The organism is Vibrio sp. CAU 1672 (genome assembly GCF_029223195.1).
Classification (GTDB): Bacteria; Pseudomonadota; Gammaproteobacteria; order Enterobacterales; family Vibrionaceae; genus Vibrio.
Window position 1 is genome coordinate 57672 of sequence record NZ_JARHUF010000012.1, and the last position, 57671, is coordinate 115342.

At 46.8% G+C, this 57671-nt stretch carries 38 protein-coding genes and 2 tRNA genes (1 of these 40 only partly in view); 14 read left to right on the top strand and 26 right to left on the bottom strand.

Going from position 1 to position 57671, the window contains the following annotated elements; translation table 11 throughout:
- Nucleotides 1-57: 57 nt before the first annotated feature.
- Together manA and P2G85_RS12615 are read left to right on the top strand one after the other, a co-directional pair.
- Entirely contained in the window at nt 58-1266 is a 1209-nt protein-coding gene (gene manA, locus P2G85_RS12610) for a mannose-6-phosphate isomerase, class I (protein ID WP_275864436.1), read from the top strand.
- Nucleotides 1267-1530: 264 nt separating this feature from the next.
- Nucleotides 1531-2793 (top strand): hydroxymethylglutaryl-CoA reductase, encoded by a 1263-nt coding sequence (locus P2G85_RS12615; RefSeq protein WP_275864437.1) that lies wholly within the window; start codon nt 1531-1533, stop codon nt 2791-2793.
- Between the two features lie 147 nt (nt 2794-2940).
- On the opposite strand, the gene P2G85_RS12620 is transcribed toward P2G85_RS12615, so the two are convergent.
- Complete coding sequence (locus P2G85_RS12620; protein WP_275864438.1) at nt 2941-4044, bottom strand: ketoacyl-ACP synthase III; 1104 nt, start codon at nt 4042-4044, stop codon at nt 2941-2943.
- A 185-nt stretch (nt 4045-4229) separates the two neighbouring features.
- Between P2G85_RS12620 and trxC the strand changes: the two genes are divergently transcribed.
- Together trxC and P2G85_RS12630 are read left to right on the top strand one after the other, a co-directional pair.
- Nucleotides 4230-4664: a thioredoxin TrxC gene (trxC, locus tag P2G85_RS12625; protein WP_275864439.1), complete on the top strand. Its 435-nt coding sequence runs from the start codon at nt 4230-4232 to the stop codon at nt 4662-4664.
- Nucleotides 4665-4841: 177 nt separating this feature from the next.
- A complete protein-coding gene (locus P2G85_RS12630; protein WP_275864440.1) occupies nt 4842-5999 on the top strand; it encodes an MFS transporter in 1158 nt (385 codons plus the stop codon).
- A gap of 45 nt (nt 6000-6044) precedes the next feature.
- Here the strand turns inward: P2G85_RS12630 and P2G85_RS12635 are convergent, their stop codons facing one another.
- A complete protein-coding gene (locus P2G85_RS12635) occupies nt 6045-6473 on the bottom strand; it encodes a nitrous oxide-stimulated promoter family protein (RefSeq protein WP_275864441.1) in 429 nt (142 codons plus the stop codon).
- Nucleotides 6474-6704: 231 nt separating this feature from the next.
- Between P2G85_RS12635 and P2G85_RS12640 the strand changes: the two genes are divergently transcribed.
- Nucleotides 6705-6905: a DUF2986 domain-containing protein gene (locus P2G85_RS12640; protein WP_275864442.1), complete on the top strand. Its 201-nt coding sequence runs from the start codon at nt 6705-6707 to the stop codon at nt 6903-6905.
- 141 nt (nt 6906-7046) lie between these two features.
- Here P2G85_RS12640 and P2G85_RS12645 read toward each other — a convergent pair whose 3' ends face one another.
- The 6 genes from P2G85_RS12645 to P2G85_RS12670 all read right to left on the bottom strand — a co-directional run bounded on the left by P2G85_RS12645 (nt 7047) and on the right by P2G85_RS12670 (nt 16510).
- Entirely contained in the window at nt 7047-7634 is a 588-nt protein-coding gene (locus P2G85_RS12645) for a DUF99 family protein (protein ID WP_275864443.1), read from the bottom strand.
- A 255-nt stretch (nt 7635-7889) separates the two neighbouring features.
- Entirely contained in the window at nt 7890-8906 is a 1017-nt protein-coding gene (locus tag P2G85_RS12650) for a diguanylate cyclase (RefSeq protein WP_275864444.1), read from the bottom strand.
- Entirely contained in the window at nt 8890-9495 is a 606-nt protein-coding gene (locus P2G85_RS12655; protein ID WP_275864445.1) for a chemotaxis protein CheB, read from the bottom strand. The genes P2G85_RS12650 and P2G85_RS12655 overlap by 17 nt, the downstream gene beginning before the upstream one ends.
- Before the next feature lie 13 nt (nt 9496-9508).
- Nucleotides 9509-10357: a protein-glutamate O-methyltransferase CheR gene (locus tag P2G85_RS12660; RefSeq protein ID WP_275864446.1), complete on the bottom strand. Its 849-nt coding sequence runs from the start codon at nt 10355-10357 to the stop codon at nt 9509-9511.
- Nucleotide 10358: 1 nt separating this feature from the next.
- Nucleotides 10359-14474, bottom strand: coding sequence for a response regulator (locus P2G85_RS12665; protein WP_275864447.1), 4116 nt, complete (start codon nt 14472-14474; stop codon nt 10359-10361).
- 419 nt (nt 14475-14893) lie between these two features.
- On the bottom strand, nt 14894-16510 hold the full coding sequence (locus tag P2G85_RS12670; protein WP_275864448.1) for a methyl-accepting chemotaxis protein: 1617 nt from the start codon (nt 16508-16510) through the stop codon (nt 14894-14896).
- A gap of 454 nt (nt 16511-16964) precedes the next feature.
- On the opposite strand from P2G85_RS12670, the gene P2G85_RS12675 reads away from it, so the two are divergent.
- The gene (locus P2G85_RS12675) at nt 16965-18296 is read left to right on the top strand and encodes an anaerobic C4-dicarboxylate transporter (RefSeq protein ID WP_275864449.1); all 1332 of its coding nucleotides are present in this window, start codon (nt 16965-16967) and stop codon (nt 18294-18296) included.
- Between the two features lie 81 nt (nt 18297-18377).
- On the opposite strand, the gene P2G85_RS12680 is transcribed toward P2G85_RS12675, so the two are convergent.
- Nucleotides 18378-18866, bottom strand: coding sequence for an NYN domain-containing protein (locus P2G85_RS12680; RefSeq protein WP_275864450.1), 489 nt, complete (start codon nt 18864-18866; stop codon nt 18378-18380).
- Between the two features lie 120 nt (nt 18867-18986).
- On the opposite strand from P2G85_RS12680, the gene P2G85_RS12685 reads away from it, so the two are divergent.
- Nucleotides 18987-19424 (top strand): DUF4174 domain-containing protein, encoded by a 438-nt coding sequence (locus P2G85_RS12685; protein WP_275864451.1) that lies wholly within the window; start codon nt 18987-18989, stop codon nt 19422-19424.
- Nucleotides 19425-19449: 25 nt separating this feature from the next.
- Here P2G85_RS12685 and cobA read toward each other — a convergent pair whose 3' ends face one another.
- The 4 genes from cobA to nirB all read right to left on the bottom strand — a co-directional run bounded on the left by cobA (nt 19450) and on the right by nirB (nt 24246).
- Nucleotides 19450-20205 (bottom strand): uroporphyrinogen-III C-methyltransferase, encoded by a 756-nt coding sequence (cobA, locus tag P2G85_RS12690; RefSeq protein ID WP_275864452.1) that lies wholly within the window; start codon nt 20203-20205, stop codon nt 19450-19452.
- Between the two features lie 156 nt (nt 20206-20361).
- A complete protein-coding gene (locus P2G85_RS12695; protein ID WP_275864453.1) occupies nt 20362-21210 on the bottom strand; it encodes a formate/nitrite transporter family protein in 849 nt (282 codons plus the stop codon).
- A gap of 133 nt (nt 21211-21343) precedes the next feature.
- The gene (nirD, locus tag P2G85_RS12700) at nt 21344-21667 is read right to left on the bottom strand and encodes a nitrite reductase small subunit NirD (RefSeq protein ID WP_275864454.1); all 324 of its coding nucleotides are present in this window, start codon (nt 21665-21667) and stop codon (nt 21344-21346) included.
- A gap of 17 nt (nt 21668-21684) precedes the next feature.
- On the bottom strand, nt 21685-24246 hold the full coding sequence (gene nirB / locus P2G85_RS12705) for a nitrite reductase large subunit NirB (RefSeq protein WP_275864455.1): 2562 nt from the start codon (nt 24244-24246) through the stop codon (nt 21685-21687).
- A gap of 439 nt (nt 24247-24685) precedes the next feature.
- On the opposite strand from nirB, the gene rnk reads away from it, so the two are divergent.
- From rnk to P2G85_RS12720, 3 genes are all read left to right on the top strand, one after another.
- Nucleotides 24686-25093 (top strand): nucleoside diphosphate kinase regulator, encoded by a 408-nt coding sequence (gene rnk / locus P2G85_RS12710; RefSeq protein ID WP_275864456.1) that lies wholly within the window; start codon nt 24686-24688, stop codon nt 25091-25093.
- A 286-nt stretch (nt 25094-25379) separates the two neighbouring features.
- Complete coding sequence (locus P2G85_RS12715) at nt 25380-26360, top strand: glycosyltransferase family 2 protein (RefSeq protein WP_275864457.1); 981 nt, start codon at nt 25380-25382, stop codon at nt 26358-26360.
- A gap of 16 nt (nt 26361-26376) precedes the next feature.
- Nucleotides 26377-27195 (top strand): hypothetical protein, encoded by an 819-nt coding sequence (locus P2G85_RS12720; RefSeq protein ID WP_275864458.1) that lies wholly within the window; start codon nt 26377-26379, stop codon nt 27193-27195.
- Here P2G85_RS12720 and P2G85_RS12725 read toward each other — a convergent pair.
- On the bottom strand, nt 27158-28804 hold the full coding sequence (locus tag P2G85_RS12725; RefSeq protein WP_275864459.1) for an LTA synthase family protein: 1647 nt from the start codon (nt 28802-28804) through the stop codon (nt 27158-27160). The genes P2G85_RS12720 and P2G85_RS12725 overlap by 38 nt on opposite strands.
- Before the next feature lie 802 nt (nt 28805-29606).
- On the opposite strand from P2G85_RS12725, the gene P2G85_RS12730 reads away from it, so the two are divergent.
- Entirely contained in the window at nt 29607-34214 is a 4608-nt protein-coding gene (locus P2G85_RS12730; protein ID WP_275864460.1) for a thrombospondin type 3 repeat-containing protein, read from the top strand.
- 376 nt (nt 34215-34590) lie between these two features.
- Nucleotides 34591-35874, top strand: a complete 1284-nt coding sequence (gene brnQ / locus P2G85_RS12735; RefSeq protein ID WP_275864461.1) for a branched-chain amino acid transport system II carrier protein — start codon at nt 34591-34593, stop codon at nt 35872-35874.
- A 355-nt stretch (nt 35875-36229) separates the two neighbouring features.
- On the opposite strand, the gene P2G85_RS12740 is transcribed toward brnQ, so the two are convergent.
- The 5 genes from P2G85_RS12740 to P2G85_RS12760 all read right to left on the bottom strand — a co-directional run bounded on the left by P2G85_RS12740 (nt 36230) and on the right by P2G85_RS12760 (nt 45172).
- A complete protein-coding gene (locus P2G85_RS12740) occupies nt 36230-39490 on the bottom strand; it encodes an alpha-amylase family glycosyl hydrolase (RefSeq protein ID WP_275864462.1) in 3261 nt (1086 codons plus the stop codon).
- A 343-nt stretch (nt 39491-39833) separates the two neighbouring features.
- Nucleotides 39834-41126 carry a helix-turn-helix transcriptional regulator gene (locus P2G85_RS12745; protein ID WP_275864463.1) on the bottom strand — a complete coding sequence of 431 codons (1293 nt, stop codon included), beginning with the start codon at nt 41124-41126 and terminating at the stop codon, nt 39834-39836.
- 709 nt (nt 41127-41835) lie between these two features.
- On the bottom strand, nt 41836-44046 hold the full coding sequence (locus tag P2G85_RS12750) for an FUSC family protein (RefSeq protein ID WP_275864464.1): 2211 nt from the start codon (nt 44044-44046) through the stop codon (nt 41836-41838).
- An 11-nt stretch (nt 44047-44057) separates the two neighbouring features.
- Complete coding sequence (locus P2G85_RS12755) at nt 44058-44930, bottom strand: HlyD family secretion protein (protein ID WP_275864465.1); 873 nt, start codon at nt 44928-44930, stop codon at nt 44058-44060.
- A gap of 17 nt (nt 44931-44947) precedes the next feature.
- Nucleotides 44948-45172, bottom strand: coding sequence for a DUF1656 domain-containing protein (locus tag P2G85_RS12760; RefSeq protein ID WP_275864466.1), 225 nt, complete (start codon nt 45170-45172; stop codon nt 44948-44950).
- Nucleotides 45173-45366: 194 nt separating this feature from the next.
- On the opposite strand from P2G85_RS12760, the gene P2G85_RS12765 reads away from it, so the two are divergent.
- Nucleotides 45367-46245, top strand: a complete 879-nt coding sequence (locus tag P2G85_RS12765) for a LysR family transcriptional regulator (protein WP_275864467.1) — start codon at nt 45367-45369, stop codon at nt 46243-46245.
- Between the two features lie 384 nt (nt 46246-46629).
- Nucleotides 46630-47889: a hypothetical protein gene (locus P2G85_RS12770; RefSeq protein WP_275864468.1), complete on the top strand. Its 1260-nt coding sequence runs from the start codon at nt 46630-46632 to the stop codon at nt 47887-47889.
- 85 nt (nt 47890-47974) lie between these two features.
- Here the strand turns inward: P2G85_RS12770 and P2G85_RS12775 are convergent, their stop codons facing one another.
- The 7 genes from P2G85_RS12775 to P2G85_RS12805 all read right to left on the bottom strand — a co-directional run.
- Nucleotides 47975-49705, bottom strand: a complete 1731-nt coding sequence (locus tag P2G85_RS12775; protein WP_275864469.1) for an Ig-like domain-containing protein — start codon at nt 49703-49705, stop codon at nt 47975-47977.
- A 1325-nt stretch (nt 49706-51030) separates the two neighbouring features.
- Nucleotides 51031-51104, bottom strand: a tRNA-Cys gene (locus P2G85_RS12780).
- A 98-nt stretch (nt 51105-51202) separates the two neighbouring features.
- Nucleotides 51203-51289, bottom strand: a tRNA-Leu gene (locus tag P2G85_RS12785).
- A 368-nt stretch (nt 51290-51657) separates the two neighbouring features.
- On the bottom strand, nt 51658-52074 hold the full coding sequence (locus P2G85_RS12790) for a hypothetical protein (protein WP_275864470.1): 417 nt from the start codon (nt 52072-52074) through the stop codon (nt 51658-51660).
- Nucleotides 52075-52784: 710 nt separating this feature from the next.
- On the bottom strand, nt 52785-54605 hold the full coding sequence (locus P2G85_RS12795) for an SUMF1/EgtB/PvdO family nonheme iron enzyme (protein ID WP_275864471.1): 1821 nt from the start codon (nt 54603-54605) through the stop codon (nt 52785-52787).
- A gap of 91 nt (nt 54606-54696) precedes the next feature.
- Nucleotides 54697-55809: a PEGA domain-containing protein gene (locus P2G85_RS12800; RefSeq protein WP_275864472.1), complete on the bottom strand. Its 1113-nt coding sequence runs from the start codon at nt 55807-55809 to the stop codon at nt 54697-54699.
- 390 nt (nt 55810-56199) lie between these two features.
- A protein-coding gene (locus P2G85_RS12805; RefSeq protein ID WP_275864473.1) for a GGDEF domain-containing phosphodiesterase crosses the window boundary here: on the bottom strand, nt 56200-57671 show its 3' portion. 691 nt of this gene lie beyond the right edge of the window; only the last 1472 of its 2163 coding nucleotides appear in the window; its start codon lies beyond the right edge, outside the window; the stop codon is at nt 56200-56202.

Sequence of the window (57671 nt, forward strand, 5' to 3'; positions counted from 1 at the left end):
TCCACCCACCTGACTTTCTTCCGATTCAGTTCGGAGGGTTAACTATGGATAAAATTCATGAATTTGAACAATATTTCAGCACATTGCTTCTTTCCGATGGACAATAAAATCCAAAATTATGCCTGGGGAAGCCCCTCCTCTATCCGTGAACTGTTTGGGTTTGCCAATGACACCAACCAGCCTCAGGCTGAAGTATGGATGGGCACGCACCCCAATGGCTGCTCAAACGTGAATCTGGGCCAGCAAGCAGTGTCACTCTCAGAGCTGATCAGCAAGGATCAGTCAGCCTACCTGTCAGCAGAAACCGCAACACAATTTGGCGACTTGCCGTTCCTGTTTAAAATCCTTGCCGCTGACAGTGCCCTGTCCATCCAGGTACACCCTAGCAAACAAGACGCCGAACGCGGATTTGACAAAGAACAGCGCGCCGGAATCCCCCTGACCGACAGTTGCCGTAACTACAAAGATCCTAACCATAAACCTGAACTGGTTTATGCCTTAACCGACTACCAGGCGATGAACGGGTTTCGCTCATATCAAGAGATCATTGATGAATTCACCAGGCTTAATATCCCTGAACTGAGCGAGCTATTGACCTGCTTCAACCAGCAGCCAAACTCGCAAGGCTTAGAGACCTTTTTCAGCCAGCTGCTTTCAATGAGCAAGCAAAGAAAAGATAACGCGTTAGATCAATTGCTAACGTACGCATCTATGAACGCGAACCAAGAGCTCTATCAGCTGGTTACTGAGCTTGCCGGCCAATATCCGGGAGACATTGGCCTGTTCGCCCCACTGCTGCTTAACGTGATCACCTTAAAGCCAGGTGAAGCGATGTTCTTAAGTGCCAGAACGCCACACGCCTACATCAAAGGAACTGGGCTTGAAATCATGGCGAACTCAGACAATGTACTCCGTGCCGGCTTGACCCCAAAACATATGGACATTGACGAACTGATCCAATGCACCGATTTTGTACCAAAACCTTATGGTAGCTTACGTCTTGCCCCTACACAGCATGGCTGTCACCACGATTATGCCGTCCCCGTAACGGATTTCAGCTTCAGCATTTTGCATCAGCCAGAAAATGAACAAGTAGTCACCAGCAGTGCCGAGATTCTGCTGGCGATTGATGACAACCTCACTCTACTTAGCGCTAATGGTGAGATACTGACCGCGGTCAAAGGCCAATCGGTGTTTATTCCCGCTTATGTCGGCCGTTATACCGTCAGCAGCTCAGGACGTGTTGCCAGAGCATTCAACCAGTAATCCCTCCCTCCTTCTGCTTAACCCAGCCATATCCAAGGCTGGGTTATGTTTTCTTTCACACCCATTTGCCCACCGATAACTGGTGATGCCACAGTTTTATCTACACTGCGTATAAACCTCACCAAGTCATCTCGGTTGGATATAAAACCATTTTAATACCATTATTCATCAACAGGTCGTATGTGTTGCAAAACGTATAATCGGCGTTGTAATCGGTGTCTTAATCACTACAATCTCAGTCCCACTCTTTTGTTTGATGCTTGTATGCCGAAACTAAATTTAGACAATCTGGCCAAACGCTCTGCGCTGTCCGAGACAAAAAACTGTGAAGACATTCAATCGGCCTTAGAACCGAAATTTCACAAACCCAGCAAGCGCCTGTGTTTGAGCCCGGGATTAAGCGATAAGCATCTAGCCAAACGCTGGCAGGTTCTTGAACCACTTACCGATAAACAAGCACTGCTCGACTCATCGACACTTGAACACTACGACGCCTACGCCAAAAACATCGAACACTTTATTGGCTCGGTAAACTTGCCGGTTGGGGTTGCCGGCCCGCTGAGAGTCAACGGCTTGTTTGCCGACGATGATTATCTGGTACCACTGGCGACCACCGAGGCTGCCCTGGTCGCATCTTATAACCGCGGGGCAAATCTAATTACCGCAGCTGGCGGAGCCAGTGCCCTGCTGCTCAGTGAAGGCGTCAGCCGAACTCCGGTGTTTGCTTTCCGAAGCCTGGCTGAATCGGCCCAGTTTGTGAACTGGGTGGTGACGCAATATGATGTTTTCCGTCAAATAGCCGAGTCGACGACTGCTCACGGCAAACTCAAAGACATTAATGTCAATATTGAAGGCAACCACGTTTATCTGGTGTTCGAATATACAACGGGCGATGCATCCGGCCAGAACATGGTGACCATCGCCACCCACCAGGTGTTCCACCATATTTTGGCCAACAGCCCGATCAAGCCGGTCGAAGCGTTTCTCGACGGTAACTTATCCGGCGACAAAAAACCCAACGCACACACCTTACGTGCGGTTCGGGGCAAAAAGGTGTCCGCCGAAGTCACTATCTCTGCAGATTTGGTCAATAAGTATTTGCATACAACACCAGAGTCGATGGTTAAATTTGGTAAGATGAATACCGTTGGTGGCTTACTCAGTGGCACGATCGGGGTCAACGCGCATTACGCCAATGCCCTCGCCGCGTTGTATATCGCCTGCGGCCAGGATGCGGCTTGTGTGGCGGAATCAGCAGTTGGCATCACTCGGATGGATGTCACCGATCAGGGCGATCTGTATGCCTCCGTGACCTTACCCAACATTATGGTCGGAACCATCGGTGGCGGCACCGGTTTGCCAACACAAAAGGCATGTTTAGATATTTTAGGGCTGTATGGCAACGGCAAAGCCAAAGCACTGGCTGAAGTCGCCGCTGCCTTGTGTCTGGCGGGTGAACTGTCAATTGTGGGGGCATTTTGTGCCGATCACTTTACCCGCGCGCATCATAAACTGGCGCGAAAATAAAACCCAAAACGGACACGCAGAGCTTGTGTCATTGCCTCTGAGCAAGCAGTGACGAACCTCACGCTCAGCCACGCCGGTTTAACCGCACCTGACGCCTGTCGGAACTAAAAAAGGGAGCATTTCGCTCCCTTTTATCTATGATCTTACTTACTCCGCATCTGGCTGCTCGGCACGGCGCTGGTTACACAGCGTAATAGCGCGTTCCAGTAGCTCCAGTGCAGTCTGCTCACAGGCCGGAAGCTGGGCATCACTTTCTGCGATTGGCGTGACACGGTCACCCCACTTAAGTACCGCTGCGCCCCAGGTCAGCCCTGCACCAAATGCCGCCAGCAACAGATTGTCACCAGGTTTAACACGGCCTTGCTCCAGCGCCTCACATAAAGCAATCGGTACGGTCGCAGCCGAGGTATTACCGTAATTCTGAATATTGACGAATGCCTTCTCGTGCGGAATGCCTGACAAGTCGCACAGGGTCTGAATAATACGGATGTTTGCCTGATGTGGGATCACCACATCAATGTTATCTGTAGTCAGTTGAGATTGAGCTAACACGGTTTGAGCCGCGCGCCCCATTCCTTTCACCGCTCGCTTAAAGATTTCCTGGCCGACAAAATTGAAATCCCAGTAACCGTTGTCTGCCGCAAAACGATCCATGCAAGTACCAAATTTAGGTACAGAAAGAATATCGCGCCCTTTGGCATCACAGCCGATCTTCGCGTTGAGTAACCCGCACTCTTGCTCTGTACGGCTTAATACGACAGCACCCGAGCCATCACCAAATAACACCGCAGTATCGCGACGCGACCAGTCGATGTAGAACGACAGTCTCTCCGCACCAATAATGATGGCATGACGATAATTACCAGACTGCATCAAACGCGTGCCGGTCTCTAAGCCGTAGACGAATCCGGTACAGGCCGCGTTTAAATCAAATGCTGCGGCTGAACGCACCTCAAGATTCTGTTGCACCTTAGATGCGATATTGGGTATCAGCGAATCTGGTGAACAGGTAGCGACAATGATCAGATCGATATCATCTGCTTCCACGCCCGCCCGAGCCATCGCCTGTTTGGCGGCGACCGTTGCCATGTCCGATGTGTTAACGTGGCTGATACGACGGTTCTCAATACCGGTGCGTGTGCGAATCCATTCATCAGATGTGTCCAGAAAAGTGCTCAGATCATCGTTAGAGAGCACCGCCTGGGGTACGCATTTTCCCCATCCCGTAATTTCTGCGTAATAATTTGCCATTGCAGACCTATTTAGTGTTGTATTTTAATGAATTTTTTTAGAACCTAGTCAGGCTCAATAAGTGACTTACGCTATAAGTCATCAATATTGCTATAAAATAAATTGATATAAGATTAACGAAGTATACGCATTCTGCAGCTGACTGGTAAGTCCAGTTTGCAGTAAAACATAATAATGAGGAAGTCATGTCATCGTTTAAAACTCGTTGCCCTTCATGTGGTGGTTTAAATCGCGTTCCGACCGCTCGAGTGTCAGAGAGCGCAACTTGCGGAAAGTGCAAAAATGCGTTGTTTGACGGCGCACCAGTAGAAGGCACCCAAGAAAACTTATCATCGTTACTAGAAAGCGATATCCCGGTTGTCATCGATTTTTGGGCGCCGTGGTGTAACCCTTGCGTCGGCTTTGCACCTGTTTTCTCGGATGTAGCGAAGGAACATGAAGGCAAGCTGCGTTTTATTAAGATAAATACTGAAACCGAGCAGCAGCTTGCCGCCCAGTTTGGCATCCGCAGCATCCCGACCGTCATGGTGTTCAAACAGGGTCAGCGTGTGGATACGATCAACGGGGCCCTGCCAAAGAATCAGTTTAATCAATGGTTAAATCAGGCACTTAGCAAATAATTTATTCCGCCAGCCTCCCCCGTAAGGCTGGCGTTTTCATGCCCCTATTTTTGCACATTGTTTGATAAATAAAATTTGTCGCAACGACTCAAATTTATCATTTTACTTCCTCTTTCATTCGCCTCATATTCGCGCCAAATAACCTCTAGATTTAACTTCACTTATAGGCGTAAAACATTGGAAAACACGGTTCTTTCCGCAAAATCACCACAAGTCACTGTTCCTGTTATCGCACTGTCTCTTTATGCCGTTGCGTCAGGCTATTTGATGAGCTTAATTCCTCTGATGCTTGGTGAATACCACATTGCCGCCGGCTACGCGAGTTGGCTGGCGAGTGTGTTTTATTGCGGCCTGTTGATTGGAGCTATATTTTTTGAACGTGTTGTACGCCACCTTGGGCACCGAAAAGCATTCGTCGGCTGTCTGGCAGCCTTCTCACTTACTATCATCGCATTGCCTGTTTTCCCTAACGGGATGCTATGGCTGGGCGCTCGCTTTATTGCCGGCATTGCCGTCGCCGGCGTGTTCGTCATCGTTGAATCATGGCTGATGGCCGGCGATGAATCATCACGGGCAAAACGCCTGAGCTTATACATGCTGTCTTTGTACGGTGGCTCTGCGCTGGGTCAGTTCGGTATTGGGATTCTCGGCGTCAGCGGCGGCGTCCCCTTTATTGCCATGACGACACTGATTCTGATCGCAATGCTGGTACTGATGTTCATTGACTGCGAACAGCCAAACAGCCACGAGTCAACCGCGCTGTCGGTTAAGCAGATATCAAAGCTAAACCACGCGGCAATTATCGGTTGTATCGTCTCTGGCTTAACCCTTGGTGCAATTTATGGCCTGATGCCTGTTGAACTGGCAAACCGCCAAATCAGCCACCAGGATATCGGAACTTTAATGGCATTGGTGATCCTGGGGGGGATGCTGGTTCAACCTATGGTAACCGCCTTAAACCGATACATCAGCCGCACGGTACTGATGGCGTTATTTTGTATTGTCGGGATTTTTTCAATTGGTTTGACGTTCGTTTCATCGTCAGCCGTTTTGCTCGCAGCCGCGCTGTTTCTGCTGGGAATGGCGACTTTTGCCCTGTACCCGATTGCGATTAACTTAGGCTGTGAGGGACTGGACGAGCGATATATTGTCTCCGCCACACAAGTGATGTTATTTAGCTACAGTATTGGTTCCGTAGCCGGCCCTGTGGTTGCCGGCCAGTTTATGGGTCAAGTCCACGGCTTACTGGGTTATTTATTTGCGGCGCTGCTGGCAACAGGTATCTACATGCTGTTGGCAGCCAGTAAAACCAAGCCACAGATGATCGCTGGCTAATAATCACTCACAACCACATTTACTTTCGCCCGGACAAATCACACACTACTTGTCCGGGCGTTTGTTTTTCTGCTGCCCCACCGTACGTTGATGATTAGCACGTTGATGAATAGTACGTTGATGGCGATTCGACGCATTCGCTTGGGGCTTCTCCGGTACTTTACGCTTTTCGTGCACCAGATGCCAAATAGCTAAAATCGGATGTTTCAACAGCATCCGCGGCCCGGCATAACGCATGACTAAACGCATCTGCTCTTTTGGCTGGGGCTTGTAACAATGGATCGGACATTGGTTACAGGTCGGTTTAGCTTCACCATAAGGGCAACGATCCAAACGCAGTTCAGCATAATCCAGCAACTCCCGGCAGTCTGCACACAATGTTTTTGTATCATGGTGATCCCGGCAGTATATCTCGACCATCGCCTTGACAGTTTTGAATTCTGTGGCAAGTTTACCCACTAAAATATCGCTCATTGCTTTCGCCTTGTTACATCTTGTCTGTGCAGCCCTATAAGAACTGGCCTATCTTACGACAACGTGCGCAAACCCGCGCGTTTAATCTGCCCTGTATACGTTCAGCACCATTCCCCGTCATTCATCACGGCTTCATTCCTGTCAGGTCACGGCGTTTCACTAATGACTGATTCGGCTTGTAACTTATCAGAAAAATCACTATCCTGCCTCGCTCAATCAAAGGGCCAGACTATGAACCGCAAAAAGAAAATCAATCAGATCTTAAAAGCGAAGCAGAAAAAACAAAATGCAAAACTGCATAAGAGCAACAAGCCACGTTACATCTCTAAAGCCGAACGGGCAAAGATGGAAGCAGAAGCGCAGAATCAGGCCGTTGAGCCAACTACAGATCAAACAGAAACGCTAGACATCGTATCAACCGACGAAAGCTAACGTAGCTTTCTTCGTTCCAGGCCCGCTGGCGTCAGGCTTTAGGATTACGGCCTCTTAGCTCTGTAGCCGCAGGGAAACGGGAGTTACAAAATAAGCTTTCAGGCGAACGAACGACAAAAATCCATCAGATAACGTCGATGACTATGCCCGATTATTACTTTCACCTGTAACCACAGCGGCACCGATCATATGTGCCAGGCGCAAAGCCTCGGGCACATTGCCGGTATCGGTTAATAGCGCTAATACTTGTGCTGCCGTTTCTGGCTCACATCCGCACGCCTGGTAAACAAAAGCGTGGTGGGTATATATCGGACCCGCTTTGAGCAATGTGGATTTACGCTGCTCATAGTCCGGAAAGTGTTGTAGTGCATAATCAATCGCCGCCATGTCGGGCGGTTTGCGCATCACGGCAATGCAGGGACGCTGCAAAACCTCCGCCAGCGCCGGCAAATCAATCAGATTAAACCCGCCAACCGTCAGGCCGTCGGTGAGAACCACATTGACTTGCTCATAAAATTTACTCTGCTTGAGCAAGGTCGAAATGACCTCAGTGGCATCATTGCCATCTTTAGTTGTTTCTCCCCAAAGCATACCTTCAAAGCGCGTACCAGAGCAGACGATCCCTGAGATATGGACCAATGCCCCCGGCCTGCGCTCAAAAGGCGCGTCATCAAAACCGATCACCCGGATCTGGCGGTTTAAACGTAACAGTTCTTCAAGTGGCTTCATTTACGTGACGCTCCATTGGTCTCCATACACTTAGTATAGTGATGGCGTTGTCACGTAAATCAAATGAGCAAAGTCGACTGTACTTATACCAATCTGGATAAGTAGGTGTTTCAGGTATTTGTGCAGGACATATCGCTTAGAACAAGGCATAGATTTGGTAACTAGTTATTCTAATTACCAAATCTACAACACTGTTATCCGCAATTTTAACCAGCAAGAATGATCAGATACTTATGTAGGCTGGTATTATGTACTTCAACGCTCCATCGCGACGCTGGTTACTGCTCTGCATGTTACACAATTTCGGTTTTTTTTCTTAGATTCATACAGCGCATCATCAGCGGCTTCAGAAAGTTCGCGCGGCAGTGATGACTCTCCAGGGTAAACTGAACTGACTCCGAAACTGGCCGTTACGTGATCTCTTCCACTCTCAGCTTTATGCGGAATAGCCAACATTTCAATGACTTGCCTTGCTCTTTCTGCAACCAGTCCCGCTCCGTCTAGCTCCGTATCCGGAAGGATAATCGCAAACTCCTCCCCCCCGACGCGCGCCACTCGATCAAGCTCTCTTAATGGCATATCGCTGATTGCATTAGCGATAACTCTCAGGCAATCGTCACCCATATAGTGACCGAAACTATCGTTATAAAGTTTAAAATGATCGATATCCAATAAGACCAGAGACAGCGGAGTTTTGGTTCTTGATGCTCTCACCCATTCTTCTTTGAATATCTCATCATAGCGACGCTTATTGAGTAATCCGGTCAAGCCATCGGTCGTAGACAGCATGAACAGCTGTTCATTTGACTCTTCCAGTTGCTGCTGAAGCTCTTCTAACTCAGCAAGCTTTTGATTGAACTCGATATTTTTCCTTTGCAACGCTTCTTTTTGCTCATATAGCTCAATAAAAATACGAATCTTGCCATTAAATACTACAGCTTCAAGTGGCTTAAACAGGTAGTCCACCGCACCGGACTCATAGCCTTTAAAAAGATGTGATTCGGTTTTAGAACGGGCCGTAACAAAAATGATCGGTACCGATTTGGTTTTCCTGTTACCGCGCATTAATTCTGCGACTTCATACCCATCCATATCTGGCATTTCTACATCAAGTAACACCAGGGCAAAGTCATGATCCAACGTATGCCCAAGCGCTTCAGGCCCGGACTGAGCACGAATAACCTCAGCGTTAAATGGCTCCAGCAAGTTTTCCAGTGCTATCAGGTTCTCAAGACGATCATCTACGATCAAAATTTTAGGACGCTGTGTCATTCTTACACTCACATACGCTATTTAAAAAATCACCAATATCTTCCAGCGAAATGACATGGTCTACATCAACAGCATCGATTGCTGCCTGTGGCATGGCCGTGGCCTCAGCGGTTTCGACCGACTGGACGACCGCCAATCCGCCCCGTTGCTTTATTTTTTTTAAACCTAATGCTCCATCAGAGTTTGCTCCGGTTAACACAATGCCTATCAGCTGATGACCATAGTAATCAGATGCTGATTCAAACAGCACATCAATGGATGGGCGGGAGTAATTGACCGGAGCATCAATAGACAAGGCAATAGAACCATCAACTTCCACCAGCATATGATAGTTAGGGGGGGCAATATACAGCTCGCCCCTACGAATCGGTTCTTTGTCCTCCCCCTCCTTTACTTTAAGAGAAGAGCGTTTACTGAAATGGGCGGCAAGGTAACTTTCAACATTGGGGCTAATGTGCTGTACCAGTAATACCGGAAGACAGAAACCAGGCTTTAACTTTGTTAACACAGTTTCCATTGCCGCCAAGCCCCCGGCAGAGGCTCCTATCACTACTGCCCGGTAGGCAACATTTTCGCAAACAGCCCGCATTGTCTCTGACTCCTTACCCTATGACGGGTTCACGCTTCTTCCGGTAGATTTTCTCTCTTTCAGAAACCAGCTCAAACTTCTCAGCTATACCCGAAAATCTCAGGCTCTCCTTAGAGCCAAGACAAAGAAAACCACCAGGAACCAAACTGTCATAAAACAGCTGAAAGACTTTGTTCTGCAACTCCCGATTAAAGTAAATCAGGACATTTCTGCAAAATATGACATTCATTTCACCAAATACACCGTCGGTTGCCAGGTTGTGTGGAGTGAACAACACATTGTCTCGCAAACGGTTTTTAATGATCACGTGTTCGTAGTCCGCCGTGTAGTAATCCGAAAATGAATTAAGACCACCCGACGCCTGATAGTTGGTGGTGTACTGGCGAACCAGATCCATCGGGTAAATGCCCTTTTGCGCTTTTTCCAGTATCGCTTCATTAAAATCTGTGGCATACAGTTGGGCTCGCTCGTTCATCCCTTCTTCTTCAAGAAGGATACCCATGGAATACACTTCCTGACCAGCAGAGCAGCCGGCATGCCAGACTTTTACAAACGGATAGGTTTTCAGGTGAGGTAACACGATTTCTCTGACTTTTTTATAGAACCAGGGATCGCGAAACATCTCCGTGACGTTGATAGAAAGATCAAGCAGGATCTGTTCAAAGAAGCGCGGGTCATAAATGACCTTGTGTAGCATCTCTGAATAATTTTTCATGCCTTCAGCTGCACGTCGGTACTCGAGTCGGCGCCGGGTATGCGCAACCGAATACTCTCTGAAATCATATCCATATTTTCTGTAGATCGCTTCCAGAAACAGCTGGATCTCCAGCTGTTCGTCATTTATTTCCACGACATGACTCATATCAGTATAACCACACTCTCATCATCGAAAGCAGCTTATCGGTGTCTACCGGTTTTGCCAGATAGTCACTTGCCCCGGCTTCAATACACTTACTCCGATCTCCTTTCATCGCTTTAGCAGTCAGCGCAATGATTGGCAGTGAGGCATATTTCTTCTGGCTTCGTATCTCTTGCATCGCCTCATAACCATCCATTTTTGGCATCATAATGTCCATGAGCACCAAATCGATAGCAGGATTCTCTTTCAGTTTATCCAGGCTTTCCAAGCCATCCCGGGCGATAGTGACATTCATGCCTTTTTCTTCCAGCACTCTGGAGAGCGCAAATACGTTTCTCATGTCATCATCAACCAACAGGATGTTTTTATCCTTTAACACGGACTCCTTATCGTGTACCGCTTTAAGCATGCCGCGCTGTTCTGCCGGCAGTTCTGCTTCTACCCGGTGTAAGAACAGCGCAGACTCATCCAGTAAGCGCTCCGGAGATTTCACCCCTTTGATAATTATGCTCTCTGCATATTGGTTGAGTTCTTTTTCTTCATCCCGGGTCAGTTCACGCCCCGTATAGACAATAATTGGCACCCGGGCAGCCGTTTCACTGCGTCTTATGCCCTCCAACAGTTCAAACCCGGTCATATCCTCAAGGCCAAGATCCAAAATCATGCAGTCATAACGGTGAGACTCAAGCTCAGCCAGTGCCTGTTCCCCTCTTGACACCTCGACAATATGAACATCGCTCTGACCTATCAGTTGCTTGATACTGTCTCGCTGGATTTCATCGTCTTCAACGATAAGTAGACGTTTCACCGGTTTAGAAATAATGTCTTCAATACTAGAGAACGCGGCATCAAGCTTTTGCATATTGACCGGTTTCGTCAGATAACCAATCGCTCCCATTCGCATCGCATCCAGGTTTGCATCGTTCGCAGACATAAAATGGACTGGAATATGCCTTAACTCCGGAGTCTCTTTCAGCCTTTCCATCACCGTCCAGCCGTCAATACCCGGAAGACCGATGTCGAGAATGATGGCACTTGGTTTGTAATAATCCGCAAAGTGCAGGCCTATTTCACCCGTTTCGGCAACAATGCACTTAAACCCTCGTTCACGACCGAAATCACGCATCACACCGGCAAAAGCCTTATCATCTTCAATAATGAGTAACGTTTTATCTTCCGGTGCAATGGTTTGCCTGTCGTCATCGATATAGCTGGTCGCTATGGTCGCGCTGACATCAGGGACCTTGGCAGAAAGGGTTTCTGAGGTTGACTTTTCAGCCACGACGTTATCTCCGGTTGTATTGACGGAGCTCGCTTCCCGGGCTGCGTTGTCAGGCTTGGTAGCAATAGCTGGCTTGAGCTTAAACGCTGAATCTTCCTCTGATTCTTTGGTATGTTTAGCAACATACTCAAGCGGCAGGACAACCGTAAAGGTGCTGCCTTTTCCTTCCTCACTCTTGACAAGGATATTCCCGCCGAGCAAATGGGTAAGCTCTTTCGAGATCGATAAACCTAAACCCGTACCGCCATATTTGCGGCTGGTGCTGCCATCGGCCTGCTGGAAAGCCTGGAAGATAGCTAACTGTTGCTCTTCTTTGATCCCAATCCCGTCATCTTTCACCTGGAATGCAACCAGTGATTCTCTCGGTTTGTTCATACGAACGGCCATTTCCGGCGAAGGCTGGGCAATACTTAATGATACCGAGCCGTCATGGGTAAACTTGAACGCATTAGTGAGAAGATTACGCAAGATCTGCTGCAGTCTCTGAGAGTCTGTTTCTATGGTGCCAGGCAAGTTCCCGGCAATCGATACAGAAAATTCAAGGCCTTTTTCCGCCGCAATATCGGCATAAAGACGATTGATATCTTCTTCAATCGAGTCAAATGCTACATCCTCAATATGCAGTTCTATTTTGCCGGCTTCAACTTTAGACAAATCGAGAATTTCGTTGATTAACGACAGAAGATCCGCACCAGAAGAGTTAATAGCTCGGGCTGATTCTATCTGTTTGTCGGTCAGGTTGCCGTCTTTGTTATTCGCAAACAACTGCGACAGAATTAAAATACTGTTAAGCGGTGTTCTCAGTTCATGCGACATATTTGCCAGAAATTCTGATTTATACTTACTGGCAACTTCCAACTCTTTGGCTTTCTCTTCAACCACTTGCCGAGCCAGATGTAGTTCGTCATTCTTTTCCTGCATCTCAAGCTTCTGGTCTTCCAGAGCTTTTGTCCGCTCTTCCAGCTCTTCGTTGGTAACTCGGAGCTCCTCCTGCTGAGCCTGCAGCTCGGCTTCTGACTCTTTGAGTACCTTGGTTTGTTCTTCCAGCTCTTCATTGGTCACACGCAGTTCTTCCTGCTGAGTCTGTAATGCCCGCTCAGATTCTCGTAACGCCGTAGCCTGCTCTTCCAGTTCGCTGTTGGCTTGGGTTAAGTTTTCCTGCTGCTTCTGAGCCCGCTCCAGAAGCTGATTAATGATAGTACGAGCATTCGCCGCGCCAAATACCACGGCCGCATTGGTACTGGCTTCGTTTACATATTGCTTCTGCAGTTTTGTGAAAGGAGTGAGTGAGCCCAGTAACGCAACGCCGATCAAGTGACTGTCCGTCACCAGAGGAATGGCCATAAAATGCGGGGGAACCACTTCGCCCGCGCCATAGTTCAGCAGAGGTGCATTATGGCTAATGTCTGAGTAACAAATAACTTCTTGTTCCATCGCCGCCTGACCGACCATGCCTTCACCCAGTTTGATGGTATTGAAATTACCATTACGATCAGTGAACGCATAACTGGACTGCAGAGTTAACAACTGCGTCTCTTGGTCATACAGATACAGCGCGCCCATTTCACTTGCCATATGTTTAGAAAAGAACGAAATAAACCGCTTTGCCAGCTCAGACAACTCCAGATCACCGCGAAGTTGATCATCAAGATCTTCTTTCCCGCTTTTAAGCCAGTCTAACTCACGCAACTGAACAGACATCTCGTTGAGCGCCTGGGCGAGCTTACCCAGCTCATCACTTCTGTTTACTTCCAGGCTAGAATCCAGCTTGCCAGAAGCAATGTCATTAGCGAAACTCATTCCTTCAATCAGAGGTTTCGTCACCGAGTTGGAAAACTTCATCGCGACAAAAATCACCACGATGACCAGCACCAACCCGGCCACAAGCAAGGTAGAATATAGGAAATAGATGGGCGCGGTGACCTCATCTTGATTGATTTTAGAGATTAAGTACCAGCTATGACCAGGAACCTTAACCTTACTGAAGGCAACCAGAACATTCCGCCCGGCACTGTCCACATAGGTGTTCTGCCCTCCCGTCGATCCTGACGCTTGGGCATCTGACCAATAATCCAGATCCTGCTTCAGCCGAAAACCGACCACATTTTTTCCGTCGCCCATAGTGACCATATCACTACGAAACTCAAACTTTCCGGTTGAACGATTTATTCCGATCAAATATGACTCGCCGGTTTCCCCCATCCCTTCACGTGAATCAACAATTTTATTGATCAGCATAGGCAGAACTTTAACCGCCACAATCGAAGTTACCTGGTTGCCGTTATTTTTCACCGGCGCTGCGATATAAGCAACCTGTCCCTCATCCAGTTCACTATAACCAAAATCAGAGAATACCGCCTGACCGCTTACTAGAACGTCAGACCAGGCACTAAACAACGCCGGGTCACTCCACTTAGCGGCCGTCAGTATGTTTCCAACGCGTTGAGGATTATCTCTGGAATAAACAATCTTGCCGTCTTTCGGGCTGATGAGCAGTAGATCGCTATACCCATAACCACGAATAAACTGTTCGATAAACTGATTTTGAGAGGTTAAGAGCTCATTCGTAATACCGCTGCTTTCAGCAGCGCCAAGGCTAGCAGTGAGCTCACTTCCCACAAATAGCTCTAGGTCTGTCATGCGTCTGAGAAAGAAATCTTCGATGCCTTTACTTCTTAATGCCTGAATCGCATTAAGCTCTTCAAAAGACTGTTCAATCAACGCTTTTGAGGCCAGCTGTCCGTTAAACAGAGTTGCAGCCAGGAGAGGAAGAACCCCGATAATAACCAGGATGGAAACTAATTTGGTACGTATTCGAATGTCAGCAAAATTGGGCATTAGCTAATGTGTGAGTTTAAAATAAATAGCTGGCGATTATTACCATTTATATTCACATACTCAATAGCATATGTTGATCCATTTGATGTGCATCAAACGTCAGTTCACTATTTACAGTACCTAATCTAAGACAAGATAAGAAAAGCATTCACAGACCATTTGTTAAATAGCCCTTAAAATCAACAACTAAAACAAGTCAGCCATTTTCAGCCTCTCAATCTTCTAAACATCTAGATTCAATGACTAAACTAATATATAAAAGTGATACGGCCATCCTTAACGCGTTGGTGTTATGGCGGATAAAAGAAGCCTGAGACTGGAAATGGTTCCGGGCAGACGTACACCCCTCTTTACGCTGGATAATATTGCAAAAATAACTGTTCAGTAGAAAAAAGCCCCTGCAGTGCAGGGGCTTATACTCAGGCTTTGAAGTACCGGATCTGATCGTGGAGGAGCTCCGATGTCGTTGCGAGATGTTGGCTTTCTTCAGCAAGCATCTGCGATGCCTCTTTAACCTCATTTGCTGCAAAGTGAATAGTGGTAACATTCTGGGTCATTTCATTTGCCACCAAGCTTTTCTGCTCAGACGCTGCAGCAATTTGCGCCACCATATCATTTGAGCGAATCAGTTCTTCAACCATACTGGCGAGTTGATCCTGCGTCGCCCTTGAAACTTCAACGCTTTTCTCTACCTGCGCATTACTGCGCGCTATCGCGTTCACCGTACGCTCAGAGCGCTCCATCAATGAATCAATCGTTTGCTGAACTTCATCGGTAGACTGCTGGGTGCGGCTGGCAAGGTTGCGAACTTCATCAGCAACCACAACAAAGCCATGCCCTTGTTCACCGGCACGTGCCGCTTCGATCGCGGCATTTAATGCCAGCAGGTTGGTCTGTTCAGAGACCTTCCGGATCACGCTCACCACCGCACTTATTTCATTCACCCCCGCTTGCAGCTCCGCCACCATTCGGTCGGCAGCCGCAATATCCTCAGATACCTCAGCAATGGTCGCCGCGGTTTTCTGCATATCTTTACCACTCTGCTCGGCATGTTGCGTCACCAATGCGGTACTTTGCGCGGTATTCTCTGCATTTTTAGCCACATCAGTAATTGTTGTACTCATTTCCGTCATCGCTGTGGATAACAGTTCAAGTTGTGCGTGCTGGCTGTTGACACTGGTCGCGGCCTCTTCACTGGCCTGAGCAATATTCTGCGCCATACTGGCAGACTGCTGTGCCGAGTTATGTGCCGCGAGTAACGTCTCCTGGAGTTTTGCTAACATACGATCAATTTCATAACTCACGGTGCCGAGCTCATCTTTGTGACTGGTACTCAAACGCACTGTCAGATCACCATTCGCAATTTTGCTTGTATTGTCGATAAGCTTTTGTAACGGTTCTGTGATGTTACGTGAAATCACATAGCCAAATGCAGCCAGTACCGCAATAAGCACTGTAGCAACCAGCGCCTCTTTCATCGCCTCGGCATAAAACGCTTCCTGAATATCTGCCACCAAAATCCCCGAACCAATAATCCACTGCCATTCAGGGTAAAGCTGAACATAAGAAATTTTGTCTTTAAGCTCACCCTGCGGGCTTTTCCATTGATAATCCAGGAATCCAGAGCGTGTGGTATTCGCTATCCTGGCCATCTCACGCCAATGGTATTTACCCGCACCATCTTTGAAATCCCTGGCATTAACACCATTTAATTCAGGTTTCGTCGGATGCAGCATTACCTTTAGTTCCGGTGTCAGTATCCAGAAGTAATTATTATCATCGTAACGAAGCGTCTCAACCGCGCGAATGGCTTGCTGCTTCGCAGCCTCGCTACCCAGTTCATTTCTCTGCTGATAATAGTGATCGAGCAGACTCACCACAACTTCCACCTGTGCACTTAGTTTACTTTCCCGTTCACTAAGAGAAGACTTTCTTTGCTCATTAAGATTGTACAAACAAGCTACGATCAGCAGTAGTGCCGAAATCACAACCAGCAATAGCAATTTATTTCTAACGGAAAGGTTGCAAAGTTTCATATTTAAGCCTGCTATTTTAATAATTTTATCCATTTGGCGATGGCAAACTTATAAAAAAATCCGAAACTTAAATCTGATGCATATCGTATTATTACCATTTGTTACAACAAAGTTGCATTAATCAACCGCTCCGCTACTAGTCAGGCTTAATACATCACCAGACACTGCAATACCGTTAAGTCCCCCCATAGCCCAGACGATGTGTCCACTTTCTGAGCATTAAAATGCCACTCTACCACTTGGTTAAACCAACTATTAACCTTTGTATCAGCCAGCTCCTACATTGATCCTACACTCTCACAAACCACCATTAACACTTGCCCCCATTAGCGTGAGTTATTGCCAATAATTAAACATTACTGATTTGCATATCAGTGGAATGTGAACAGCGTATCGTATTTTTGCGGTGAATGCCGGAACAATAGAGATCCTGTTTCGTATAAGGAAATTACGCATGCTGTACTTAGAATTTCTATTTTTACTTCTGATGCTGTACATCGGCTCACGTTATGGAGGCATTGGTTTAGGCGTTGTCTCCGGTATCGGTCTGGTGATTGAAGTATTCGTCTTTAAAATGCCGCCCACCTCTCCGCCAATCACCGTAATGTTGATCATTCTGGCCGTGGTGACCTGTGCTTCAATTCTGGAAGCTGCGGGCGGATTAAAATACATGCTGCAAGTAGCCGAACGTCTCCTACGCAAAAACCCCAAGCGGGTCACTTTAATTGCTCCTTTTGTTACTTACTCAATGACGTTTCTGCTCGGCACCGGCCATGCGGTCTATTCAATCATGCCGATTATAGGTGATGTCGCGCTTAAAAACGGCATTCGTCCTGAGCGCCCTATGGCGGCAGCATCTGTCGCTTCACAAATTGCTATTACCGCCTCTCCTATCTCGGCCGCGGTGGTATACTATCTGGCTCAGTTGTCTGATATTCAGCATGAAATCACCTTACTTTCGATTTTGATGGTCACCGTTCCGGCAACACTGTTCGGTACCCTGCTGATGTCGTTGTACAGCCTGAAACGTGGTAAAGAGCTGGAAGATGATGAGGTATACCAAGAGCGCCTGAAAGATCCCCTGTGGCGAGATAAAATCTTAACTACGACCGCGACCTCACTCGACGAAGTGTTACCTCCCAAAGCACGCAACTCTGTACTGCTGTTTATCGCCTCAATTATGGTAATTGTGGTGATTGCGATGTGGCCTGAAGTCCGGACGATTGCCGAAGGCTCTAAACCGATCAGCATGGCGGTTGTGATCCAGATGATGATGCTCTGTTTCGGCGGTATCATTTTACTCTCCACCAAAACCGATCCTCGTACCGTGCCTGACGGCGTGGTATTTAAATCCGGTATGGTGGCTGCGATAGCGATTTTTGGTATTGCCTGGATGTCCGATACTTACTTCCAGTACGCCATGCCACAATTCAGAACCGGCATTGTTGAAATGGTAACCAACTACCCTTGGACGTTCGCACTTGCGCTGTTTATTGTGTCAGTGGTGGTCAACTCGCAAGCCGCAACGGCACGTATGATGCTGCCTGTAGGCTTAGGTCTGGGGCTAGATCCGGCGCTACTGATCGGTATTATGCCAGCAGTATACGGTTACTTCTTTATTCCGAACTACCCTTCTGACATCGCAACCGTAAACTTCGATACGTCCGGTACGACAAAAATTGGTAAGTGGTACTTTAATCACTCATTTATGGCTGTGGGTTTAATCGGCGTGATTGGTGCTTGCTGTCTGGGCTATGTACTGGGCCAGATCATCATACCTTCATAAACAACTACTAGGATTGGTTTAAAGGCGAGTCATTGTACGTTTTCGTACTGCCTGAAGTGACTCGCCTTTTTCTTGACCGGCTTACAATAAAAAGCTGTCATCAATGGCAACAAAACTGTCCGCCGCATCGATCAGGGTCTGCGAGGTTAAGCGCGGCACTCCATACACCACGACTTTTTTACCAAAACGCTGCTGGATACGCTCAACCAGTAAACTGAAATCCCCATCACCGGACACCAGAATCACCGTATCGACTTCTGCCGCGATCTCTATCGCATCCAACGTGATCCCCACATCCCAGTCCCCCTTGGCACTGCCATCCCTGCGCTGAATAAAGGGTTTAAGCATCACTTCAAAACCAATTCCCCGTAGAATGTGGTGAAACTGGCGCTGCTTGGGATCATTACTGGCGATCGCATAAGCGCGGGCACTGATAACCTGCTTATCCTGCGTTGCCACATACCAGAAATGGTTATAGTCAAAATTACTGCGATACGCTTCGCGACAGGTGTAGTAAACATTTTGTACATCGACCAGAACGGCGACTTTTTCTTGTTCGGTGAAAGACATTCACAGGTACTCGTTAACAATTTTGCCTGCAACCCTATGCCAGTTTGACCAAAAGCACAATGAGCGATTTACACTAAAATATACGTATAAGGTGAATGTGTAGACTTTTAGGAGCAAACCATGAACGGAAAGTTGCTGTTGTTGCTGTGCTGCTTCTTTTCTTCTGCGGTTCTCGGTTATCCGGCACATTCAAAGTACTGGCCGCACCGAAGTGTGTTGTATTTCGCACCTGCCAACGACGAACACGTTAAGCAATTTCTACTTGAGACCCTGATAAACGAATGTGAACTGACCGAACGTGACATTGTCACGCTAATCATTACAGAAGATGGCTTCACCAAGCCTGACTGGCTCAAACAAGAGTTTGACACTCGCATCCTGGCCAGGATATACCGGGTTGAAAAAGGCGAACATACTGCTATTTTGCTTGGTAAGGATGGCAGAGAAAAATACCGTTGGGGAGCCGAAACGGACTGGAGTTTCATCAAGGACTTAATCGACCAAATGCCGCTACGTAAACAGGAAATGCAGAGGCAGCCAAGCCCCTGCAAGATTTGAGCAGCCGCCATTTACTCCGTAGGTATCAGTTAAACCAGGCCAGCTTGTTATGCAGCTGTGTCACACTGCCTACCACAATAAGCGCCGGGCTGACGGCCTGCTGTGCCAACACAGACAGTTCGTGCAGTGGGCCCTGAAATACCCGTTGTCCAGGCCGGGTACCATTTTCAATGATCGCACACGGCATCTGGGGAGAAAGCCCGTGGGTGATCAACTGATCCATGATACACCCACTTTGTTTCAGCCCCATATAGAAGACCAGGGTATTGTTTGACTGCGCCAGTGCATGCCATTCAATGTCCCGGCCATCCGGCTTAACATGGCCGGTAATGAACTGCACGCTCTGGGCGTGGTCTCGGTGAGTTAGCGGGATCCCGGCATAAGCTGTAGCCCCGGCGGCGGCCGTAATACCCGGAACCACCTCATACTTAATGCCATGCTCCGCCAGCTCTTCCAGCTCTTCGCCCCCACGGCCAAAAATAAACGAATCTCCCCCTTTCAGGCGTACAACACGTTTACCCTCCTGCGCTTTTTGTACCAGAAGCTGGTTAATTTGCTCTTGCGGCACACAGTGGTAGTCGAGCTGTTTACCAACATAAACCATCTCCGCGTTATCGCTTGCCAGCGCCAAAATAGCTTTAGACACCAAGCGGTCGTACACCACCACTTCTGCAGCCTGAATCACTTTCAGCCCTTTTACCGTGAGCAAATCCGGATCACCCGGTCCAGCACCAACAAGAGAAACAAAGCCGCTGTTTAACGAGGTGTTATTAGTGGTCATAGCAACGCCTATCAATTCAAATTTGGATATAAAGAGTAGCACTCTGAAAACTGCCCGATGAGTGATTACTTTTTATCGCCAAACCAGTTTTTAGCCTCGTACAAGCGGAGGCAAGAATCTGGCCCCTCCCGCTAACAAGAAGGACCAGACAACCGATTATTGAGCGCTCAGTACAGGCTCTGCGCTGACTTCTGTTTCTGAATCCAGAGCCGGTGCTGTTTTAGCGTGAGTCAGATAAAGCGGCACACAGGTAAACAGCAGACCGCCAACAATGTTCCCCAGAATGGTAGGGATAAGGTTGAAGTTCAACCATGTTGCGATACCAAAATCCGCGCCCAGCATCATACCAAGCGGGAACAGGAACATGTTAACTACCGCGTGTTCGAACACCAATGCGAAAAAGATGAAGATTGGTAGCCACATTGCTGTAATTTTTCCTGCAACCGTACGTGCCGTCATGTTACCGATCACACCCAGACACACCATCAGGTTACATAGAATGCCGCGTACGAAACAGGTGATCCAACCGTCTGCGCCGAGGTTTTCAAAGCCCACTGTACGTGCTGTCGCTACCGCAATAAATTTTTGACCAACCGCGTTTGGCTCAACACTGAAGTTCATGGTCAGCGACAATGCAATAAGACCTGCCACCAGAAGAGAACCGATCAGGTTACCCAAGCCGACCAGTCCCCAGCAACGCAAAACGCGGCCCCAAGTGATTCCCGGACGATTATCAAATTTCGCCAGAGGCGCCAGGCCGAACACACCGGTCACCAGATCGTAGCCCATCAGGCTAAGGATACAAAAGCCGACCGGAAACACGAGTGCCCCCACGATACCAATGCCGGTTTGGGTAATGGTGGTGATCGCAACCACGACAGCCAATGACAAAATAATACCGGCCATCATCCCACGCAGGATCAGGTCACGTGTCGAGGTGCGTACTTTTGCTTCGCCAGTGGCGATCATAGTCTGAACGAATTCTGCAGGTTTCAAATAAGACATCATGTCTCTCCAAAAAGTTGAATATAAAAGTGAAATTTGAATAGACAAAGGCTCCCTGCTCCTGTCTTTCTTTCCCTACAAAATCCAGTAGCGAACAGGAAGCCTTTTTACTATTTAAACTTTTATCGCCTTACTAAGCAGACAGTTCCACGATGCCGTTATTCACGCGCGCCTTAAAAGCTTTCACGCTAAATTGTGCATCTTCCATGCAAACGCCGGTGGTAAGGTTAAAGCGCTGCTTTTTCAACGGGCTGGCAACCCAAAGCTCGCCCTGGTGCTCACAGATCAAACCACGTGACAGCACGTTAGACTGAAAGAACGGATCGGTATTGCTGATGGCCAGTACCTGCTCCGCCTCAGTAGGGCGAAACACCGCAACTTGTTCCCCTCCAATCAGGGCACAAACACCCGTGCCCGGAGTAATGTCATTAATGTCACATACTTGTTCAAAAGACATGGTTGCTTTCCCCTTTGTTACTCAGTGACTGCGACATGCAAAATGTCACCCTTAGCTTCTGGATGTTTCTCGGTATAAGTCGCTGGACGGTGTTGCTCACGCTCGGCCACGAACTTGACATTGTCATCGCGCTTATCTGAGTTGATGAAGTGTGCAAAACGAGTCAGTTGTGATTCATCATTGATGGTCGCGGCCCACTCACACTCATATTCATCGACGAGCTTGGCAACATCCGCTTCAAGCTGGTCGTTAATGCCAAGTTTGTCGTTCACAATCACTTCGCGCAGGTAATCGACGCCCCCTTCCATGTTTGCCATCCATACTGAAGTACGTTGCAGTGGCGCGGCGGTGCGAATGTAGAACATCATAAAGCGGTCGATATATTTAATCAGTGTGGCCTTATCCAGATCACTGGCCAGCAAATCAGCGTGACGCGGTTTCATACCACCGTTACCACACACATACATGTTCCAGCCGGCGTCCGTTGCGATGATGCCCAGATCTTTGCCTTGCGCTTCCGCACATTCACGGGTACAGCCCGAAACACCAAACTTCATTTTGTGCGGGGTACGGATACCTTTGTAACGGTTCTCAATAAATGATCCCAGACCAACCGAGTCCTGAACGCCGTAACGACACCAGGTCGAACCTACACACGTCTTCGCCATACGCAGTGCTTTGGCATATGCCTGGCCGGTTTCAAAACCCGCCTCAATCAGCTTGCGCCAGATTTGGGGTAAATCGTCTTTCTGCGCACCGAACAGACCAATGCGCTGTGCCCCGGTCACTTTGGTGTATAAGTTGTATTCTTCAGCGACGGCCGCTAATACACCCAGAGCCTGAGGCGTGACTTCACCACCCGCCATCCGTGGTATAACAGAGTAAGTACCATCTTTTTGGATGTTACCCAGGAAGTTATCGTTGGTGTCATGCAGCTTCACCAGTTGTGGCTTAAGAATATGCTCACCCCAGCAAGAGGCGAGAATAGAACCCACCAGCGGTTTACACACCTCACAGCCGTAACCTTTACCGTATTTCGCTAAAAGTTCGTCAAAGGTTTTGATCTCTTCGATACGGATTAGGTGAAACAGCTCCTGACGAGAGTACGCAAAGTGCTCACAGACATCGTTCTTCACTTCAATGCCTGATTTAGCCAGTTCTGCATTCAGCACTGAAGTCACAAGAGGAATACAACCACCACAGCCAGTGCCTGCACCCGTTACTGCTTTGATGTCGCCCAGCGTGTGGTGGCCGTCAGCCACCGCCTGGGCAATTTTGCCTTTGGTGACATCAAAACATGAACAGATCACCGCGCTCTCAGGCAGAGCGTCCGCACCGAACGCCGGCTTCTCTGCGCCGGCGTGTGCTGGCAGGATCAACGCATCAGGGTGTTCGGGAAGGTCAATTTCATTCAGCATAAGCTGCAGAAGATCACCGTAGTCAGATGTATCACCGACCATTACTGCGCCAAGCAGTTTCTTGTTGTCTTCGGATACGATCAGACGTTTGTACACTTCTTGTTCTTCGTTTTGGTAAACGTAGCTCTTACAACCTTCACTGCGACCGTTTGCATCACCGATAGAGCCTACTTTCACCCCAAGCAACTTCAGTTTAGCGGACATGTCCGCCCCTTCGAATTTACTTTCAGTACTACCAAGTAAGTGATCCACTGCAACGGTCGCCATCTTGTAACCGGGCGCGACAAGGCCGTAGAACATACCATTCCAGGACGCACACTCACCGATAGCATAGATGTTTTCATCTGACGTCTGGCAGTGATCATTAATAGCAACGCCGCCACGAGTACCGACTTCCAGCTCCATCTGGCGCGCCAGTTTGTCCTGAGGGCGGATACCCGCTGAAAATACAATGAAGTCGGTCTCAAGCTCGGTGCCGTCAGAAAAACGCATCACGTTGCGGGCGTTGGTACCTTCTGCTGCAATCTCAAGTGTGTTTTTGCTGGTGTGAACACTGACGCCCATGCGCTCGATTTTCTGGCGCAGTTGATTACCCCCAGCAAGATCCAATTGTTCCGCCATCAGTTTTGGGGCAAATTCCACCACGTGGGTTTCTACCCCCAGCGCTTTCAGTGCGCCGGCGGCTTCAAGACCGAGCAGGCCACCACCAACAACGACACCGACTTTGCTGTTTTTGGCACAGGCTTCAATCGCTTTGAGATCTTCAATGGTGCGGTAAACAAAACAGTCTTTGCTTTCATGGCCTTGAATTGGTGGAACAAACGGGAATGAGCCGGTGGCCAGGATCAGCTTGTCATAGTGAACTTCGCGGCCGGTACTTGAGTAGACCACTCTGTTCTCACGGTTGATGTTAATCGCACGTTCGCCAATCAACATGTTGATAGCGTGTTTCTCATAAAAGCCTTGTTTGACTAGAGAAAGCTCATCGGCCGTGTGGTGAGAAAAGTAAGAGGAGAGGTGTACACGGTCGTAGGCGACACGAGGTTCTTCACAGAAAACGGTGATATCCATCTCAGAGACATCGGTTTTCTCGACTAAGTCTTCGATATAACGGTGCCCGACCATACCGTTACCGATGACGACTAGCTTCAACTTGCTCATTGTAATTCCTAAGGGTTAGGTTCTTATCACTGAGCGCATTGTTAGTTGTGAAAGAAAATTAATACATGATGTAAATCAATTACAAATTCAAACTACCCTAAAGGGGTAGACGCGACTTTTCATGCCCAAAGCACATAAGTTAAAGTAATTTATTAACGGATATTGGAGATTTTAAACAAACCACACTTAGTGCAACATGTAGCACTAAGTAAAAGAAAGCTCTGGTTTGAGCAGTGAAATCGATATTCATATATAAATAACTGATATTTAGTAAAAAAATCAAATATAATGTTTTGATCTTTTACTAGCTAACTGGTTACATAAAGACTAGAATCTGCATTAGTTTATATGGAACTATAACCATATAATTTATACAGTAATAGATACAGAGAGAGCCGTCCCATATTTATGAGGCGGCCTTTTATTTGGGAGTCATATAATGTCTAAAAATAATTCTATCTACATTTCAAGCCTGGATATGAACAGGATCACTGCCTTGCTCGATAAAATGCCAAACATCGCAGCAGAGCTTGTAAAACTAGAAGATGAGTTGGATCGTGCAACGGTTCTTGAACCACAAGAAATGCCTGAGCACGTGGTTACCATGAACTCGACGGTAGTGTTCAAGTTCTCTGGTGAAGAAAAAACCATAACCAAAACGCTGGTGTATCCATCGGAACTGAAGAGCAATGATGATATCTCGATTTTTGCCCCTGTCGGTAGCGCATTAATTGGCCTGTCTGTCGGACAAAAGCTGGATTGGCTATTACCCAACAATCAATTAAAAACAATTGAAATTGTTGACATTACCTATCAACCTGAGCGTAGTGGTGCACTAAACCGCTAATCTCAGGAGTCCCGGTGCAAAGACCGGATTAACGACTTTGCACCAGGAGCGCCAGCTTTCATCTTTCTTTTCGCCCTTGCCCAATTGAATTTACCTAAACTGTGTAAACTCATGTTCAGCCATGATTAACTCCATACATACTCCCCTTTACCTATTCCCCCTTTACCCCTCGGTTCTCAAAAAACACTCAGACTGATACGCGGTGTCTACTGGTAAATCCCTGATTCTTCTACTACTGTGAAAATAAGCCATTTCGTTATGTGATATCAGCAGAAGGATCTCCGGTATGCAGACTCATCAACCCAGTATCGCTGTTTTGATCCCGTGCTATAACGAAGAAGGTGCCATCGGCAAAACGGTACATTCATTTCAGCACGCCCTGCCCACCGCAACTATTTACGTTTATGACAATAATTCGACTGACAACACCATTGAAGAAGCACGCGCGGCCGGTGCTCTGGTATTCAAAGAGAAGCGCCAGGGAAAAGGTGAAGTCGTACGACGTATGTTCGCTGATATTGAAGCCGATATCTACGTTCTGACGGATGGTGACGAGACTTACGATGCCAATGCCGCACCGAAACTGATAGCCACCCTCTGCGACGAGAACCTCGACATGGTGGTCGGTACACGTAGTTTTGTAGATGAATCGTTCCCGTCCGGGCATATTCTGGGCAATAAAGCGTTTTGCACTTTGATCAACCGCGTGTTCAGCGCCAAGCTTAACGATGTGTTTTCCGGCTACCGGGTGATGAGCCGACGTTTTGTAAAGACATTACCGCTGATGAGTCTGGGGTTTGAAATTGAAACGGAACTGACCGTCCATACCTTGCAATGCCGGATTGCTTATCAGGAGGTACCGACTAAGTACAAACCGAGACCCGAAGGCACCGAAAGCAAGCTCAACACTTTCTCCGATGGTTTTAAGATCCTGCGCTTTATTGTCTTTCTGATCCGTGACATCAAGCCTCTGATGTTCTTTACCTGCTTATCTCTGGTATTCGGCGCTTTGAGCCTGATTCTCGGTATCCCCGTGATCAGCGAGTTTATGGCAACCGGTCTGGTTCCTCGCTTCCCCACCGCGATACTGGCGAGTGTTATCGGCTTGATCGCATTTATGTGTTTATTTGCCGGCATTATTTTAGACAATGTCAGCCGTGGACGGCTGGAAATGAAACAGCTTCGTTTTCTTGCTTTAAATAACAACATCTCTCCTCGCGCACAGCCAGATTATGACCAGCAAAGCCAGAGCCGCTCGGTGGGATAGTTTCATTCGCGGGCTAATGTGTATTGGTGCAATCGTACTGATCGGCCATCACGCTCGTTTCTATCTTCCCGTGTCCATCCAGTTAGACCCGTTTCCTCCCGCCAGAATTGCGCATGCTGGTGGCCGAATCAACAGCATTGACTACTCAAACTCATACCAGGCACTCAATGACAACTACCAACGTGGTTTTCGTTATTTTGAAATCGACCTGATGTACACCAGCGACCAGCATTTAGTCTGCCTGCACGACTGGGAGCAGAGCTTCGGTGCATTGTCAGGCACTCAAGTCAACGACGCCATATCGCTGGAGGAGTTTGAGCTCTCCTTTATCAATACCCGACTCACGCCATGTACTTTGAATGGGCTGATGGAATGGCTCGAAACGCATCCTGATGCGTTCATTGTGACCGATGTAAAAGAAAACAACCTCGCCGCTCTGGCAACCATTGCCCGGCTTTACCCCTCGTTAATTAACCGGATTGTGCCGCAAATCTACACACCCAAGAACTTCGCACAGGTTCGCCGTAGCGGATACGACAAAGTTATTTGGACACTGTATCGTTTCCCTGCATCACAACGCGAAATCCTCTACTGGATGGGAAAATTATCCGGCTCGGTTGCGGTCACGATGCCACAACAACTGGCTAAAGAAGGCCTGGGCTGTAAGCTGAAACAATTTCAGGTGACCACATTTACCCACACCATTAATAGCGAGCCTCTGCTGAAGCTTTTTCAGGAGCAATATGGTATCGATGAGGTTTATACCGACACTCTGGCACCGGCCACCACCGAGGTCATCACTGTTGCTGGAGCCTCAGATAATTCACTATGTTAACTGTCGCATGTTGCTGATCACCATTGATCAGACGTGTTCGGTCACCATCAAGTAAGACGGTGAAATCTTTGCTATTACAGCGTAATGTCACCCTTTCACGGCTGTCTCCCCGGCGGAACACTACACATTGAGGGGGAACCAGATTATCTAATGGCAGTACCCGACCGGTCATTTCACTGACACAAGACTCACCGTGCACGGCTGCGAACACACTGACTAACAGATCCGCCTGTTGAACGGCGACATCAACCTTCTGCTGCCCCCCCTGCCAAACCATAAACGCAGGAACTTTGGATGGTGCCATGAGTTTGTCCTGCTGCTTTTCAGCCTGAGTCAACGGTACCATTGCCCGATGATCGCTCAACACGATGATCATTGTGTCATCAGCGGTGATGCGTTGAATAAACTCAGTGATGATCCGATCACTATACTGAAAAGCCAATGACTCCGACAAAACCACTCCGCTCTCTTGCGGAACCACAAACGGTGGGTGAGTCGTCACATTTTCGATCACCATAAGCTGTTTGTCCGTTGTGGCATTCAGCTCTTGGTAAGCGCGCTCAAACAAGATTTCATCACTCACAGAGTTAAATAAGTATCTTGGTAGTGAATCCGGATAATCAGCGGCGCCAATAATGCGTTGAAAACCCATCGACTCAAGCCATACCCCTTTATTTAAAAAGCCCAGGTCACCCGAGGTCACAAAGCTGGTGTTATACTCAGCATCAGCAAACTGGTGGATAAGAGAAACCGGAGCCTTGATTTGGCTTAAGCTGATACCACCATCTAAACGCATGTTTATTGACCCGGATAATAAGGGCTGACCGGTAAACAGTGCATACAATCCGGTTTCGGTTGTAAAGCCATTCGCATAAAAGTTTGTCAGGGTAATATTTTCTCTGGCGAGAGTATCTAGCTCGGGTGTCCAGTCGCGTCCTTGACCAAAATAAGCACTATGATAGTTCGACCACGATTCAAACAAGATCACTACAATTTTAGTTGGCTGAATGGTCTCAACCGGTTCACAGGTTACTGTCGGCTGATAGCGAAAGGTGTTGATAAACCCCTCACTATAACGATTTAAATGTGTACTTCCTAAATTGGCCTGCACAACATTAATATAGAAAGGATGACGAACCGACTTTGGCGCCCAAAGTATACTGGTTCCCGCTACAATATACAGCAGCGCGAGCAACACAAGACCCGCGTTGGATACCACAATCCTTCGTGCAAATAAGTACAGACCACACAACAATGCCGCTACTGCGATAATGATGATCTGGTTAGTGCTCAACTCACCGAGATAGATATTGATTTGATCATAAAACTTAGGGATATCCTCAAAATACAATCGGGACTGAAAAGTAAACATCAGCACCATATCACCAAAATAGATCACCATCGCGAGTAAGGTGATCACACGACTAATAGCAAACCAGACACGACTCTTTTGCCCCGGGATGGCGAGCATGAGTAAAATCGGCAAGATATACAAGGCATCATAGGCGGCAACACGTAAGTAGCTTTCGCTATCCTCAACATGGAAATCTCGCCAAATCAGCGCCACTTTTAGCGCATAACACACCACTACAAAAAGAATGGGAAACATAAGCACTCACCCCTTTTCTTTTAAGGTTAGTGCATAGAATCTCAGTACTCAAATCTGCAGTACCCACATTAATGAATACTATTTGAAAATCACTATAAACTTATATCAGGATATAATTACTCCCTCATCACCCCTTATAATCTAAGGTTAAAAATTAATTACCCACACTCATCAGCGTAAATTTAAAGCTATATAATACATATATATAACGACAACCATAAAACGATATGCAGCGAACAACAAAAATCAACTCGATAGCAATAATAAACAAGAAATTTAATCACCAACAAATAATAATATTACTTCTAAGTAGATCAACTCAAAAGCCATCATAACCAAGGCAGACAGACAAAAAATTCGAAGCAGTTCTTACCGTGCAAACATATACGCCTATGCCCATATGCGAAGGTGTTAAACGCAAATAACAGACTCGACAGCACACTGACACTCCTCGCACACCTGCGTCAAATATATAACACTGATAATTTATTGACGCCTTATAAGTGTGACTAAATATCCGCAAAGCACGTTACAAACAGACACTGCAAATAAGTTATAGCTAACTCTCATTTAGATATAAAACTCTATATTTTGTTGAATTTCACGTGCTATAACACCACCGACTTTATAAAGCATTCCCCATCATTATGTTTTAATCGAAAAATATTGATCATCTCCTCAAAAATTAGCCCCAAACGCCACTGATAAGTTACACACTAACCATAGCAATATAAAATACCTCCGTAAGAACTTATAACAATATTTAAAGAACCATCATATTAATCAACACAAGAGAATCAGTATGAAGAAAACTCAAATCGCCTTAGCCATTGGCGTAGCGGGGACTTCCCTGCTTTCCGGCTGTGGCGGAGATTCCAGTTCAGATAATAAACTGAGTGCCCAAACCACCTATTCGGTAAAAGCCATTGATGGCTACTTAAGAAACGCGACCGTATGGCTGGATTTAGACAATGACTATCAGTTAGACAGCAATGAACCCCGCGCTATTTCTGGTGTAGGTGGTGTCGCCAATCTGAATGTAGAAGGCATTGATGACCCCGGCAAATATAACGTCGTGGTGCAAGTCACTACCGAATCGGTTGATGAAGACACGATTACCGATGAGATGCCAGAAGGTGAGCCAGTTCCCGTCCCATACGTTATGTCAGCGCCTGCCGGCGCGACCGCCGTCACTCCGTTGACCACCAAAGTCAACCTGGTGCTGGAAAAGAAAAAAGCCGAAGCTCAAACAGATTCAGAAGATGTGCTGTCCGATGAACAGCTGGAAGCACTAAAAGAAGCTGCCGTTCAGGAAGTGGCCGGAGACCTTCTCGACCCAGAGCTCATCATGGGCGACTATGTTGAAGATAAAGCCAACAACTCCAAGGCAGCACGCCTCGCGTACGAAGCAAAGGTACTGGTCGAGTCTAACCAGCTTCCGGAAACACCTTCTGAATTAAACGAAGCGGTTAAGTCCATCGCCGAAAACAAAACCTCCTTCGATCTACTGGAAGCGCTCGAAGCCGTCAGTGAACAGACACAAAAATCAATTGATACTGTGATCAAAAACTCTGCTTCGGACAACGCGGCAGCAAATGTTGATTTCAATGAGTTATCAGTACCTGAATTTGTTACCAGCAAAAGCCAGTTTATGGCTGACGACGATTCAGATGGTATTCCGAACGCACTAGACGCGTTTCCGAACGATGGTAACGAGTGGAAAGACACCGATCGTGACGGCATTGGTAACAATACCGATACTGACGACGATGGCGACGGCATTGCCGATGAGTATGATGCATTTCCGCTCAATGCCAAAGAGTCTGCAGATACCGACCAGGATGGAATTGGTAACAAAGCAGATAAGGATGACGATAACGATGGCGTAAAAGACGCCCTTGATGCTTTCCCGCTCAATCCTAACGAGTCAAGCGACAACGACAAAGACGGTATCGGGGATAATGCTGATAACGACGATGACAATGATGGCATACTCGATGCGGATGACCCGAATCCGTTAAAGAGCCATGAATCTGCTGACTATGATCGCGATGGTATCCCTGATGTGGAAGATAACGACGACGATAACGACGGTGTGGTAGATGAGGAAGACGCCTTCCCGTTTGACAGCGATGAAAGCGTTGATACCGATAAAGACGGCCTGGGCGACAATCAGGACGACGACGACGATAACGATCAGTTCCCTGATGAAAAAGATGCTTTCCCGACTAACCCGGACGAATATCTCGATTCTGACGGTGACGGCATCGGCAACAACGCGGATGAAGACGATGATAATGATGGTGTAACCGACCCACGTGACTACTTCCCGCTTGACCCATCAGAAAGCAAAGACACAGATGGTGACGGTATTGGTGACAATTCCGATCCGGAAGACGACAGCAAAGACTCCGATGATGGAGTTGACGACAACTCAGATCCGGATGACAGCAACAACGACAATGAAGAAGAGACAACCCCAGTAGCACCAACAGCTCTTGAGTTTATTCGCGGATCAGATGTGCTGTATGAACTGCACACGGATGATGAATACGATGAAGCAACCGGTAACCACCAGAAGTTTTTATTCGTCGGTCCGGTTAAGATCCAGGATAACAAAGCCGTCACTCAATCACCGTTGATGGTAAATCCGGACGGCAGCCTGACCACGGTAGAAGAGGAACATGAGGACGTGATCCTGACCGCTTCGGGTTGGGTACAAACCACCAGCTATACGCTCGATGTCACATCCGATACTCCTGTCGCCTACCCGACGAATGCGCCGGAAAGCAAGCTATCACTGGCACTGGAACTACTGGATCTGGAAGGCAAACTCATTTCAGAAGAAACCCTGCCGTTTTGGTCTGACTATTTGACAGACACGGCTCAGTTCCCACCGGGCTCTTACGCTGTGAAATTCACTCCGAAAGCAAGCCAGGACATCTACTCTTTGTGGACCGACTCTGAAGTGCATGTCAGCACTACAGTAGAACCTTACCATGCCCCGGCCACTTCACTTGAACAGCTTATTGCGCCAGCAGCAACCGATACTTCAGCCGGCCAGAGCTATCCAAATCTGGTGTACTTTGGCTGGAATATCGGTGTTGAACTGGTTGAAGGTGGCACAGCTAACTACTATATGACCGGTAATGAGTTGGTTAAAGTGGGTTCTGGTTCCTGGAGCCGTAATGTCATCTCTGGTGAAGACATCATCGAGTTTACCGTTCCTGAAACCGTAATTGCTGAGTTCGGAGATAAATGGGATCAAGATTCCTCAACGCTGATTTGCAGCCTATACGATGATGGCAACGGCAGTTATGTCCGCATGGGTAGTGTAGAACGCGAAGGTACCAGCCTGGATGAATCTCTATACCTGTTTAGTGAAACCGCCAAGCTTGCTTTTCTGGAACAAGTGGCATTTACCGGTGGCAACGACGGTTCTGAACAGGATAACGGCGACAAACCGACGGATGGTACAGATCCTGGTGACTCTTCTGATGGCACCGATTCCGGCGATACCTCAAACGGTGATCATGAAGCAGACCACGATGAAGACCGCAGTGACATCGCCGATGGTGTCGGCATCGTCACCGAAGCAACCAACACTGATATTATACAGTTTGTGGAGAATACCACGGCCTTAAACGAGTTCGACCGCGAAGGTGAAGATGGCGTTGATCTCCTCACTGTCGACCAATTTGTGGTCAACGGTAGCCTCGCCGTCTCTTCCGGATTTAAAGTTATCTTGCCAGACGGCACGCTTGGCAGCAGCGTCGAAGACCATGAGCAAATGGTACTGACTGATGGCGGTTGGGTTACACCGGCTGGCTATACTCTGGATATTTCCGGTAGCAGCGCGATCGCCTATCCTAGCGGCTATTCCGAGCTGGTTTATTCTTTGGGCGTACCGAAGATCATCGATCTGGCCAATGTCACACTGTCCGAGCAGACACTGCCATTCTGGTCTGCGTATAAAACAGGTAGCGCGGTATTCCCGTCAGGTTCCAAAGCGCTCCAGTTCGCCCCTGTTGCAGAGCAGGATATCTACTCACTTTGGACGGATGCAGAAGTTCACGTAAGAGTCGTGGGCGCAACCTCAAGCCCATATCATATTGTTGCGACCACACTGGAAGATCTGAAGTCAGCACAGGCTGCAACAGAACCTTATCAGGCCAAACTGGTTTATATTGGCTGGGACATTGGCGTTGAGCTGGTTGAAGGTGGCGTGGCTAACTTCTACCTGGGTGAACAACTGGTCGATAGCACCAACTGGACTCAGGGAGTCAAGGGCGGCATTGATGTCATCGAGTTTACCGTAACCGATAAGGCCATCAGCGCCTTTGGCGAAAAATGGTCGGATTCTCCGGCAAGCGTATTGCTGGCGGCTCAGAACGGATACGTCATGCGTGGCGCGATCGAAACCGCAAACCAGGCAAATGATTTTGTTGTGACCATGTTCAATGACACGGCTTATCAAACCATCCTTGCTGAAGTTGAGATCCAGTGTGAATTTGCCCCAGGTGAAGGTGGCAGTGTTGAAGACTTTTTCGAGAAAGTCTCGCTCTACCAGGCGTGCTCAAACCACTCACTGCCTGACATCAGCACAGCTTCTCTGGCCGGCAATGCCTTTAGCCACATTAGTGATAAAGGAAATGACTCCAGCACCTTCTTCTTCGAAGATGGTACCTTGCTGAACACGCACGTTTTCTCAGATGAGACTGACCAACAGATGTCCGAGAAAACGGCCGGTAGCTGGGCGATCAAACAGCAAGACGAGTTAAGTTACCTGGAGCTTAACGCGGCAGATGCGCCAGAATCACACACGTTATTAGTACTTCTGAAGCATGAAGGGGAAACCAGCACGTTTGCCACTTACTCACCGGAAAGCTTCGCCGCAGACGGACAATACCGTTCCAGCCGCAGCGACGTTATCTCGTTGAACAGTGCCACCTTCAGCGGCAACCTGACAGAGTGTCTGGATAATGCCGTTAATACCAGCCAGGCTGAGTATGACGCATTAGCCAATGAGTGTCGTGCCGGCTCGAACATCACCACCACCTACAGCGATATGGCTCTGGCAGGCACGAGCTGGGTGTTTGGTCAGTTAGCGGTTCAAACGAACGAAACCGGTAGCCAAACCATCAAAGCTTTTGTGGCCAAAGACGAAATCACCCTGAATGCCGACAACACAGGCTTAGGATTCAGCCTGAACAATCCGGATGAAACGTTTAGCTTTTCCTGGAAAGTTAACGAGGCAGGCCAGTTAATGGTTCAACCTGATGATGAGTTTACAACCGGTACATTTACCATTACCGGTGCAGAAGGCGACTACACTACGCAGTTAGCCTACTGGCAAGAAGGTGACGCTACCGAAGGCAATGTTCACAGCTTTACGCTGCTGAGGAAGTAACGACCTACTGAATCATCGTAACCCTAACCAGCCCTGATGTTCTTCATCAGGGCTTTTTTAATATCCGGCTTTTCGTAAATATACATATAAAATAATTTGCCATTAAACTATTTGCATACAAAAACAAACACTGTAGTTTTTATTCATGGCCGAGACATTCACACAGGAAATAAGCATGAAATTAGTTAATACCACTAACAAGCTAACTCTTGTCGTCACTCGCCCAACTCAAATTATTGCTGCTATTTTGGTGATTATTCACTAGGCTGGCGGCTATTCTCCGTCAGCCGAAGCTGACGGAGACGGACTCTCTACCCCTTTCTCCCAACGCTTCACTGACGGTCTTTCAATAACAATAAAAGACAGGAAACACTCAGTGAAAAAATACGATCTATTTGCAACCGGCTTGATGACTTTTGCGCTGTTTCTCGGCGCGGGTAATATCATTTTCCCGCCATCTCTTGGCTTACAAGCGGGTACCGCATTGCTGCCGGCCATAGCAGGCTTTCTGTTTACCGCAGTGGGATTACCGGCACTCATACTTATCGTCCTTGGCAGAATCAACAGCAGCGCCGCGCTTACGCAAAAACTCCCGTCGTGGATGGCAAGCACCTTCTGGATACTACTGTTTACCACCATCGGCCCGGCTTTCGGTATGCCTCGCGCCGTCACTGTCGCTTATGAGATGGGCATTAAGCCATTTTTTGCTCAGGATACGCTGCTTCCCTTCACCATCGTATTCTGTCTGGTAACATTCTTACTCGCTTTTAAACCGGGCAAGTTGGTGGACTACATCGGTAAAGTGATGACTCCCGTAATGATCCTGATGCTGGCTGCACTTGCCCTGGCCGCTTTTGTTAACCCGCTCGATGTCCCTCAGTTACCCAGTGGTGACTACGCTTCAGCCCCTGTTGTAAATGGCTTAATCCAAGGCTATATGACCATGGATGCCATTGCGGCCGTTGGCTTTGGTTGGGTGATCATCCGTACAATCACCAGCAAAGGCGCATCAACACCGGCAGAAATTGCTAAGGCCTCGACTCAAGTAGCACTAATCTATGCCGTACTAATGTCTGCCTGCTACTTATCGATGGGCTATGTGGGTGCTACCTCAGCGTCAGTTGCTGCCGATGCGACACACGGCGGAACCATACTGTCTAACTATGTGGCGGCAACCTTTGGTCCATACGGACAATGGCTATTAGCGGCGATCATTGTCATGGCCTGCTTAACCACCACGGTGGGGTTAACCAACGCCTGCTGCGAGTACTACCAGCAGGCATTTAACGCTCCGTTTACCTTTACGGCAGTTGTGATCGTCACCCTGACCGGCGTTGTCGCCAATTTTGGTCTGGAGCAGATTTTAGCCACCAGCTTACCGGCCATCCTTGTACTTTGTCCGGTCGCATTGGCCCTGGTACTGGCTTCATTACAAAAAAGTGCCCAGACAACATTAACCAGCGTGGTTACTACCCTACTCTTTGGCAGCATTGATGCCATCAACATTCTGGGCAAAATGCCGGAGTTCTGGGACAACTCGTTCCACCAAGCGTTACCACTTTACAGCGCACACGCAAGTTGGCTGGTACCTTGTCTGTTTGTCTTGTCGGCCTCGTTAATGAAACGACGCCTCACGCCGTTAGTCGGACACTCGCACTAGAAGACATCGCAGCGGTTTTTGCTATGAGTTAACAGGCGACAGAGCAACCAAAGGCCCCTGATAGCTTCCGTTAATGCCGGTTAAAGGCAAACCGCGTGCCGAAAAATGAAATGCCCCGGTAATCATACCGGGGCATTTGCATCTGGTTGATCACATGTTGCGTTCTACTATGCTCATGCAAAGCCTTACTTTGATAAGTTATTCCAGCGGTGATTAACCCGCCATTAATGAATGACCTAACCGAACCAGGACGGTAACGCCTACAGCGTGTAGACATTAATCTGGCTGACTTGAGCACACAAACAAAAGGCTGACTCGCCAGTCAGCCTTTTTCTCTGTGATTAAAAAACCAGTCTTATGATTTAGCCGGAATCTCGATCATGACAGAGTCCATGATTTTTGGATCCGTCGCCGCACCACCAGAGGCCGTCCAGTCATCACCTTCAGGTGAAAGTGGTCGGTAATAGCCATCCATACTACTGTAATCCCAAGTTGTGATATAGACTTTCACGCCTTCCCAGTTTGAGATACCCAAGCGACCCCCTTTATAGATAAACCTTACTTTACCGGTTTCACTGTCAGTACTGTTGGTATCAATACGTACGGCTTTAGAGATAATATCTCCCCAGTTGTCTGCAGTGGCATTCTCAGCCGACAACGCCCGGCTTCCCCAGCCTTCCGCCATATGCTCAAAGCTCCAGTCAAAACCAGCAGGTGCCTCGGCATTCAGTCTTGGCAGGACAGTTAGCCCTTCTTTACCCGGGATATCAAAGAAAATGCTGAACGAAACATGGTCAAAACCATTAAATGGCTTCCAGGTAGTCGTCACTTCCTTCATGGTGATCTCCATAGAGAGGAAAGAGCCGTCAGCGATCAAATCCACCTCAGTGACATCCTGCTGGTGGCTGAAGCTGCTGTCAGCAGGATAACCGTAAGCGCCATTCGGCCCGTTGTCGTCACCTTCTGGATCGTTAACCACGATAGGGGTGCCCTTGATCTGGATAGCACTATTGAACTCAATGTTTTCCATACCACGTAATTGACCATCCTCACCGCTGGCAACAATAGCCAGTGTATGTGTCTGTTCAAGATCCGGTTCAAAGAAGCCGGTAAACAAATCAACGTTAAAGTTACCGTTTGCATCGGCCTCAAACTCAATCGCTTTGCCATCCAAACCTTGACCTAAATAACCATCGGTGATCAGTTGCAGCTTGCTCGCCGGAGCCGCATGGCCAGTCAAGGTGATGGTTTCGGTAACGTCGTGCTGCAATAGTTCCATCGAACTGTCATCAAGGGTGATCGCCATTGGCGCTTCCGGTACATTGCCGAATGTTCCATCCGACATTAACACCACTGCCCCGTTGGCCGGTATGGTCATTGTCAGCTTGCCTGATTCGTCGACGGTCACGCTCTTAGCATCATCGAACTTAAAGGCATGCTTAAGTGCCATAACCGATCCGGAAGCCAGACCTGTCTCAAGCTGGTTAGCCAGCACAGCCTGCTCTGCCGTGTTGATCAACACGATTGCCGTGGTTTCAGTGCCACTTTCATCTTTGTAATAGCGCTTGTAAGCGATAAGGCCCGGACCAGAATCATTGGCAGCCAGTACGCTCAGGTCACCACGGGTAAACACCCGGTTGCTAAGGCGCAGCTCAGCAAGCTCACTGGTTAGCTTATAAAGTGAGGTTTCTGTATCGAAGTAATCCTTAGTATTAACCGAATCACCTTCTTTATCCTGCTTATAGCCGCCGCTAAACATAGAACCGCGCGGATCCATCAGGCCCTGACTCGAACCCTGGTACAACACAGGAATACCCGGAACCGTCATCATGGTGATCAGTTCATGGCTCAGGCCGGTTTCGTTACCTTCAGAGAGGAAACGCGACACATCATGGTTTTCGATAAAGTTAGGCTCCAACTGCCATACTTTATTAGGGTAGAAGGTCTCATCGACCGATTTTTCCAAACGGAACTTCAGATAGGAAGTCGGTTCACCACCGGCAAAGACACGGCGCATCGTGCTGTGTAGCGGGAAGTTAATATTGGCATCGGCTTCGGGTACTTCTGCACTACCAAGGAAGCTGGATACGTTCTCCTCCCCTTCGGTCTGCTTCGGTAACGAGCTTGCCCATACCTCACCAAAGGCAAAGAAGTTGTCACGATTGGTCTCTCTGGCCACTTTTTTCATGCCGGGATGATTTTTATCTTCGGAATGCAGGAACGTGTTCCAGAACGCGTGATCCAGGAACTTAGAGGTATCGAGACGGAAAGCGTCAACACCAACTTCACGAATCCAATACGCGTAAGAATCTTTAAGGGCATTGATAACCACTTCATTAGTCGTATTGAGATCATCAAGGTCACCCATCTGGTATTCACGTTCCTGTACACGATCTTTGTAATCCGAGATCTTAGGATTCCAGTGGTAGATGTTCTTTGAACGTTGTTCAAAGTCTCGGTAATCATTGTAATAAAATGGCGCCTGTGTTGGCTTACCTCCACTTGGCAGAGAGTCGTCATTGAGCTCGAAAGAAGTCACAGCACCATCACTGTTTTTCTCCAGAGTCATGAAGTTACCCGTATGGTTAACCACCACATCCTGGACCAGGTACATACCATTTTCATGCAGGTTATGGGACAGCTGTTTGTAAGTCGCAAGAGTACCGACATGCTCGTCTATCGCTTTAAAATCGCGCGCCCAGTAGCCATGGTAACCGCCAATATTCACTTTCGGATCCCACCAGGTTCCGGCGACAGGCTGGCTAATCCAAACCGCTGTTGCACCAATACCTTTAATGAAATCAAGCTTATCAATTACCCCTTGTAAGTCGCCGCCACTGTATTTGGCCCCTTTGGTTGGATCATAAACACCCGCGCCCTGATCGTTATTGCTCGGGTCACCATCATTAAAGCGGTCAGTAAATGCAAAATAGATAATTTGTTCACGCCAATCCGGTGATGGTACATGAAGGTTCAATGCATCATCTGGATCAGTATAACTAATTTTATTTGCTGTTAATGTGGCTTCAATATATTCCTTGCCGTCCGCTTCTCCGACAAGAAAAGGCGCTCCGTCAGGGTTAGCCGGAATCGCTTCTTCCAAAAATGCGGCTAGCCATTTATAAGGTGACTCATCACTGTAGTTATTAACATGTGAGTTAGGGAAGCGTGCTGCAATATTAAAGCTGTGGCTATTGGCAATCTGACGAACATTTTGGCTGATCACCACACCATTGTCCGGGTTGTTATCGTTATCCAGAGTTAACAGCAAGCGATTAATGTTCATAACGGTTTGGTCAGAAATATTACCATTAGCTTCAGGCACTAAATCTAATAGCGAAATCAGCTTTCCTGCCTTGGCCTGACCAAGTTCAATACCACCAACAGAGAATATTATCGTAGATTCTCCAACCGGATATTTAAACGAACCATTTTCGCCAGTCACACCCGTATACGAACCTGATTTATAATTAAGCCCTTCCACACCAACGAATTGACCCGATGAGTATTCTTGCGTTGAGTTAACGTCAGAACTTTGATTACAACCTGACAGCAAAATTATTGACAGTGCCGCAGCTAAATAGCTCAACTGTGGTTTTTTTAATTTATTTTCCAATTTGTTTCCTACTTTTGCTTTGTATTTATTAGTGTGAGAAGTCTAACTGTATATGTTTTTCAGTCATTGTCAGAAAACGAACAAATCACTATCTCAACGCGAAAAAGATAGAGAAGTGAGAGGCTTGGTACCGTTATCCTAGACAAAAATCTATACATACTTTCCGGCAAAAGAGATAGAAATCCCCGGTTTACAGAAAACACAGTTGAGGTTGAATGTATCGAAAAGGCAATGAGTTCTGGCGATAGTTTTGCTCAACTGAGTCTGACTCGAGTTTTCTACTATGAGCAAAGCCATCACCAAGTTTAATTTGTGATAATAGTTTGACTATTCGGAGGGGGAATTAGTTGTATGGCCAGTAGAATTCGCCATTGTTATCATCATGAAACACACCATTGTCAAAATGGTGGCTAAAGCTTATTGGGCTGTTTGGCTCTTCTACCGGAAGACAAAAGTGCCATTCCAGTACCCCGGTATTGTATTGTTCACGTAGATGCGCGCTATAGGTACTCGGCCCAATCTGTACTTTGAGCATATCCCCGCCTTTTTTGTCAGTAAGTATCTGGCCACTGACCATATTGCGATCCTGATAGTGAATGTGCTGTAGCGACATACAAAACAACCTTGCTTCACCGAGCAAAAAACGATTGTGATGAGACAAGTGATAACCTTTTTCGTTGTTGTTATCTTCATATGTCACACCCGCAACCCGGTAAGAAATACGGAAGTTCATCGGATCAAACACCGGAATATTGGTGGTTGACCAAAGTTCACGTCCCGGTGCCAGCCATCGCTCAAAACAGGCTGAATAATTACGCCAGATACCATCGAGATCTTCACACTCCACAATCACTTCCTTCTGAAATGAAATGTCATGCACGGCTATCCATACTTTGGCTATTTTAGGGTGATAGTTTCTGTGCTCATGGTTGAGTCTGTTTTCAGCGGCGTATAGCCGTACTGGCACGATATTTTGCTCACACACTTTGGTTTGTATCTGGTCTCGATATTGCCCCGGCGTACACCCCTGGGCTTTACGAAATGCCCGGTGAAAGCTGGCAGCTTCAGTAAAACCGAGATCATGGGCGATACGACAAATGCTGTAGCTGGGCTGCGCCAGTTTTTCCAGCGCCAGTGAATGTCTGATTTCAGCGATAAGCGTGGAATAAGACGTCTCTTCGCTTTTCAGGCGCTGCTGAAGCCTGCGCGTGGACAAGTTTAACCCCTGAGCCAGTTCATTTAAGCTCAACACTTCCGGCAACTTCCTGGCAATCATTTGCTTGGTGCGCTCGCTTAGGGTAGCAGCCGGAGTAATGTCAGTAAGCAGCATACTGCTAAGCAAATTGATCAGTTCCTGAGGTGGCGCGACTTTATTCGGAAATGGTTTGCTAAGCAGATTTAAGTTTATCTCCAGTTGGGCTTTTGGTCCTGGCAGAATACATAGTGTACTATCTACGGTCTCATGTTTTGCCGCCTTACCCGGTAGTCGTAATCGCCATTGTCCCTTTTCATTATTCTGGTACTGGCATAAGCGAAAATGCACTGCTTGTAACAAATGCCATAGCCAGGAAGGGAGTGTATTAGTACCATCAAATACCAGATGAACCGCATCTGGCATGGCTTTAATTTTAATCAATATATCGGTATCAAGAATTTCAAAACGCCGCGCCCAACTATTTAACCCATCCCCCAAAGTGGGTTCGGAAATCAAACTGTAATCAAGTAGTTCAATGACTTTATCTAGTTGTAATTTACGCCTTCTGAAATGTCTGATCTTACAAGGTAAGTGTGCAATAGCCTGCTGTAATTGTTTTTTTATTTGTTCTTCTATCACTGTATTTTAACCCGCCATCTTATTATTAGCGCACCTGATTTCATGGCGCTTTTTGTGACGGTGTATTCTTTAGTGATTCATCAACACAAAATGTGAAGAATGACAGGTTTTCGGCATAAAAAATATTTTAATCAGGTATCTCTGCAGAAAATCTGATTCATTCTTGTTTTTCTTCAATTTAAGATTTCAAATTAGATCTTAAATTATCGAAATGAAAACAAGTTGCATTATTAAATGGAGTTATCATTATTCTAAATCTAGTTAGACAAATAATAAAAAGCACTAGCAATGTACTTCAGCACGAACCATAAACATCTCATGTTTCATTTCTCCAAAACCATAGTTTAAAATCATCCTGTAATGAAAAGCTTTATATCATGCTTTATTGGCTAGTTAATCACCAAAGACTTTCGTCAAGGTGCCCGTGTTATTAAGGACACCACCCTGCTTCTTTTATCTATTATGTACAACCTAAAACAGACGCACTGCCTTGTTACTCCATACAGTAAGTTCACAACTCAAAATACTGAAGTCGGAGTTGCTCAAATCCAACCGCGCGAGCACACTGATTGATTGTTTCCAGCTCATCGAAAAGTAATATAAGCGACGCGACCAATTGATAGAGCACAGCGGCTTTTTCTTTGCTGATAGCAAAAGAAAGCAACGCATTTTCACTCACCCCATTTTGATACTGAACCAAATGATACTCTATCTGTTTAAGCTGCTTTTCAGCCGGTAATGGAGAATAAAGCCCGGATGATTTGGCCAATAACTGAGCCACATACCTCAGCACATTCGCCACCCACCGATCCAAATTCTGATTCTGGCATTTCACTGAACTGCCCGAACTAACAGACAGGTACTGCTCATAGCTGTCTTTCAGAGAGAGCAAACGTAAATTGGCGCTATAGATATGAGAAATTAACTCAGCCAACCGGGCTTTATCTACTTGCGGATAACGGTGCCAGCGGATCCTCGCCATCGCCTGCTCAGCCAACACAACTGGAGGCAGCGTAGCTTGCGCCCAAACCATACGTCCGATGATGCTTTGCCTCTTGTTGTTACCGCTGCACAAGCTCCCCAGGTATCGAAGCTTCCAGATAAACAAATGCCGTATCCAGCTCATCTGGCGCAACAATACCCGTTCTGACTGACTGGAGAAAATCGTATGATTGACAAAAAACACAACTGCCATCGCTATCGCCGTCAGCGTCAGCAAAAGCAGAGCCATCTCTATGTTATTAAACACGGGGGTCTGCTGCGCGGCATCCATCGTCAACACCAATAGCAGCTGGGTACCGACAAGGCGCGTCAGAACTTGCTGCGGCAACGAAAAAACATACCAGAGAATAACAATATTAATGAAGTAAAATGCCGCCAGTTGCCAGGCTTCTGTCATGTGCGGCAGCACCGTAATGAACAGGAACAATGCATAACCAGACCATACCGAAACCTGAACAAACAGTGACTTAATATTTATAACAGGCATTGTAAAAATCACACTGCCAATAACCACGCCAAGCATAACCACCACCGGCCCGCCGGGTATGGCGACATAAAGCCACAACCAGATACAAATCCATAAAACCACGGTCACTTTGATCGCCGGGATGACTCTTTCCGGCTCAAGAGAGCACCAGGAGAATATCGACGGCCGTACGCCACTCTTCCTCAGTATTGGTTTTTCTGTACCCTTGTCACCCAGATCCAGTGCGCCGGAAAGTGAATGCAACATTTTTGCGCTCAGCACATCCATTTGATTAAGCACTTTCTCAAGTAAAGATAGCGTTCCATGGCATCTGACATCACCACTTTCAAAACATAACCGGAGTTTCTCCCCGGCTTCAGTGCAGGTTGCCAGATTCTTCTTTTTACCCGTAGTTAGTCTATGTTGTGCTTCTTTAAAACGAGCTTCGATGCGCAGCAAAACCTCTGTTATCTTGTGCGCATCATCTGCCAGCCACGAAGGATCATACAGCTCACAGGCTTCAGAGAAATGCCCACACACCAGTACCCACTGCTGAAGGTATGTCATAAATCTCTGCCACTCCTTCTCCTTACGCGCGATGGCATAACTGTCCATCGATGCGGCAGCAATCAGATCTTCGACGCGAGTCACGAAACGCAGTCCATCGCCATATCCCAAGCCCGTTCGATATTCGCTTTTTCCAGAGAAAAATGAGGCACTCTGTTGTAGTTTCTGTTGCTGATCAGCAAACATGTTCACCAGCGTAGCGCACAGTATCCGGCGACTGGATACTGGCCATAAAAAACTGAATACGAGGGTAAAACACACCACCCCCAACAGAGTTTCCTGGAGCCGAATCATGGCAAACTTAAAGGTCAGTTCGCCGGAAAACTGCCCCATCACAAAAACCAGCATACAGGCCATTGAAATCATCGACCACATGTAACCGTTTTTCAGCTCTGTCTGCCGATAAACGCAATATGCGGTAAACACTGTAAAATACAACAGGAACCACCCCGGTTGCTGAGCAAACATCCCCAGCAGGATAAAGGCGCAAACAATCCCAAGTACCGTGCCGACAACCCGATGGCGCCCTTTACGCAGCGAGTGACCAGACGTTTCCGTTGCCGCCAGTACCCCCGCCGTCGCCGCTGCCCAGTAAGGTTTCTCCAGCCCCAGCCACATCGCGACAAGCAAGGACAAGGTTACCGCTAACGCGACTTTCACCGGCATTTTTATGCGTTCAATGTTCATAGACTGTCTGCTCAGTGTTCCGGCATCGACTCAATCACTACCGATGCCGACGTGCCAACCCTCAGTTGTACGTGATCCGGCAAATGATTAAGTTTTATTTTGACAGGAATTCTTTGCGCCAGACGAATCCACTGGAATGTGGGGCTGACGTTAGGCAGTAACTGAACGCCGGTACTACCGTCATTGTGGGCAATACCATAACCGATACTGTCAACTTTTCCCTTCAGAGGCAGATCCGGGTAAGCCATTAACGTAACAAGTGTATCAGCACCTGGTGTGACCGCGCGGATGTCCGTTTCCTTAAAAAACGCCTCCACCCAGAAACTGTTGCTGTCGATTAACGCCAGCGCGGGCTGGTTCGCAACCACCTGACTTCCTTCTCGCAGGGTTAGGTTGGTAATAAAGCCATCGGCAGGCGCACTAACCTGAGTAAACTCCAGATTCAGCGCCACTTGTTCCAGAGCAGCGGAAGCGACCATAACCCCCGCTTCAGCCACTTCGACTGAATTATGTAGTTTGATCAACGCGGAATCCGACACCGCGCCGCTGTTTTTCTGATGCAATGCGTCCCCTCGCGCTGCGTCATCCTGTGCCTTTTTTAACTGGGCCTTTGCCTGTTCCAGGTTAGCCTTGGCTTTATTCTCAGATGCCCGGTAACTCCGCGGATCAATTTGAAACAACACATCCCCTGCATGTACCCAAGAGTTGTCTTTAACATGCATGGCAACAATAGAACCCGTCACTCTGGGGGTGATTAAAATCACCTGTGCCCGCACCTGTCCATCCCGAGTCCAGGGGTTAACTAAATAGTGCTGGTATTTCCAGCCAATAGCGCATACCGCAGCAACAATAAGCACTGCAGTTAAGAACATTCGTTTAAACAAAGAGGTACCTCAAAAAATTACGCGGCAATAAAAAATGTACTGATCACTACGGTATAAATCACCGTCAGAGAGAGTTCTACTAAAGGCGGGCTGACAAAAAAGCGATGCCACTTTAATCGGTTAAACAACCGAACCGTTAAGGCGGTCATAGCCAACCCGACTGCGGATGCCACTAGTAAGGGCGGCACATAAACATCACCGAAGGCAATCTCATGGGGAACTGAGGAAAACGTAACACTCACGCGACGGGCTCCTTTGGTATGAATCAGACGCTGAATCTGATCGTTAAATGATTAGGAGCAGGATGTTAGTGGCATTCAGATAGCAGATAAATACATTGAGTTATCATTCATTCGAAACCATGAGTTTCTAATTCAGTTGTAATCAATACAGTTTAAGGTATAAATTACACCTACTTCTTAAGGGAGAGAGCAGATTGGACAGACTGACCAGCATCGAAATTTTTGTCGCCGCCGTTGAATGCGGTTCATTTGCAGCCGTAACCGATGAAAGAGATATCAGCGCGCAAATGGTGGGAAAACACATCAGGAAGCTGGAAGAGAGCCTGGGTACGAAGCTGCTCAATAAATCAACCCGCCACCAGAGCCTGACCCCCGCAGGCGAACAGTACTACCGGCGCTGCAAAAGTATACTTGCAGAGTTACAGGCAGCCGAAGACGAAGTCATGCGCAGTGTGAAAGATCCGCACGGCACGTTAAAAATCGCAGCGCCATTTAACTTTGGCTCGACCTTTCTGGCCCCGTTATTAGCCAGGTTTCAGCAAGCATATCCAAAAATAACGCTTGATGTCAGACTGGGAAATCAGTTCTTTGATATTCAGAAAGGTGGCTACGACCTGTTATTCATAACCCATACTACCGGGCATGAAAACATGGTCGCGAAAAAAATCCGCAGCTATAGCATCATGCTTTGCGCTGCCCCAAAATATCTCAAAGAACATGGATACCCGCAGCACCCTGACGAGCTTACCCACCATCAGTGCCTCCAGTTCAACACCAACAAATACCTGTTAGAGTGGAAGTTTCACGACGGAAAAAAGCGCATCACACCTAAAATTAATTCTCGTTTATCCATCAACAGCAGCCAGGCTCTCCTGAATGCCGCACTGGAAGGGGCTGGCTTTACCATTCAGCCCAGCTATGAAGTTCAGGAACTGATTAAGCAGGGTCGCCTGGTTCAGGTACTGGCAAACTTCCCCCTTGAAAAAATAGATCTGTATGCCATCTACCCTCCCCACATGCGGGATACCGTAAGGCTCAGCGCACTGCTTAAATTTATCATGGCCAATACCTAGTCCGATGAACGGCATGGGCCGGGCCCCAAAGACACACAGAAAACGTTTAGCGCTAAACTCACCAACATTTCTTCTGCCTTTTCCAGAAGAAATGTTACGCGTGTGTGCACTGTGTATCAGCCTGTGTACACCAGACTTAACGTTCCCTTAAATCAAACACATTCATACACTTAACTAAAATTCTCGGCCTAAACACACAACCAACAACGTTAACAAAGTGTTCACCAGCACAAAAATTAAAACAAAAAAAGACTTAAATACAACAAGTTAAAAACGGAACACTCTGTGCTAGGTGTGTATTGCGGTAGCTAATTTCATTGAGTAATAACAACAATGCGGTTGTATGGGTTGGCAGATTAACTGCCCATACCCGCCGGAGGTTTTATGAAAAAAACAAACAACACTTGTTGGTACAGTAAGGACTTCAGTTGTACCAGCTTGTTTAACCCAAATATATTTAAGCAGCTCGCCTGGCTACTGGTCATCAGTGTAGCTCTCGCTATCCCGAGCGTACAAGGCGCTGCAGGTGAGCCTTCTGACCAAGGCGTACAACCCATAGAGTATGATGGTAATCCAACTTGCTCCGATCTTTTAGGTATACCGGATCTGAAAGAGCTGAAAGTTGAGCCCGTCGCGGATGGCATATATAGCGATGGTGAACTAGAGGTAACTGTTGCTGTACAGGAAGGTGCTAAAACCTTTAGCTGGGATCAAGGTTCCAGCCCGATCATTATGCAGGGCGTGTTTGTGAAAGGTGGTCCCAATGGCAACCTTTATGAGTATTATTCTGATGGATTGTTGGTTAACTCTGACGGCGGCTTGCATGCTCCGGTCGGTAAAAACGGAAGTTATTATGGACTGAGCCATATTTCGTTCTGTTACACCCCAGGTAAACCAGAGATCAAGATCACCAAAACTTGTGAGTTTGGAGAAATAGTCAATGGTAATGCCCTGAAGTACAACTACAGCCTGAAAGTAGAAAATACCGGTCAGTTACCTCTGTATGATATCAAAGCAACGGATATCACAGCGCTAGATATCGAACCAGGTGGAGATCATGAGTTCGAACTTGATATGTTAGCGGTCGGCGGTTATGAAACATTCCTCGGTTCATTTACCGTAGGGCAAAATGGGATTCAAAACTTTGCCAAAGTTACCGCTGCACTTGAAGCATTTGGTGCAGTCGTGGTCGATGATACCGATGACTATTTCTGCCCATCTCAAGAGATCCCTGGCACGCTCTCTCTACAAAAAGAGTGTAACGTGGTGGTAGTAAACCGACTCGATGCATATGGTTTACAAGTTAATTACGAAGGCAGTGTATGTAATACTTCTGACGTAATTATCAACAATGTCATCGTTCAGGATAGCAAAGACCCTGATCTTATTTTTGTTGGTACCCTGTACCCACAAAATACTGAAGGAGACTGCTTTGATTTTGCAGGCAGCTATGAACCTGTACCTCAAGAGGGAGAAGGCCTTCCTTTACCAGGTGAAGCTGTAAATGCTTTTGAAGATCAAGTAACAGCAACAGGTATTACCGCCTTCGGCTTCCCTGTTGCCGGTGATGAATATGTCACTCCAGCCGGAGCATCTTGTACGCTATGTCCAACTTGCCCTGAGCCTGTCATTTGTCCGGAATAAGGCGGCTTAACAAGTAGTACTTAACAAAATGCCCGGCATTCACATGCCGGGCATTATTTTATGTGGATATTGTTTTAAGCAGATATTACTTGTTGTTACCTTTGCCCGGCTTCGACCCTCCGGTTGAAGAACCGTCATCCGATGAGGCCTGCAGTTTAATCGACACCCACGCAGTAGATGTGTTGTAACCATCGCCAACTGTATAACTAAAACTATCACTGGTTTTAAAGCGTTTTTCCGGCGTATAACGTAACGTACCGTCAGCCAACCGTTCCAGACGGCCTTTGCTTGGCTGCGTGAACGAAATCACCGACACACTTGCCTGCTCATCAACAATGTCGTTCGCCAGTACATCAATAGTCACCGATTGCGTCGATGTCAGAGCAACATTATCGTCCACGGCAACCAGCGGAGTCGATGTGCTGTTGTCCGCTACCACACGATACAACACCGTGGTGGACGCGCTGGCATCGGAATCCAATCCGTGAGCAGCCTGCACTGACAACGAATAATCTTTGTCTACAGCATCTGCTGAAGAAACCACCGAAATCACCACCTGACCTGCCTCTCCCGGTGCCAATGTCAGCTGTGCACTGGTTGAGTTCCAGCCAGCAGGTACGATGGCACTAAGGCCAAAGCCCGTGCTGGCACAGTCTGCGCTGTCACGGTTAGTCACGGTGAGCAGGTACTGCACAGTGTCACCCGCCGCTACAGCATTTTCCGTCATCGCTACCTCGTCTAATCCTGGTGCACTGGTGGTACAGGTATTACCGCCCGGATCCGTGCCACCAGAGCCCGAATCACCAAAAATCACACTCACCTGGGCTTCGCCATTAGCCGCACTGATCAGGCTCAGCGTCACACCTGAAACCGGGTCGGTATAGCTACCACCGACTGGCATTGCCGGATCGAACCAGTCATTTGCACCAGTGAGTGCCCGATATTCAGAATCGGTTTTAAAATGAAGCAGGTTACTGCTGCGGGCGTCACCCTCTGTCGCACTGCGGATAATAATCCCTTGCGTCACATCTCCCCGGTAAAACGAGTAAGAGCGGGAATCCAGGAAATCATCAAAACCGACGGACTGACGGTACTCGATGTAGAACCAACGCATTGTGCCGGTTACCGGATCAATACCTCGCGGAATCTTAAGCGTAACAGGCTGATTGCTTTGCGTTTCATAATTGGCAATAGAGTAGTTACCATCCTGGGTTACTTCGACTGTTTTCGATGCATGGTCGCCGTCAAGCCAACCCAGTTGCTCTTTCTGGAAAGTATTAAAATATCCAATATCCGGGCCGCCCATCACATCATAAGTGTCGCCATATTCATAAGTGGTACACTGATCTGACCAAGTTTGCTCACCACAGTCCAGAGCGCGGGAGTGATGCAAACCAAAGTTGTGGCCAAGCTCATGAGCGATCGTTTTGGCAATAAAAGATCCGTTGATATAGGCTCTCGACGGAATACCCTCCATACTGGCAGAGCCTGAGATACCGCAAGCGGTCTTTGTCATCAGATACACGATACGATCATAATCGGCAAGTGGAACACCGGCTGAAATAGCTTGTTCGTCAGCTAAGTCACGAACTTGACTTAAACTACAAACCTGATTGGAAAGCGGTAGAGTAAACCAACCCGCGACCTGACCTGATAACCAGGTTTGCTCAAAGGAGTTTTCGCGGTAAAAATCATTTACCTTACCAAATACCAGGCTATCCGCTTCAGCTAAAGTTAACGGTTGTTCATTTGGGTTTTCCTGAAAATTAATCAATAAAACCAGAGTTTTTTGTTCACCTTTAGTGGGGAGCGTCAAACTAGCCCAAGCAGTAAATGACGTAAAGGAAAATAGGCCAGCCAATACTAATACAACAGCTCCCTTTCCTCGCAACAATAAGTTCTTTCTTAAACTTAAAGTATTGACCTGATTTAAAAAATTCAACGTACGCTCCTCAAATTAGCGGATAGACTGACAGTCTAAGATTAAGTTCTCCAATAAAAACTCAATAATAGAACCACGAATTAAATTACTCAGATTAAGCACCACTTATACAAATTCGTTTAATACGACCCCTGCACTATCAGATGGCTAATAGCAGCAACGCTTATAAAAACATTATTAATAGACTAATTGACTAATTGACTAATTGACTAATTGACTAATTGACTAATTGACTAACAGAATAATCAAACCATCAAAATCAACCATTTAAACAAAACAAGTAATGGCAAAAAATTAGCAACACTAATTGCTATGATTAATAAAACCCATATTGACCCACTCAGCAACCAACAAGGCCAAATAAATCAAATAAAATCAAATAAAATCAACAAGATAAGTCATCACAATCAGTCTGCACATCTAGTTGTTTAATCAACTAGACTATCTATATGAGATGTTTTATAACTTTCTACTGGAAATAGAACACATAGACTTTTAGTTAACTCTCGTAAACTAAAAATAGAAAAGCCACATAAGCCCATTTTAAGCAACCTGTTTACCATTCATTTTGAACAATAAACAAACTTCAAAAAATTATAATCACTGCATAGATTGATATAACACTCTGTTTGAAATTAATTTCATAATATTGAGCATGTCTATTTATCGCGCAACGAATACTAACAAACGGACAGACTACATTTCAACTAGTTCAATTATAAAAAGAGACCTATGTTTCAAAACAACCTATAAATCATCAACATATCTTTGTTAAATTTGGAGTTTTTCATAAAATATGAAACCAGAGCACTATATTAAACAATAGACTAATTACATGCTCATTTTAATATTTATAATCATAGACTTGTCAAAACACTGATGCGCTTTTGACGATTTTTTAACAACAATTATTTATCAATTCTGGTAACGGTTTTTACGGTAAACGAGCATGTAACTGAACAAACAGCCTTAAGCCTGTTAATGCGATGTGTCTATTATATTAATAAAATGCAAGTGCAATGTTCGCTGCAATATTAATATTCAATCACAGGTATATCCCGAACTACTAAGGATCGCAATAAATCATGCTCTCTGAATCGAACAAGTAGGAAGTAGCTAACGTTATATAAAGAGATTTTCTTTACGCTATAGTTCAAACTTACAAAGAAGATAAAGAGATAAGTATAAGAGAGAGGAAATGGAGGCGCGTCCCGAAGTCGAATCGAGGTCCACGGATTTGCAATCCGCTGCATAGCCACTCTGCCAACGCGCCTTTGATAGATTTTGATGGTGCCCCAAGCCGGATTTGATGGTCCGACACTCGGCCGGCCAGCCTGAAGCGAGATTTCACATCTCACACACCGCTTTTGATGGTGCCCCGGGCCGGACTTGAACCGGCACAGCGCGAACGCCGAGGGATTTTAAATCCCTTGTGTCTACCAATTCCACCACCAGGGCAACGCAAATCTTTGCGATGGTAACACCATCTCCCACCAGCCTTCGCCGTGAGAACGAGGCGTACTTTAACCGATTGAGATTTCAGGTCAACTACTAATTTTAATTCTATGATTCAAATGCTTAAAAACCGACCCGCACAGACCGTTAAGCGTTCAATGCGCACAATGATTGCTCACACAGCTCCCAGACAAAGAAAACTTAAAGGGGAATTATTTTAGTTCCTCCCCTATTTCCCCAATATCCCGTTACCGCATAAACCTGCCACCTCCCCCCTTATTAAGCTTGTTAGACTCAGCGCCCGCACACAGGGAAAAAACGAGCGCTCATCAGCCTACGTCTATTAAGCAGAGGCATGTAATCGTTGCAGTTTAAGACGAGTAGTCGTTAATCTGGTTGATTAAAAAGTTTAGTTCTTCAATTGAGCTGGCTTGGTAGGAAACCATCTCACTGGCATCGATTGTCTGGCCGGTTTTGTCTGATACAAGCTTGGCTAACATGTCTGGACTAAGCTGCCCGTCAATGTTCTTCAACATATTGATCTCGTCTTCATCCAGTTCCATCGCGGTACCTGGCAAGTAAATTGTACCGTAATATAAATCAATGCCAAACGCGACCAGTCCCGGAACAACGAACAACAACAAGCCAGCCGCATCCAATACGACAATAGCCGGGTCAAGGTTCCCACCTTTCTGTCCTTTTCTTTCTGGATGCAATAATGTTCCACAACCTGACAACTGAATCGTCAGTATTGTGGTCAAGATAGCAACTAACGCTTTACTCCTCATGCAGTCTCCTTACCGGGTTCGGTGCTAACGCCCTTGTTTAAGCAATCAGTTTGTGTACCTATAAATCATTATGGTTATTAATTAGAGATTTGCAGAGATTTTTTAGTTAATCCCAGAGACAGAAAAGTCGGTAACGCAGCACACTTCCACCAAATTTCCCACTTCAATCTGGTTTCGCTAACCTAACTCGTGTTCCTAACTCATACCAGATTCGCGCTGTAAGCTGTAATCCAGTGTTCCGTTAGTATTTGCGGTTCCAATATGAATAGCAGTCCGGCAGTGATTGCTAAAGCTGCTCTGGTTCGAGCTGTACAAACGAGAGAGCTTTCTGATGATGAGATATTAGCCTAGGGCAGTAAATGTGAGTCTGTGGCGATTACGTGGGGAGTGTCGGCTAACCTGATGGTTCAGAGCAAATAGGTAATTGTGTTTATAATTTTTCTCTTTGGCGTGCACCCTGAATCTTTCTCACCACAACGACAACTGGCGTACCCTTTTCAAACGTCCGTTACTTGTTTGATTTTTGATGTTGTGCTGATTTCCAGATGCGTCATATCAACTGACACCGGTTGGAACAATACTTTCTGTAGTGGCTGGGTAAGGCTTTCAGTGGTGAAAGGATCAATCAGGCCACGATCTTGCAGCTGTTAATATAAGGAGCAAGACGTGGCCTTAGTCGAACTACTCAGGAGAGGCTCCCCCCTCCTGTTTTACAGTTCTCTTAGAACCCTAAAGCCGGCAAAGTTAGCAGCTGACGACGGCGAGACAAACAGTTGAGCTTCCGATGTGGCTTTATCTGCGGAGAAACTCCAGGCCCCGCCTTTCAGCAAACCTTTCGCTTCTGCTGTCCACTCCCATACATTACCTACCATATCGTACATACCTAACCGGTTAGCAGCGAACGATTTTACTGGTGACGCACTTTGGTTTGACCACGGCGTTCCACCCCAGCCGGTATTTGCCCGTCCAACACCAAACTCACTTCCCCACCAATACCGTTCTGATGAACCAGCCCGACTTGCGATCTCCCATTCATCTTCAGAAGGTAAGCGGTAATTGTATCCGGTCTGCTTCGATAACCATTTTACATACGCGTTGGCATCGTTTTGGCTGACACACACCACCGGATAATCAGAATTTTGCTTATAGCCTGGTGACTGCCAATTATTACCAGTAACCGGCACAATAGCCGCTTGGTCGATCATGGTACAAAGATGAGTTAACTCAGCGTCAGTTTCATACCCCGTCGCAGCAACAAACGTTTTGAACTCACTCACTGTAACGGGCGCAATACCCAAAGCAAAACCTTTATTGATGGTGACCTGTCTCGATGCTTTTTCACCGACCAGATAGGCACCTGCCGTGACAACCGACATTTCTGGTGCAGTGGTATTCTCATTAATATAATCAGCAAAAATTTCACCCGCTTTCGGAGCATTAGTTTTAGCAACGAGGTTAGCGCGAATGGTTTGATCCTGCCCTATCGTAAATTGACGGCTAAATGATTTATAACCCTCTTTTTCGATAGTGATTTGATGCGTACCACCCGGTAACATTACTTCAACCGGCGTAGAGCCGTATCGAACACCATCAATCATGACACGGTCATCAAACTGGCTGGAGCGAATCACCACTGTATGCCAGGCGACCTCTACGCTCTGTGATTGCTCTTCAGATATTGATGGAGCGAAACAATACTTTGAACCCAAATTCAGTAACTTACAGGCCGCGTTATCCGCCGGTTTTGAGTTGAGTCCAACTTTCAGGGTGGTTTTATATCGGTTCTGGTCAAAAAAGCGAGATGCACTCTCAGAATATTCTGACACATGAATGTTCAAGGAAGCAGAGCCCTGGTTTTGTGCCACAATTTGTGACTCTGAGGTATCTGAAATAACAGCTGATTTAAACTGACCTACCGCTTTTTGCAGCGCTAAGTTCACAGTTTGCTTCTTACAGGCATCTAGCGTCATATCATTTGTACAGGTGTTTACGTAGCTTACTGTTTCTACACCAGTCTTTTGAATTTCTTTGCGAAGCAGTGCTACTCGGGCACGTTTTTTCGTTTCGCTTAGCTCATGGATAGTCAGTTCAACTTGATTTTGAATCGCTTGAGCCTCAGACAGTTCGGCTTTAATTTCCTCTTGTTTCTGCTCAGAGGCTAACAAGTCTGATTGTGCGGTCTTTAGCTTATTCCAGGCACTGTGGTAGTGTTGCTGACTAGAAGTAATATCCAGTTCTGGCTCATCGATCATCTTCGCATAATCTGCCGACAACTGAGCTTTCGCTTTTTCCAGTTTTCCTTTCAGCCCGGCAATTTGCTTCGACAATCTTGCCTGCTGCTCTTTTTGATTACTAAGCCGTGCTTTAATTTCAGAAACATTTTGTTTCGCGACCCGTAGCTCTGAGTTTTTCTCAAATAGCGTACCTTGGATCGCGGTTGGAGTCTGACTCGACTCAATTTGAGCTAATGTGGGCAGTGATGCAAGTGAAGGGACCATCGCCAACACAAATGCAGATAAACCGTAACGCATTGTTCCTACTCATATTTATAGTTATAACGCAAAACGCCACTTTTCCATTTTATATGGCAAAGTGGCGATAATTCAGAAGTACTAAATGAACTTAGCCTTTGTTATTTTCAGCCAGTTTCACCCAAACCGTATCGCGATTGTTGAGGTAAATTTCGCGATTGTAGGTTTCATAACCCGGCTTTGATACCGTCACCTGATGCTTACCTTTTGGTAGCATCAACTCGACTGGTGTACTACCGTAAGTTACGCCGTTAATCGTCACTGCATCACCATACTGATCAGAACGAACCGTTAAGTTAACCCAACTTTTCGGCGGCTGCTTTTTGCTCGAGGCATTCGCAGTAGTTTGACCATTCAAACAATAACGGGTTGACAAGCCAAGTAGTTTACATGCTGCCGTCGCTTCCGGTCTTGCTTGCAGTTGAGCCTGAATATGGGTGGCGTAATCACCATTACCAGAAAAACCGCTCTCAATGACCTGGCTTTCCTGAACATAAATATTTAGCTGTACACCTTGCAAGTTCTGGCGAACCAACTCTGATTCAGTCAACTCATTAATCAGTTTACCCTTGAAGGTATTAACTGCTTTTTGTTTGGTTAGGTACTGACCCTGACTACTACACTCACCCAATGTCATTGAAGACGAACAGTTTGTCGTATAACGGGATTCTAAAACCGCACTTTCTCTTAGCTCGGTTTCCAGACGCTTTACACGCGCATCTAAACGAGATTCCTGTAGATTAGTGTACTCACTGTTCAAACGAGCTAACTTGTGCTTAAGCTGCGAAAGGCGAGATTCTGACTCTTCAATAGATTGGGTTAACGTAAGCTTTTCGGTTTGATTGTCTTTTACTGCCTCCCAACTCTCCTGGTACTGTTTCTGGAATGAAACAAGGTCTGTGTCAGGGTCTTCTAGTAGGCGGGCATACTGCTTATCAAGCGCTGATTTAGCTCGGTTTCTCTTGGCTACCAACTCTTCGCCTGCCGACACTAATCGCTCTTTATCGTTTTGTAACTGTCGTAACGAAGATTTTTGCTCATCATACTTGGCATTTAAATCTTCAATCTCCTGATACTTAATTTCAATTTTCTGGTCGACTGTTTCAACAAGGTCTGACTGAGCACCTTCTTGGGCTAATACGTGAGTCGAACCCATAGAGCAAGCTAGCGCAATGGCAAGCGCTGAAAATGAACGTGTTTTCATAATTCCCTGCTAATGTAACGCGGCATCAAACTATACACTGGGATAATAGTAATTCACCCGATAGACAACTTATCTCTATTTATATTTTGAGCTATATAGAGAAACCGAGGAATGGTTAAAATTTGCACAACAAACTCCCAAACCTTCAAGGCATTGTATAACAAAAAGAAAATCAAAATCCCCCGCAAAGGCATGTTCAAATCACATTTCTGAGCTTTTAATTAACATAAAATTAAGTATTTCGAAGGAAACGACCGCACCAAGTTGCACATGTTAATTTCAGCGTCAACTGAATGATTGGAATCAAGCCTGCAAATCAATAAAATGACTGCCGGAGATAGCAGGCTGCTTACCCGATGCAAAATGGCTAATCCAATCTCTGTTAGTGTTCTAAAGTAAGCCGAGACCAGACAGCACACCCGGCAGATGTTCCGCCTCTGTGGGGCGGTTAAGTAGATAACCCTGGGCAAAGTCACAGCCTATAAGCTGGAGGATGTGCAACTGTTCCTTGTTCTCAACCCCCTCTGCAACAACAGCACATCCGAGTGCATGTGCCATCTGCGTCATTGATTCAACCAGTAGCTCTGTTTTACTGTCTTCTGCCAGATCATCAATAAAGTATTTGTCTATCTTCAGCACATCAATATTCATGTGCTTAAGTGACGCAAAAGAAGAGTACCCGGTGCCAAAATCATCAACTGCGATATTAAAACCTATGGATTTGAGTCGCTGAATGATGGCAATACTCTCTTGAGCATTTTGCGCAATATGTTCGGTTATCTCTAACTCAACAGCTTCTGCCCGCATTCCTGTTTTCTTGAGTGTCCTTTCCAGAAGAGGAACAAAATCCGGTTCAGTAAACAGGCTTGGTGATATGTTTATCGCCATACTTTCGATATTAACTCCGCACGCTTGCCAGGCGACAAACTGACGGAATGCGTTCTCCATGACCTGCGCCGTTAACACGGCGATCATGCCTATTCGTTCTGCTATTGCAATAAACTCAAGTGGTGACACATAGCCGAGCTCCGGATGATACCAACGGCATAACGCCTCGACACCAGCAACCTTACCTGTTTCCAGATTGACTTTAGATTGATAAACAAGGCTCAGATCCCGGTTTTCAATAGCCTCTCTTAGTAGGTGCTCTACTTTAAAAAAATGCTCTGCCTTTATGGACTGCTCTGGAGTGTAAAAAGCGTAGCTGTTTTTCCCCTGACCTTTCGCTTTATAAAGCGCTATATCAGCCGCTTTGCGCAAGCTTTTTAAATCCTTACCATCCTCGGGAAACAGCGCAATACCAATACTGCCGGTTTGAGTAAACTTTCTATTTGCTACTGAAGCGGGCTTGGATATCACGTTCAGATAAGCTTGAGCTACCTGTTTAATTTCGTTTCTGTCTTTGAACCTTTCAACGACGATGCAGAACTCATCACCTCCCACCCGGGATATGGTGTGATTATTGTTGCTTACCTGGCTCAGACGCTCAGCCATTTCTTTGAGGTGTGTATCGCCGACATCATGGCCAAGACTGTCATTAATGCTCTTAAAATTGTCTAAATCAAGATACATCACGGCGAAATTAGCGACAGAGCTGGTTGCAGTATCCAATAGCTGACTAAGCCGTATATTGTTATAACCCCGGCTGTGCAGCCCGGTCAGTTCATCGGTGAACGCCATTTGTCGCATGCGTTTCTGATTCTGATCCCGCTCCATAACCAGCCCTGTCAGCATCGCAGCAGCAGCGAGATCTTCTGATTCTTCTTTGGTAGGCAATGCCGGGTGGTTGTAATACATACCAAAAGCCCCCAGAACGTCACCTGACGAACTTTTTACCGGCTCTGACCAGCAGCAGCGCATAC

Excerpts from the sequence above, each read along its gene's own strand:
- P2G85_RS12620 (WP_275864438.1), bottom strand. The coding sequence starts at position 4,044 with ATGGCAAATTATTACGCAGAAATTACGGGATGGGGAAAATGCGTACCC.
- P2G85_RS12675 (WP_275864449.1), top strand. The coding sequence starts at position 16,965 with ATGCTGTACTTAGAATTTCTATTTTTACTTCTGATGCTGTACATCGGC.
- P2G85_RS12715 (WP_275864457.1), top strand. The coding sequence starts at position 25,380 with ATGCAGACTCATCAACCCAGTATCGCTGTTTTGATCCCGTGCTATAAC.
- P2G85_RS12795 (WP_275864471.1), bottom strand. The coding sequence starts at position 54,605 with ATGCGTTACGGTTTATCTGCATTTGTGTTGGCGATGGTCCCTTCACTT.
- trxC (WP_275864439.1), top strand. The coding sequence starts at position 4,230 with ATGTCATCGTTTAAAACTCGTTGCCCTTCATGTGGTGGTTTAAATCGC.
- P2G85_RS12660 (WP_275864446.1), bottom strand. The coding sequence starts at position 10,357 with ATGAGTCATGTCGTGGAAATAAATGACGAACAGCTGGAGATCCAGCTG.
- P2G85_RS12680 (WP_275864450.1), bottom strand. The coding sequence starts at position 18,866 with ATGTCTTTCACCGAACAAGAAAAAGTCGCCGTTCTGGTCGATGTACAA.
- cobA (WP_275864452.1), bottom strand. The coding sequence starts at position 20,205 with ATGACCACTAATAACACCTCGTTAAACAGCGGCTTTGTTTCTCTTGTT.
- P2G85_RS12615 (WP_275864437.1), top strand. The coding sequence starts at position 1,531 with ATGCCGAAACTAAATTTAGACAATCTGGCCAAACGCTCTGCGCTGTCC.
- P2G85_RS12670 (WP_275864448.1), bottom strand. The coding sequence starts at position 16,510 with ATGAAACTTTGCAACCTTTCCGTTAGAAATAAATTGCTATTGCTGGTT.
- P2G85_RS12655 (WP_275864445.1), bottom strand. The coding sequence starts at position 9,495 with ATGCGGGCTGTTTGCGAAAATGTTGCCTACCGGGCAGTAGTGATAGGA.
- P2G85_RS12725 (WP_275864459.1), bottom strand. The coding sequence starts at position 28,804 with ATGTTTCCCATTCTTTTTGTAGTGGTGTGTTATGCGCTAAAAGTGGCG.
- P2G85_RS12695 (WP_275864453.1), bottom strand. The coding sequence starts at position 21,210 with ATGTCTTATTTGAAACCTGCAGAATTCGTTCAGACTATGATCGCCACT.
- P2G85_RS12635 (WP_275864441.1), bottom strand. The coding sequence starts at position 6,473 with ATGAGCGATATTTTAGTGGGTAAACTTGCCACAGAATTCAAAACTGTC.
- P2G85_RS12800 (WP_275864472.1), bottom strand. The coding sequence starts at position 55,809 with ATGAAAACACGTTCATTTTCAGCGCTTGCCATTGCGCTAGCTTGCTCT.
- P2G85_RS12730 (WP_275864460.1), top strand. The coding sequence starts at position 29,607 with ATGAAGAAAACTCAAATCGCCTTAGCCATTGGCGTAGCGGGGACTTCC.
- P2G85_RS12720 (WP_275864458.1), top strand. The coding sequence starts at position 26,377 with ATGTGTATTGGTGCAATCGTACTGATCGGCCATCACGCTCGTTTCTAT.
- rnk (WP_275864456.1), top strand. The coding sequence starts at position 24,686 with ATGTCTAAAAATAATTCTATCTACATTTCAAGCCTGGATATGAACAGG.
- P2G85_RS12750 (WP_275864464.1), bottom strand. The coding sequence starts at position 44,046 with ATGAACATTGAACGCATAAAAATGCCGGTGAAAGTCGCGTTAGCGGTA.
- nirB (WP_275864455.1), bottom strand. The coding sequence starts at position 24,246 with ATGAGCAAGTTGAAGCTAGTCGTCATCGGTAACGGTATGGTCGGGCAC.
- manA (WP_275864436.1), top strand. The coding sequence starts at position 58 with ATGAATTTGAACAATATTTCAGCACATTGCTTCTTTCCGATGGACAAT.
- P2G85_RS12665 (WP_275864447.1), bottom strand. The coding sequence starts at position 14,474 with ATGCCCAATTTTGCTGACATTCGAATACGTACCAAATTAGTTTCCATC.
- nirD (WP_275864454.1), bottom strand. The coding sequence starts at position 21,667 with ATGTCTTTTGAACAAGTATGTGACATTAATGACATTACTCCGGGCACG.
- P2G85_RS12640 (WP_275864442.1), top strand. The coding sequence starts at position 6,705 with ATGAACCGCAAAAAGAAAATCAATCAGATCTTAAAAGCGAAGCAGAAA.
- P2G85_RS12685 (WP_275864451.1), top strand. The coding sequence starts at position 18,987 with ATGAACGGAAAGTTGCTGTTGTTGCTGTGCTGCTTCTTTTCTTCTGCG.
- P2G85_RS12645 (WP_275864443.1), bottom strand. The coding sequence starts at position 7,634 with ATGAAGCCACTTGAAGAACTGTTACGTTTAAACCGCCAGATCCGGGTG.
- P2G85_RS12770 (WP_275864468.1), top strand. The coding sequence starts at position 46,630 with ATGAAAAAAACAAACAACACTTGTTGGTACAGTAAGGACTTCAGTTGT.
- P2G85_RS12790 (WP_275864470.1), bottom strand. The coding sequence starts at position 52,074 with ATGAGGAGTAAAGCGTTAGTTGCTATCTTGACCACAATACTGACGATT.
- P2G85_RS12650 (WP_275864444.1), bottom strand. The coding sequence starts at position 8,906 with ATGACACAGCGTCCTAAAATTTTGATCGTAGATGATCGTCTTGAGAAC.